This is a genomic window from uncultured Bacteroides sp. (assembly GCF_905207245.1).
Lineage (GTDB): Bacteria > Bacteroidota > Bacteroidia > Bacteroidales > Bacteroidaceae > Bacteroides.
In genome coordinates this window covers 1-57,671 of sequence record NZ_CAJLKP010000025.1, presented here as the reverse complement: position 1 = coordinate 57,671, position 57,671 = coordinate 1, and the positions used below count along the sequence as shown (strand labels likewise).

The following is a 57,671-nucleotide window of genomic DNA, read 5'->3' as shown; positions in this document are numbered from 1 at the left end:
GAAGGAAAAGGCAGAACTGATTCTGAACGGCGGTGAGAAAACCATCGGCACCATCCTTCCGGTAGTGGATGACTTCGAACGCGCCCTGAAAAACATGGAAACTGCCACCGACGTAGCAGCAGTGAGAGAAGGTGTGGAATTGATTTATAATAAGTTCATGGCTGTACTGGCACAAGACGGCGTGAAAGTGATTGAGACGAAAGACAAGCCTCTCGACACGGACTATCACGAAGCTATCGCCGTTGTTCCGGCACCGGATAAAGCCCTGAAAGGCAAAATCCTGGACTGCGTACAGACAGGTTACACGCTAAACGACAAAGTAATCCGCCATGCCAAAGTGGTGGTAGGAGAATAACATAATATATATGGAAAAAAGAGATTACTACGAAGTACTGGAAGTAGAGAAGACAGCATCGGTAGAGGAGATTAAGAAAGCTTACCGGAAGAAAGCCATTCAATATCATCCGGACAAAAACCCGGGTGACAAAGTGGCTGAAGAGAAATTCAAAGAAGCGGCAGAGGCATATGACGTGCTAAGCAATCAGGACAAGCGTGCCCGTTACGACCAGTTCGGCCATGCCGGAATGAGTGGTGCTGCCGGTAACGGAGGCCCTTTCGGTGGTTTCAGCGGTGGTATGTCTATGGATGATATCTTCTCCATGTTCGGAGACATCTTCGGTGGACGCGGCGGTTTCAGCGGCTTCGGAGGAGGCTTTGGAGGTGGAGGTTCACAGCAGCAACGTGCCCGTTTCCGCGGTTCGGATCTGCGTGTAAAAGTGAAACTGAACCTGAAAGAGATTTCCACCGGTGTAGAAAAAAAATTCAAACTGAAGAAATACGTTCCCTGTAACCATTGCCATGGAACCGGCGCCGAAGGTGATAGCGGTTCGGAGACTTGCGCCACCTGTAAAGGTAGCGGTACAGTCATCCGCAATCAACAGACAATTCTTGGCACGATGCAGACACGAGCCACCTGTCCTACTTGCGGCGGTGAAGGTAAAATCATCAAAAACAAGTGTAAGGAGTGTGCCGGAGAGGGTATCGTTTACGGTGAAGAAGTGGTAAGTGTAAATATTCCGAAAGGCGTAATGGAAGGCATGCAGCTTTCTATGGGCGGTAAGGGAAATGCCGGCAAGCACAATGGTGTGCCGGGCGATCTGCTGATTCTCGTAGAAGAAGAACAAGACAAGGAGCTGATTCGCGATGAGAACGACCTGATTTACAACCTGCTTCTCAGTTTCCCGACAGCCGCCTTGGGCGGTGCGGTAGAGATACCGACCATTGACGGAAAGGTGAAAGTGAAGATTGAATCGGGAACACAACCGGGCAAAGTACTCCGCCTGCGCGGAAAAGGTCTGCCGAGTGTGAATGGATATGGTACGGGTGACTTATTGGTAAACGTCAGCGTATACGTGCCTGAAACACTTAATAAAGACGAAAAGAAAGCGCTCGAGGAAATGGAAACGTCAGACAACTTCAAACCGAACACTTCAATTAAAGAGAAGATATTCAAGAAGTTCAAGAGCTTGTTTGATTAAAACAAGGTTTCACCACAGATTACACAGATATGCACAGATTATAAAGTATGTATGTGCCGAAGCACATCTTTTATAATTTGTGCATATCTGTGTAATTTATGGTAAGATACATGAAAATTTGAAATATTAAACAAAAAACGTCAAAACGGACAACAATCATCTATCCACTTAGATAGTTTTACTATCTTTGCCACCCCTCGCTCTATGAGTAGTGCAAGAGGGTTGATGATAATTGATTAAAGCTGATGAAACTTAAAACAATCCTACTTACTACAGTGGCTACAGGCGCTTTCATGTGCGAGCCTGCTGTGTTGCATGCTGTAAATTCTACGCCCGATTCCATGGGCTGGTTCCGCAAGAAGAAGAAAAGCGAACCCAACGACAGCGTTAAATCCAAAAACGAGTACGAAAAACTGACCGGAGACGGTAGCATCCTGCGCCGCGGTATGTTCAACGTGTACCAGAGAAAGAATGATTATTACTTTGAGGTGCCCACGAACCTGCTGGACAGAGATATGCTGGTAGTGAACAAGCTACAACGTGTTCCGTCCGAGCTGAACGAAGCCGGAGTGAACCGTGGCACGAACTACGAGAACCAGATGGTGCGCTTCGAACTGGACAAGGCAACGAACAAATTACTAATCCGCCAGAGCCGCCCTCTCCCCCTCGCTCCTGCCGGGGATGCCATCAGCCAGTCCGTACGTGATAATTACATCTCACCTCTGATAGCCGGTTTCAAAATCGAGGCATTCAATAATGACTCCACCGCCATGGTCATCAAGGTGAACGATATTTACGACGGTACGGAAACAAGCATTAATAACGTATTCACCAACATCAACCTGGGGACTTCTTCTATCAAGAACCTCTCTCGCATCCTCTCGATCAAAGCATTCGAGAACAATGTGGTGGCCACCTCCGAACTGACCACAAAAGTGACCGAAGGAACGACTTCCATTTATGTGACGGTTGAAGTAAGTTCTTCACTGATGTTGCTGCCGGAAACGCCAATGGCAGGCCGGCTCGATAATGCCCGTGTGGGTTACTTCACCAATCCACTGCTGAGTTACAGCGATGGACAGCAACGGGTAAATAAACAGCAATTCATCACCCGTTGGCGTCTGGAACCAAAACCGGAAGACCGCGAACGCTATCTGCGTGGTGAATTGGTGGAACCGGCAAAACCCATCGTGTTCTATATAGAAAATTCCACACCGTATCGCTGGCGCAAGTACATCAAGCAGGGCATCGAAGACTGGCAGGTGGCCTTTGAGCGTGCCGGCTTTAAAAACGCAATCATTGCTAAAGATGTCACCGACAGCGTGGCGATAGACATGGACGACGTAAACTACTCCGTTCTGACTTATGCCGCTTCAACCAAGGCTAACGCCATGGGGCCATCTATTCTTGACCCACGCTCAGGAGAAATCCTGGAAGCGGACATCATGTGGTGGCACAATGTATTGAACATGCTTCAGGAATGGATCACCGTACAAACCGGAACCGTAAGGCCGGAAGCCCGTGGCATCAAGCTGTCCGACGAACTGATGGGCGACGCTATGCGCTTTGTGGCCTGCCACGAGGTGGGACACTCATTAGGTCTGCGCCACAACATGATGGGTTCGTGGGCATTTCCCACCGACTCGCTCCGTTCCAAGTCATTCACCGACCGGATGAACTCTACTTCCTCTTCCATCATGGACTATGCCCGCTTCAACTATGTGGCACAGCCGGGTGATGGTGTCACTGCACTATCTCCACATATCGGCCCCTATGATATTTTTGCCATTGAATACGGTTACCGTTGGTATGGCAAGGAGACTCCGGAAGAAGAGAAAGACTTGCTTTATGACTTCCTGAGCCGCCATACGGACCGTCTTTATAAATATAGCGAAGCACAGGATGTGCGCGATGCCGTAGACCCTCGTGCACAGAACGAAGATTTGGGAGATGATGCCGTACGTTCTTCACAGTATGGTATTGCCAACCTGAAACGCATTGTTCCCGAAATCATCAGATGGACAACAACCGGTGAAAAGGGACAGACCTACGAAGAAGCTTCACGCCTCTATTATGCGGTTATCAACCAGTGGAACAATTATCTGTATCATGTGCTTGCCAATGTAGGCGGTATTTATATAGAAAACACAGTGGTAGGCGACGGACAGAAGACGTACACTTTTGTAGAAAAAGAAAAGCAACAGGCTGCCCTGAAATTCTTGCTGGATGAAGTGCTGACTTACCCGAAATGGTTGTTCGATACCGAAGTTGGCGAATATACGTATCTGCTTCGCAACACTCCGCTGGGTGTGGTAGAGAATGCACCGACTCAGGTGCTGAAAAATGCACAGTCGTATATTCTTTGGGATCTGTTGGGCAACAACCGCCTGGTGCGCATGCTCGAAAACGAAGCGGTGAACGGAAAGAAAGCCTTCACGGCTGTAGAACTGATGGATGGCTTGCATCGCAGCATCTTCGCAACCACTGAGCGTGGAGCGTTGCCCGATGTCATGACGCGTGCCTTACAGAAGAATTTTGTGGACGCCCTGATTACAGCTGCTGCCGAAAGTGAAGGTGTGAAGATCAATAAGAAATTAATGGATAATCATTTCCTGCTGGATAGCCAATTGCCGTTGTGTAGTTGTGACGAGCATGCCCACCGTTCACTGGATGCCGACCGCATGGGTGCCCGCCGCGAATTGAACTTCTACGGCTCACAACTGAACCGTATCTCGGATGCCATTTCTGTGAAACGAGGCGAATTGCTTCGCATCAAAGATTTGCTTCAAAGTCGTCTGAGAACATCGGACGTAGCAACTAAATATCATTATAAGGACATGATTCTCCGTATTAATACGGCATTAGGACTTTAAATTTAGCGCATAGTGCTAAATTTAGTGACGAGCTACAGGCTACAAGTGCCTTTCGGCATGATAGCCGGGCGATGCGTCAAAAATAGAATAATCTTTATTTTGACACACACCCACACAAGTACAGCGCAGCAACTTGTAGCTGCTAACTCGTAGCTTGTAGCTAAAACCTGTTTTCAATATAAGTATTAATTTTATTATTTTAACAGATGAAAAAACGCTTATCTGTCACGTTCCTATTACTGATAGGAACCCTTAGTTACGCCCTTGCCGCAAACCGGCAGATAGAGGGTGTAGTAATTTCTTCCGAAGATAATTTACCTCTCATCGGTGCTTCCGTCTATGTGACGACTGATGATTTGAAGAAAAACGGGAATAACCAGTCAACGATCGGTGTCATTACAGATATTGACGGTAAGTTCTCAATCTCCATCCCGGAAGGTATTACCCGCTTTTATTGTAGCTATGTGGGCTATGATGTAATGGAAGTGAAGCTCATACCAGGCAAAAGTCAATACAACATTACCCTCCAGCCTTCTGCACACATGCTTGATGCTGTAGTTGTGACGGGATACCAAACGGTGGAACGCCGCAAACTGACGGCTGCCGTATCGAAAATTGATATTTCGGACCAGATGGTAGGTGCAACCAAAAGCATAGACCAGGCATTGGCCGGACAGATTGCCGGACTTTCCGTAAGCAACATTTCCGGTACTCCGGGTGCTCCTGCCAAAATCCGTATTCGCGGTACATCCTCCCTGAATGGTACGCAAGACCCTTTGTGGGTGTTGGACGGCATTCCATTGGAAGGGACCAACATTCCCAACATGGAGGTACTGAAAGACATCGACAACATCGGCCAGACTGCCATTGCCGGTCTCAATCCAGCTGACATCGACAACATCACCGTACTGAAAGATGCTGCCGCAACTGCCATTTATGGTGCCCGCGCCGCCAACGGTGTCATTGTGATCACCACCAAAAAAGGTAAAGTAGGAAAACCGGTTATCAATTTTTCTACCAAACTGACCTATTCTCCGAAGTTGAATATAGACCGCTTGAATCTGTTGAACTCGGAAGAAAAAGTAGGTCTGGAACTCGACCTGCTGGCAGCCGGCTATCCTTACCGGGAAACCAAAGGTGAAGTATACCGCATCATCTCCGGCATGAACGAACTGGGCAATTTCAAAGACGGAGGCTGGGACGCTTTGTCGCCAAACGCTCAAAGTGCCATCAACAAACTGAAGGCAACCAATACGGATTGGAGTGATATACTTTTCCGTGACGCATTTACGCAAGAGTATAACCTGTCTCTTTCCGGTGGTAGCGAAAAGGCAACTTACTATACTTCTTTCGGATATATGAAAGAAAATGGTAATGTGCCGAACGTATCTGCCGAACGTCTGAACTTAGTAATGAAGACCAGTTATAAAGTGAACAGTATCCTGAAAGTAGGTGCTTCGATGTTTGCCAACCGCCGTAAGAATTCGAGTTATCTGCCGGATTCAGATGGCTTAACCAATCCGATATTCTACTCGCGTCTGGCTAATCCTTACTTCACGCCTTATGATGCCAATGGTAACTACAACTATGACATCGACGTGGAGAATGATGTAGACATGGACTTTGGCCTCAATCCTTTCGAAGAACAAAGAAATACCACCAATGAAACTACCATTAACGGACTTTCTTCCATCTTCGATGCAGAGTTGCGTTTTGACGACCGGTTCAAGATTACAACCCAACTTGGACTGCAACTCGATAAGAAATCTATCGAAAAGATTGCCGACGAAGAATCTTTTGCCATGCGTAAAGAAAAGAAGAATCACCGCAGCAATGGTGTAACTTATCTGCCGGAAGGAGGATTCCATAAGGCTAACGAAAACTCGTTGTCTCAACTCACCTGGAAAGCGATGGGAGAATATCGCGATACCTACAACGACATCCATGAATTTGAAGTAATGGTGGGAACGGAAATCCGTAAGACATGGGAGGAAAAGCTGTACAGCGCCGGTTATGGATTTGACCGGAAGACGTTGACAACCAAGCCGATTATCTTCCCGGAGGAAAGCAAGGCATTCAAGTTGCATGAGAAGGGTCATGTGGAGAATGCATATGTGTCCGCTTTCTCAACCCTGTCTTATTCTTTACTGAACCGCTATACATTGGGCGGAAGTATCCGTTTCGACGGTTCCGACCTTTTCGGTGTAGACAAGAAGTACCGTTATCTGCCATTATATTCAGTCAGTGGTTTGTGGCGTGTTTCTCAGGAACCTTTTATGGCAGGCACCAAATGGATAGACAACCTGGTGATCCGTGCATCCTACGGTTTGCAGGGAAACATAGATAAAAACACTTCTCCTTTCCTTCTGGGAAATTACAGAGTTGAAAACATTCTGCCGGGAGGTTCAGAAGACATGATTGACGTTTCCGGCGCCCCGAATAAGAAACTGCGCTGGGAGAAAACCCACTCTGTAAATGCCGGATTTGACTTTGCAGTATTGAATCAGGCTATCAACCTGAGCGTAGACTACTATTATCGCAAAGGGGTAGATTTGATTGGTACTCAGATGCTGCCGTTGGAAACCGGTTTTGAAATGTTGACCGTCAACTGGGCCAGTATGCAGAACCAAGGTGTCGAAGTTGCCCTCAGCACACGCAATGTCCACACCAAAAACTTCATGTGGACTACTAATTTCAACTTCGCATACAACAACAATAAAGTACTGAAAGAAGCACTGCGCGAAGATGCCCTGGAACCGGGACGCGAAGGATATCCTGTAGGAGCCTTGTTTGCCCTGAAAACGGCCGGACTGGATGAAGAAGGTTATCCGATGTTTCAGGATAAAGACGGAAAAGCCGTATCGGCTATGGAATTCTTTAAATTGCAGGAATGGGGATTCGGAGCAACCGACCTGACAGCCCGCGAACGTCGCGAACTTTACACGTATGTTGGTACTGCCGACTGCCCTTATACGGGCGGTTTCAACAATACTTTCACCTACAAGGCATTCGAACTGGGCGTCAACTTCAGCTTCGACTTCGGTGGAAAAGTACGCAGCCAGCCCACCTACTCCATCGTTGACTTTGACAAAGGACGCAACACAAACCGTGACATCCTGAACCGTTGGACTCCGGAAAATACGGAAACGATCTTCCCGGTTCTGCTGAGTCAGAACGAACGTCTGGACGAATATATGTGGTATTCAAATCAGAATGAAATATACCGTAACCTGGATATTTGGATCAGAGACCTGAACTATGTGAGACTGCAAAATATTCGGTTGGGCTATACATTGCCCACTAACTTCAGTCGCACGTTGGGAATGACTTCTGCCACGGTTGCCATAGAGGGACGTAACTTATTGGTATTCGGCTCAAGCTATAAGAATTACCTCGATCCGGAAACCATGTCCAATGCTTATGCAACACCGGCTCCGAAGTCCGTTACCTTAAGCCTGAACCTGATTTTTTAATTTTATAGAGAGTAACAACAATGAGAAAGATATATATCATGTTATTGATGAGCAGTGTAGTATTGCTGACTGCCTGCGATATGCTGGATATTCAGCCTACGGGAAAAGTGATACCCCAGACTTTGGCTGAGTACAGGGCACTAATTGCCACATCATACAAGAATGTTCCCGATGCCAGAGGACTGGCTTGTTTCCGCTCAGACGAAATGTATGTAAAAGATGATAGCTGGGAACAGGACCGTTACGGAAAAATAGAATGCTGGGATGACTTCAGCGCTCCGGGGCAGACTACTTCCTTTGAGTGGAAGAACTTCTACAGCATCATGTTCACCGCAAACTATACCATAGAAGAGCGGAATTCAATCAATGAAGGAAGCGAAGAAGATATCAACCAACTGATTGGCGAATGTTATCTGCTCCGTGCCTACATGCATTTCCTGTTGGTAAATCTTTACGGACAGCCTTACACCCGTCCGGGAGCGTTAGAAACAAAAGCTGTGCCGTTGAAACTGAACAGCGATATCAACGAAATTCTGAAGAAGAACACAGTTGCACAGATTTATGAGTCTGTACTCTCAGATATCAATGAAGCTGAAAAGTTGATTAACAAGGATGCTTGGGAACAGAAGTTTTCTTATCGTTTCACCACCTTATCCGTAAAAGCTCTCCGTGCCCGTGTATATTTGTATATGGGACAATGGGACAATGCATATAAGGCTGCTGAATCCGTTCTTGCCGAGAAGAATACACTGGAAGATTTCAACGACGAAGCGTTTATGCTGCCGAACAACTATCAGTCTGTAGAGAATATCACCGCTTTGGAACGCGGCATGTCTTCTAACTACACTCAGGCAGCGGTGCTGTCCGAAGCTTTGGCATCTTCATATGGGAAAGGAGATTTGCGCCTGGATGCTTACTTCAAACCGGCTGACAAGAACGGTTACCGTTTCAGTCAGAAGAGTGGAAAAGATGATTTCCGTTGCTCCTTCCGTGTGGGCGAAATGTATCTGAATTCAGCAGAAGCAGCTGCACAATCGGACAAATTACCCCAGGCACGCACCCGATTGCTGGAGTTAATGCAGAAGCGCTATACGCCGGAAGCTTACACGACCAAAGTTACCGCTGTCGAGGCAATGGCTAAAGAGGCACTGATACAGGAAATTCTGGACGAGCGTAAACGTGAACTCGCTTTTGAAGGACACCGCTGGTTCGACCTGCGCCGTACCACCCGCCCTCGTATTGAAAAAGTGATCAAGGGAGGAACTTATGTATTGGAACAGGATGACCAACGCTATACGATTCAGATTCCGAGAGAGGCGATTGCGGCGAATCCGGAGTTGTCAAACTAATAAACAAATAGAGTTGATTAATAAGAAAACCTCCTTTCTCATCCTGTTATGGTAATAGAGAAAGGAGGTTTTTCTTATGAGTTATCCATTCTTTTAAAGCGTATCTTCAATAGCCTTTTGAATGATTGGTTCCATTATGTCATACCCTTCATTTGTCGGATGTACTCCGTCTTTTGTATATTTAGGATTTAGTGCTCCGTTTTCATCCAACACCATTGCCTGGTAATAATTCACATAAGGAATCTTATTTGCTTTTGCATACGCTTCTATACGGGCATTCAATGATTGGATTTTCTGAGGAGCGTCTTTTATTTCCGGTCTCCATTTAAAAGCTGCCGCCGGTAGTACAGAAGTCAGAATCACCTTTATTTTATTCGCTTTAGCCAATTCTACCATCGAAACAATATTTCCAAATGTGTATTCCTCATTGTATGGACCTACATTCTCGGCAACATCATTAGTTCCGGCATTTATGACTACCAAAACCGGAGAAAGATTAATAACATCCTCACGAAAACGCAACAAGAATTGGTAAGAGGTTTGCCCACTGATACCGCGACCTATATATCCATTTGTTTTAAAGAAGTCAGGATGAGTTCTCACCCACCCTTCCGTAATGGAATTTCCCATGAAGACCACTCTCTTCTCTTTCTTTACGGGCTTTGAAAGTGCAGCATTTTCTTTTGCATAACGAGCTAAATTGGCAAAATCATTTTTCTGAGCATATGCTCCACTTATTGATAACCCTCCCAGGATAGTAATCAATAGCAAACTTTGTTTTAATCTTTTCATTTTCATACTTAGATATTAATTATTAGGATATGCAAAGATAAAAAGATCCCTGCAAAAAGATTGATTCTTTCATCACATTCTAATTAATTTCAAGGACCATTCTACAATTTATCATCTGTATTATTTCCATTTCTTCACAGTCTTCTTATCTATTGCCGTAGCTTCAATCAAACTTAAGCCAAAGCCTCCACTACGCGCCAATTTTATGGACATCTTAGTTTTACCAGTCACAATACCCTTCTTTATCTGGTATGCGGTAGGATTCTTTTCGTAATCAGCATCTTTAGCATCAGCATATAAAGTTGCCACATATTCTTTTCCCGGTTCTAAGAAGTCAAGAGTAAAAGTAGAAACACGCGCATTTTCATCCGTAATACCACCTACAAACCAGTTGCCTGTACCTTTTGCCTTACGAGCTACAGTTATGTAATCTCCCGGTTCAGCTTCAAGATATTTACTGTCGTCCCAATCAACGGCAACATCTTTAATGAATTGGAAAGCATCCAAATGACGCTCGTAACTTTCCGGTAAGTCAGCCGCCATTTGTAACGGACTGTAAAGGGTGACATACAAGGCCAATTGTTTGGCAAGAGTGGTATGAATCTGCCCATGATTTTCACGATTTAGGAATGTCAGGCAAATATCAAAAATACCGGGAGTATAATCCATTGGCCCGCCAATCAGACGGGTAAAAGGCAGTAGTGTAGTATGAAACGGTTTGTTTCCGTCATAAGGCTCAAACTCTGTACCACGGGCTGACTCATTACCCAGCAAATTCGGATAAGTACGGCACAAACCTGTAGGACGGACTGCCTCATGAGCGTTTACACAAATTTTATATTCAGCTGCTTTTTTCACCGCATACAAATAATGATTATTCATCCATTGTCCGTAATGGTGTTCACCACGGGGGATAATATCACCAACATATCCGCTCTTTACAGAGTTATAACCATGATCTACCATAAATTGATAAGCCTTATCCAAATGGCGCTCATAGTTACGAACGGAAGCCGACGTTTCATGGTGCATCATCAATCTGACTCCCTTACTTTGTGCATAGGCATTCAGCATCTTCACATCAAAATCGGGATAAGGCGTAACAAAATCAAAAACAAAATCCCTGGAACTTCCTCCCCAGCTTTCCCAGCCTTCATTCCACCCTTCTACCAATACCTGATCTATACCGTGCTCAGCCGCAAAATCAATATACCTTTTCACATTCTCATTATTGGCTGCGTGACGACCATTCGGTTTAATCTTGGTATAATCGTTTTCACCAAATCTCATGGCAAGCAACTCATCCGTATAGCTCCACGACTTCATACCTGTAATCATCTCCCACCACACACCGATATACTTCACCGGTTTAATCCAAGACACATCATCATAGGCGCAAGGTTCGTTCAGGTTCAAAGTCAGCTTGGATGCCAAAATATCCCGTGCATCATCACTTACAATGATGGTACGCCAAGGAGTCTTGGAAGGAGCTTGCATATATGCCTTGTTGCCCAGAACATCAGGAGTAAGCCAAGACTCAAATATCAGATTTTTATCATCCAAGTTGAGATGCATACAAGAGTAATCTACCAGAGCAGCTTCGTGCAAATTGATATATAATCCTTCAGCCGTTTTCATCTGCAAGGATGTCTGGACTCCTGTAGGAGAAAATACAAATTGAGAAGCATTTACCGTTACAGCACTCTTCATTAAGCCCCGTATTTCAGATAGTTTGGATTGGGTATAATCATACTCCTGCGTATCATAGTCACCCGGTATCCAAAAAGCAATATGATCACCAGTCATGGCAAACTGGGTATGTTCTTCTTTTACAATAAAATAATTTAGATTTCTTTGTAATGGAAACTCATACCGGAACCCCAAACCATCATTGTAGAGCCGGAAACGAATAATCATATTACGATTTTGGGCTTTCTGTTCCAAAGTCACAGTCAGTTCATGGTAGTGATTACGGACTTGTGCAACTTCACCCCAAACCGGTTTCCAGAGTTCATCAAAAGTTGAAGTCTCAGTAGCAGATAGTGTAAAATTATCCATAAGTCCCGGATCATCCTTTAACTCCAAACCCAATTTTGAAGGTTTCACTACAGCCTTACCTTTATAGAAAAGCTGATATACCGGTTCTCCCTGAGCATTTACTGTAAAATCTAAGTAAAGATTTCCGTCCGGTGAAGTAAAACTTTCAGCCATCAGTGCTCCACACACACATACAAACAATAAGAAACTAAAAGATTTTTTTAATACAAAACTCATATTATTCATAGTTTAAAAAAATGATTCACTATTTTGCCATGATGGAAATTTGATCTATTATCTCTCCATTCATACTCTTCACTTCCATATTCAACTTATTTCCTTCTACAACACCTTTAAGGACTGTATTTGAGGAATTATCAATGACCGGGAAGTGAACTTTATCCGTCGGCTTGTTATTAAAATACTGATGTAGATGCCCGCATAACATAACATCTACCTGCGCATCATTCAGAATGGGAACAAACTTTTCCAAAACTTCTCCTTGTCCATGCCATAAGTCCCGGTCAGGCAAGGGAGGCATATGAGCAATAACGACTTTGAATTTCGCATATTGAAATTCAGGAGATTTTACAATTTCAGAAAGCCATTTAGCTTGCTCAGTGCGATAATTATCATAATCCGTGATACCGTGATACTCTATATCAGAATCCGGCTTATCCTCACCTGTATCCAGGAAAATGAAACAAACCGGACCTTGTCGCAACAAGAAATACAAGTGCGGCTCCTTAGGAGAGAAATAGTGCTGGAAAGAAGTTGCAAACAAACCACGCGTCTCATGATTTCCACGAGCATAGTACATGGGCTTATTAGTAGCAAACAGATCTACGGTAATATCCATAAAACCTTTGAACAGCGCCTCTTCATCCATCAGCCAATTCATCATATCACCGTTATAAATAATCATATCCGTCTCTTTGAACCCTGCAATATTCAGTAGTTTTGGAATATAATCTGTATTGCCGTGTATATCATTCAGCATAATAAAAGAAGTTGCCGGTTTATTACGATCATTTGTCGTGAACTTCAATGAACGCTTATCATAGATACTGGGAGCCGCTACATTACCATAAACGATTTCTTCTCCTTTACGTTCCAAGACCTCCTGAGAGTAAATGCGGTAACGATAGCTGGTACCGGGTTTAAGGCCGGTGATACGAACTGCATGTAATAGCGAAACATTTTTCACCCCATTCGTAGCATCAAAAAATTTGGAGCGTTCAAAGCGGTAATAGCTTGTACCATCATCCGGTGCTACTTCCACCCACCCTACAGAAACTTTATTTGACACCCATACAATTGTAGTTTCCGTTTCCTTCAGGTTCTGGAGATACGGGCCATGTTTAATCGAGATTTGTTCCTGCGCAAATCCGGTAAAAGCCATAAGCGTACATATTACGCTGAATAAAAGTCTTTTCATAACAATCAATTATCAATCTCACTTCTTATTTTTAGGAGACAATTTTACCAAGACAACACCATGGGCAGGAACTTGGAAACTCAGGTTATCACTGGAAGTTCCGAGATATTTGTTCTTGTTCCAGATATCATATACATCATATTCCAATTCCCAAAGCCTGATATCTGCAAAATGAAGATGAGATTTGTCTTTTCCAAACTTATACTCAAATGTCCATGGTTGTTCATCACGATTAAAGAAGCATACCGCAGCTTCTCCATCGGACAACTGTTTTACCCATATTTCATGTTGATCTATTTTCATGTAACGGCGTCCCTGTACACCCAGTTCATCTTGGTTTACCGCTATTACATCTTTATTCGTAAGAATAGATAATGTTTCTTTATCCATAGTTCTCAAATCGTTTCCAGCCAGCAACGGAGCAGCCAGCATACACCACATAGTGAAGTGTGAACGATTCTCCTCAGTAGTGAGTACCCCATTACCTACCTGCAACATATCAGGATCATTCCAATGTCCCGGACCGGCATAAGGATATAGATCCGCATTCCTGTCGATGATATCCACTACACTACATCCTCCCCAGTGTACCGTACCTTTAAAAGCATTGATAATATCCCCCGTAGTTCTCCACAAATGTCCTACTCCTTTTGCCCATGTCCACGGTTTGCTACTTCCCCACTCACAAATAGAGAATACAATGGGACGGCCGCTGGCTTTCAAAGCATCACGCATAGTACGATAAGCTCCCTGAGGACTTTGAGCCTCATCAAAACACCAATCATACTTCAAGAAATCCACTCCCCACCCGGCATAAGTACGGGCATCCTGAAACTGATAACCACGACTTCCCGGACGTCCGGCACAAGTCAATGACCCTGCACAAGAATAGATGCCAAACTTCAATCCTTTGGAATGTATATAATCTGCCAATGCCTTTATGCCGGAAGGAAAACGTACTGAATTAACCACAATATTCCCATCTACATCACGATCCACTTGCCAGCAATCATCAACGTTTACATAGGTATAACCGGCATCTTTCATCCCGTTTGCTACAATAAGGTCTGCCATATCCCGTATCTGCCGTTCATTGACATCGCAACTAAAACAGTTCCAGCTATTCCATCCCATAGGAGGAGTCAAAGCCAGTGAATCGGCACCATCGGCACGAACAATAATGCACGTACACACAACTATTACAATACACAAAATTCTTTTCTTCATAATACGATCGGTTTTTATTAAAAAATTATTGTTATATATTTATATTATTCATTATAATATTAGGTCCTATCATCTAATTCAACAATGTACTTTTCCCACATCCTAATGGCTCCATTATAGATACAAACTCGGAATCCTGTATTTCCATGTTTACATTACACAAAGCATGGGTTTCCAAATTTCTGCTTATCAGAAGCTACAACATAAGTTTCAGTACATCTATTATACGTAACCTTTACTATATAATTTTGTTTTGATGGAAACTGTAAACCCCATTCTTTATTTATTATAAGCGCAATACCGTTTGATCAAACACAAGTTAGACATATAACTCCAGCTGTTTCCAAATGCATTTGATACATCTTAACTAAGTACGATTTCAAGAAAGCAGAAAACGGAAAGCGAAAACAATCCCGCTTTCTGCTCTCTTTACAGTCAAGGAGTACTATTTTTTAAATCTTCATACGGGAGTTTAAAAAAGTCCGAACAATAAAAACTGGTTTTAGAGCCTTTCTCTGATTCAATAACTTTGGCTCCTGTCATATCATATTTAATCCCTTTATATCTTTGGGCTATGTCATAAAGTTCCTGATCTGTCAAAAGAGATTTTGTCCCGGGAATAACCCAAAAATAAACATAACTTACAATTCCAGTCTCATCAAAGAAAACGTTTATTATCGTTTTATCCTCTTTCTTTAATTCCAATATTCTTTGTTTAGAAAGCACCCCCTCATCCACTAATTCCTGCAGAGGTTTTACTCTCGAATACTCTCCCCAAGAAGTTTTAGTCTCAGAAGGAAGTTCCAATAAAACTCCACCCTTCTCCAAAATACGATTGATTTCGTTTTTGGGCTTCATTGTCATATAACCATCATTAGGTTTTTCATGCTTTTCATACACAAAATGTTGGGATTCAGTCTGTCCCATTAAAGTGGTTGCACTTAACAGAATAACCACAATCATCAAAATATTCTTTTTCATATTCTTTATTTTTTTATATATTGATACAATACTTTGGGTGGAAAGGACTCTGTATATGTCCCTGAATACTGATACCAATTATTCGCAACCTCTCTATAAAGAGGTAGTTGTTCTTTCGAGAAACCTCCTTTATTCAATATTGAATTCATCAATATTTCCATTGCTCCTTTAAGGGATTCAGTACCACCATATCCTATTGTATTAGGCGGATAAGGATTATTGGGATCCACTTTACCATCACCCACAAATTCACATTCCCGATAACACCTTTTATATGGAACAAGATCACAGTATGTAACTATATCATAAATAAGACCGGTTTCCATATCACCTCCAACCAATACATATTCATCATGACAATTATAGCTATATTCTGTGGTACAAATATCGTGACACACCGGTTGCATACCACACGTAGAAACGAAAGATTCTGCCTGCGTATCACAGGAAGGTGAAAGATAGCCTACTATTTTACCATCAGAATATCTCCAGCCATTGATAAAGGAACCGTTAATAGCATAGAATAAAACCAAGCCATCATAATCAGGTTCGCGATATAAATAGCTATTCTTTGCCATATTCCCGGTATTTTTCAGATAATTATAGGAGCCTACGAATATCATCACGTCCGCAAATCATTCCCAGCCAGCAGTGGAGCCGCCAACAGACACCACATGGTGAAATATGAACGATTCTCTTCGGGAGTGAGTACTCCATTACCTACCTGCAGCATATCAGGATCATTCCAATGTCCCAGACCGGCATAAGGATATAAATCTGCACAAGAATAAATACCAAACTTCAATCCTTTGGAATGTATATAATCTGCCAATGCCTTTATGCCGGAAGGAAAACGTACTGAATTAACCACAATATTCCCATCTACATCACGATCCACTTGCCAGCAATCATCAACGTTTACATAGGTATAACCGGCATCTTTCATCCCGTTTGCTACAATAAGGTCTGCCATATCCCGTATCTGCCGTTCATTGACATCGCAACTAAAACAGTTCCAGCTATTCCATCCCATAGGAGGAGTCAAAGCCAGTGGATCGGCACCATCAGCACGAACAATAATGAACATACACACAACTATTACAAAACACAAAAATCTTTTCTTCATACTACAATTAGTTTTTTAGGAAAAAATGATCATTATCTCTCTCCTTTTTTCATCAAGATTCTGTCCATGAAACATATCCAGAAGACTGAAAGAGCTATTCTTGTTTTATTATAACAACCTCCTCAGGAACAGAAAAGCTGATAGTCTTACTGAGCTTTCAAGTGTTTCATCACCTTCCGTCTCCCACCAAATACCTAACTTTTCATTTAATTTCCAAAGCAATTTCTAGGCGGCAATAATTGTATCCCCCCAATTCCCTTGTCTTTAAAATATTTTACGTTTATCATTAAACCCAACATTCAAAGAAGAAGGAGTCGGTGCGTCAATAGATCCATCAATATTCCATGTCCCAATATTCTTCTACTATCTCACATTATTATGAGATAGCAACTATACGCCAATTTTTCTATTATCATAAACGTATGTAATAAATATTATTCAACTTTAAATTGAAGAATACTGTTATTATTTAAGCTCTTCAATATTAAATTATGATTAGACAACTCCAATATTTCATAAACTAAAACTCTTTTCTTTTCATTTTTAGGAGTTATAAGGGTAACAATATATTTACCACAATCACATTTACCAACTTTTGTGGAATCAAAGTTACTAACAACTTTATCTGACAAATAATAAGGCACCTTATCTACATATCCACCATCACTATAAATAAAAGTATAAGCTTGTATATGTGTATCATATGTTAATTTGTAAGAGAAATTTTGTTTTTCAGGGAACTGCATAATCCATTCTTTATTTGTCAAAAGACTGAGAGTAGTTGGTTCTTGTCCAAAAGCCTTTCCAGTATATACTAATAGGTATATACTAATAAATGAAATAATCATTTTTAATTTAAATTCATTCATAACTATAGTTTTAAATAATTATTTTATTCCAGTAATAACAATATTATAATTTTTAATCAAAGATGATTCAGATACAACACTCCATTCACCTTTTTCTGGATCCATATAAATTAAATTCTCACCAGACCGATACCCTACAATAAGAATATTATGCGTAGAATTTGATATTGAGCTATATATATCAGTCATCACTACATGACCAGCATCTATAGCAGACCTATAAGTAGAAAAATCTGTAGTTCTAAAAAAACAGTCAACGAGCCCATCTATTTTATCTAAATCAACTCCAACATTATAAATATTTAATTTATGTTGTGTATAATAATATTGCAACAAATCGCCTTGATTTAATTTTCCATTAAAAACTTTATTGTCAACATATTCCATTATAGCAATTACACAACCATTGGGCAGTTGAGTAGTCATTGTTGTTGGCAACTTTTTCTTTGCCAGATGGTCGCTACTACTCGGCGTATATTTAATAGGAGTTACATAAGTAGGTTCAACCACTGGTTTATCAGGATTTTCCGGTTCCGGATTTCCTGCTCCACCCGGCGGATAAGGATTATTGGGATCCACTTTACCATCATCCACAAATTCACATTCACGATAACACCTTTCATATGGAACAAGATCACAATATGTAACTGTATCATAAATAAGCCCAGTTTCCATATCACCTCCAACCAATACATATTCATCATGGCAATTATAGCTATATTCTGTGGTACAAATATCGTGGCACACCTGTTGCATACCACGCGTAGAAACGAAAGATTCTGCCTGCGTATCACAGGAAGGTGAAAGATAGCCTACTATTTTACCATCAGAATATCTCCAGCCATTGATAAAGGAACCGTTAATAGCATAGAATAAAACCAAGCCATCATAATCAGGTTCGCGATATAAATAGCTATTCTTTGCCATATTCCCGGTATTTTTCAGATAATTATAGGAGCCTACGAATATCATCACAAAACTACGCATTTTACCGGTTATTTTATCTTTCAACACCACCATTCTTGTCGTATTACAGATATAATCAACTTTTGTACAAGGGTCCCAATGTAAAGCAGTTTCCGAATCGATAATCAAGTGCACTCCATTCGTCAGAATAGGAGTTTCCACGGTTTCAAATCGCCCCCAAGAACTCGTTTTAGCTCCTTCCCAATCAGGCTTTACAGGCAATTCTTTCCCATCCTCCTCACAGGTACGTGTCATCACTATTGGAGCATACTGATTATCATACCATTGTCGGGCTACTGATACGGTTAGTTCGTCCGTAGGCGAATCATCGTCGTGCAGCATTTGTTCTGTACAGGCTAACAACGTACCCAACACACCTATGTGTATCAGAATACGCCACTTTTTCCATTTTTCAATGTGTTTCATGCGTTTTTCATTTTTTAATTAAACATTATCTTAACTCATCTTCGAAGATTTTATTTAAATCACGATGCAAATAGAAAGTAGTAAAATCGTATACCTTAACTTTCTCGGTCAGTAGTTCGTGAGCTATTGCCACAGCCTCCTCCTTCTTACCTATTTCATTATACAGAAAAGCTAGTTTTGCACGAGGGGTTTGTAATGCAGGCACCATATAAGCAGCCAATATATATGTCTCTTCAGCTTCTTTCCATTTTTCTTGTTCTTTCAAATAATCTCCTTTCATCAATAATAATCCGGGAGAAGGAAAACGTTGTTCTAAGAGGTGCTGTACATAAAGATATTCACTCTCCTGATGACCTTTTCTCAGCACTTGACAGTAGAAATAAGCAAACCCAATATCATCTATCATTTCTTTTTTAAACCTTATATAAACATCTGGCTGAGCTGCAATTTCACAGGAAGAATGAAACTGCAATATAGTGTATAATCTATGATAAGCTTTCCACTTCATCAAAAGCCGTTCACCTAAAAATGGAGCTGCACAACACAGACCTATTACCATAATTTTCTGGAACAAACGATTCATAGACAAGCTGCGTTCATTTTCTGTTTTTTTATTCAAATAGCAGGCCATTGCTATAACCAAGAGCGTAAGCACAGGAAACACTTGATCCGGATAGGCAAACATGCCCCACGACACAATTCCCACTATAACTGATTTAGTTATGATAGATACAGCATCCCTCTTTGAGGGAGGCAGAAACGCCCAAATGACAAATGTTAGATAAACAAAAAATCCCATCAATCCATGTTCTACTGTCACACGCAACAGCTCATTAAAAGCCAAATGAGTACTTCCCGCTAGTTTTTTTTCTGAAAGAGAAGTGGATGATTTCATATAATCAGCTTGATAATACAGATAATTTGCCGCAAACCCTCCCTTACCAAACCCTAAAACAGGTCTATCCTGTATCATTTTCCCACTAATTTTCCATACCAACAAACGTCCGTCAGCCGATTGTGGTTTTAATGTATATAGTATTCCGATAAATATCGGAAGCAGAATCATAGTTCCAAGAATATAAAACAACCGTACATTCTTCTGTTTGATAAATACAAATTTTATGTATAAGCAATAAAGTACAGAAGCCAACAAAGACACATAAGCCGCTCTAGCATAAGTCAATATCAAAAGAGGTACGGAAAAAGCCACGATCAACACCATACCGACAAGCAACATGCGACGTTTCTTCAAGTAATCATAGAATATTATAAAGCCATTTAATGCCACCCCTAATAACAGACTAAGTATTATAGCCAGAACTGCCGGATTATGAAATGGACCTGTCATAGAAAAATGGATACTGTAGGAAGGTATATATTCAAAGATTTGCAGATACCCCCAACCGGTAAACCATATTAATGCAACAAGAGTACATTTAAATATAGTAATATAAGATATGTACCTCAAGAAACGAATAGCCACAAACAAAGTTAGCAAACACAAGGCACCGATGTTCCATAAAGCATCCATATGATGAAAATCAAGCATGTAAAACAGCAAAAAGCACCAACAAAATATATCAATCTTATGGATCCTGAACTTCCTTTTATAAGTTAAAGAAAGTAGCAAGCCTACTATGAGAGATATTGCTGATACACTAAAAACAGCAGACATTCTCGTAAAGCCAAATATATCAGAAGGGAAACCGGACACTGATAGTATAACGATTACCCCCACCAATATTGAAACTGAAATATCTATTTTATTTTTCACCTTATACATTACCTTACCACCATTTATGATTGCCGTCTTCTTGGGTAAAAATGCGAGTTTCTTTACCCTTAGTTTTATTTTTCAATAGTAATAACGCATTTCCAGGAACCTGGTTATACTTCATTATATAAGAACTGTCTCCATACTTTTCTCCTAAAGAAACCCAACCTCCATCGAAATAAAACAATTCATATAATTCTCCTTTATTGATACCGTTATCATCATTATATGGCGCATACACTATACGTCCCACTTTTTCCTTTCTCTTAAACTGTAAACCGACCCATCCATCAGACGAAACCGGTGCATCAAAGTATGTCAGCATATCATGGTCAAAGACCATGTATTTATCACGCCCATTATTATACCAACTCCCTTCCGTACCAATAATTTCACCTTCTATCAGTTCATCCTGTTCATTGTACACTTCCAACTCTGCAAGATAAACATTTGAGTTTGGGGCCGATACATATCTCAATGCTGTTGCCTCTACAGGTTTATCCAACATGATTGATGTCGGAGCTAATGTCGCCGGAAAATCAATAATAGTATAAATATCTGTAAAGTTATTCGCATCCTCTGCTGTTGTTATCTGAAACTTTCCTCCAATAGTTCTGTTCTTCGCCAACTCATAAACATTTTCTTTATCAGGATATTTCCTTTTCAAGCAAACAGAGGTTAATTTACTCCTATCGGGATTCAACCACTTAATTAGCCCATTTTCTTCCACAATGAATGGATTTGAGGCAGGATATACTTCCCCTTGATGAAAGTAAGTTGCTAGATAAACATTTCCTTTCGAGACCTTTTTAAATGTCACTATTTGATTTTTTATTTTTCCCCAAGCTACGGGAACCCAATTCTGGTTATCAAATACTGATAAGTATACATACTCTTTAGCAGAAGGAGGAAATATAGATAATTTTATCTTAACATCTACTGGTTCAAAATACAAATCCGACACGTCCTTTAAGTGACTATCTTTAAATAAGGCAGGAATTTCTTCCTGTGGATTAAGGATTGCCAGAGATTCACTTTGTTCACTATACATTCTTCTGTAAACTTTTGCCAAACCATCTCGCTGTTGCAGACTAGAAATATGTTGGCCAAAAGGAACTTTATCGTAATATAAGAATGGAATCTGATAGTCCGGCCCCACTAATACACACCAACTATGCCCCAAACTCCTTTTAGCCCATTGAGGAGTAAAGTCAATAGCTATCGGGATACCAATACCTCTTAAAGAATAAGTAGTTAATGCCTGCAACTCCTTACAATCACCAAGACCAATTCTTGTATAAAGCAAGGACGATGGAGGAAGGTCCGGAATGATAGTCGTATAAAAGAAATCCTTTCTTGCAAAGTTCCGGAGCAAATAATTACATATACTAGAGTCACACATATTTTTTTGTGTAAACATCTCAAGACATACCTTCATACTATCTCTGTATGTTTCCATCCAATCCTCTACTCTTTCTGTCCCAATCCTATATGGCAACACATATTCACAAAAATCCGCAAAATCTAATTCTTTGCACCAAGGATACGTTAATGCCTCAAAACACAAATCAATATGATGTATCAATTGGGCAGCTGTAATATGTTCCAAATCAGCCCTCATCAACGCTTTTCCTTTTAAGATTTTCCTATTCAGTACCCAGCTTACACTATCAATATCCGACATAAGATTATTTACCACATAGCCTTCCACCTGACATAAAGAATCTATAATATGAAAATATCTGTCACCATAAACATAATCCCTATAATAGTATCCTTTCATATTTTCAATCAGAAAAAGTGCGGCTTTATATTTAAGAACATCCCCTGGTTGTTCAGAATAATGATCCAATACTTTCTCTAATTCGGCTCTATTATCTTTAGACAAAGCCAATGCTTGTTCCAACTTATAATTTTTCGAACAAGAATTACAAATTGACAAAACAACAATAAGTAATAAAACATTTCTCATACACTAAAGAATACAGATGTGAAAAACTACTTATACAAACGATCCCTCCTTCACGAGCAATTATCGCAAAGTTGCTATATCAATCACCAACTGGCTGTTATCCGTAATATAAGTGTTGGTGAACTTCACCTTATCATTTAAGCGAACCTTCAGTTCAACTGTAGCATTTCCCAAAATAGTGCCAGCCTTATTATCCAGTAAGATTTCAAAGTTCAGTGTCGATTTATTCACTACTTTAACTAATGCCTGATTACCATTCACTTCCTTCACCTCATATGCCAGGCAAGCCTTTACCAAAGCAGTCAGATTCTTTTCGGCCCCAATCAGAATATCCCCGAATTTCACAACAGAACGTCCGGCAAATAATGCTTCTTTCACCCCTTCGTGCGAACGTTCCCGGGCAAAGATTATAGTCATCGGACCATACTGTTTGTCAGTTCGATATGTCTGCTTATATACACCGTGGATATCTGTATTACCCATATACGTCAGGTTATACTCCTTACAATAGTTGAATGCTTTCGGATAATACTCAAAGCCATTCACCAACTCCACACCATGTATCTTCTTTTGTTTAATCAAATCCTTATGGACTTTATAAATAGTACTCGTGTCATTCGGCCATCCGGGATGATTCCACATGATGAAAGCACCTTGCTCCAAAGCATTATCGATTGCTACCAACGGGTCTTCTACATCCAAAGCATTTGCATCCTTCAAAAAAAGAGCATTGATATGTCCCAATGGCTTGGAACGGGTTATTTCAGCACCCGGTATCACGACCAGATTAGAACTCCCCTCTACTGTCTTCGCTCGTCTATAAGACTCATTATGGTCAGCCGTAATGAATTTGTTCGGACGATATTCAATGTGATCCGTTATAGCAATCACATCCAATCCACGGATAGCACCCTCCCATACCCGGTTTTCCGGTTTCACATCTCCATCAGAAAAAATGGTATGAGTATGAAAATCACACTTCAAAGTTTTATAACCGTCCACATCAGGGATATAGACATATTCTCCCGAATAAGGCTGTTGTGCCTCCGGAACCTTCACTACATCCAGTCCCTGCAATTGTGCAGCAACCTGGAAAGTAAAAGTCGATAAAAAAGCTAAGGATAGATATAATTTTTTCATTCTTTTATTATTTTGCAGATTTTTACTTCACCGGAGTGAACTTCACGAAAGTAACTCCATGATAAGGTACTTTTGTCTGAAAGCTACCATTTACTTCTCCCAAATCTTTCTGTCTCCACAAATCGCGAACCATTGCTTTACCATCAATACCGAGCTGTTTCAAATCAAAATTGAAGTCATACTCACGCATTTGCATAGCCTCAGCATCATCTTGATCCCAAAGGATAAAGTAAGGGTCTACATGGAAGAGACCTACTGCATAGGAACCATCATGCAACTTCTTAGACCAGATTTGTCCATTCTCTACTATCCTCTTCTTTGCAGGAGCTACCATCGGGTCCTGGCTAACAGAGATTACTTCATTATTCGTCAGAAGATTCAGTGTGAAGTCATCCATGTTCGCCATGTCGCAACCTATCAAGAGAGGAGAAGAAAGAAGACACCACAAAGAGATATGAGAATATTGTTCGTCCGCCGTCAGATAAGAATCGTGCACTTTACTTCCCCAGCCTTGACCGAGTTTTCCTACCACCAGCATGTCAGGGTCGTTGTTTCTCCCCGGAGCAGTGGTCTCAGCACAGACATCTTGGAAAGTACCGATAGCAGTCACTACATTCCACTCATCTGTAATATCACGGGTGGTACGCCATTGGTTACCGCCTGCCTCAGGAGCCCAGTTCCATACATTGGGTGCTCCATAGCCTACACAATAAACGATGTCGCGTTTTACTTTATCCAATGCTTTTCGCATCACGATATACGGTTCCTGAATTGTTTTCTCTTCTGAATTTTTCTCTATCTCCAGATAACCGCAATAGTCATATTTCAAGTAGTCAACACCCCAGCGTTCCCATGTTTTGGCATCAATTTCTTCGTGCAGATAGCTGCCTATATGACCACCACAAGTGGTAGCACCCGGAGAAGAATAAATACCAAACTTCAGACCCAAGCCATGAATATAATCTGTCAGTGCTTTGAAATCAGGAAACTTGTCATTGGAAAGAATTTCACCTTGTTTAGTGCGTTCCGCAGCTTCCCATCCATCATCAATATTCACGTATTCCCAACCGTAAGAGTGCAGTTTTTCATTCATCATACGGGCAGCATCACGTACTTTTTCATCGTTTACAGAAAGTCCCCAGCAATTCCAGCTATTCCAGCCCATTGAAGGAGTTAAGGCAATCTCATCACCGATTTTGATTGTCACTTCTTTCACCGCTGTACCTTTATCATTGGTAGCCTTCAACTGTACCTTGTATTCACCTTTCGTTGTAGCTTTACCTGTGATATGTCCATTAGCCGGATTCAATTTCACGCCTTCGGGAAGTCCCGTAGCTTTAAACGTCATCGGACGGTTACCAGTAGCCATTATCGACCACAAGAATGGATTTCCCGGACGTGCACCAAAGACTAACGGGTTATTAATGACCGGTGTCTCAGGAGCCGGCGGTGTCAGGATATACTTTTCCTTGGCAACCGGTTTAGCCCATGCGGGAATCGTTTTTACATCTCCACGGGTAGTGATCTTCACGTTCAACCAGTCTGCATGGTCGTACATGATACCATCTCCACACTCTTCTACCAATAGCAAAACTTTGTCAATTCCTTTCAGGTTCACATTGAATTCCTTTACAGGATCCCCTTTCTTCATGACACCACTCTTCCAGAGTTCTTTCCTGTCACCGAGGATTTTGAATTGAAGGTTACCGGCAAACAGATTCTTGTCGTCAGCACCAGCCAAACCGGATATTGATACTGCTTTGCCACCCAGTTCGTAGAGTAAACGACTGATGGAGTGGGCACCCAGCCCACGTTCATAAACCACTCCATTCACCGTAAGCGGTGTATGCACTACAGAACGGTTAATTTCTACCATTCCCCAATCCTGAACATAACAAGAGTCTTGTCCGAATTCGTCTAACCAGACTTCTTTAGTAGGTCCGTTGTCACAAGACTGTAAACTCCAAGCCCCCATCAACATCACGGCTAAGACTGCCGCGCACTTTTTCATCTTCATATTCTTCTTAATTCTAATAAATTCCATTTCAAAACAGGGTTCATCCGACAAATACATAGTTTATCTATAGCTCTATTTATCAGCACATTGCATTTACCAACATTTTCATATCGATGTAAAAGCATTTACCACCGTATGTAACGACCTTTACGCCTTATTGTAACGCTCTTTACCTCGGTATGTAACGACCTTTACCTCGGCATGTAAATGCAGTTACCGTGTAGGGTAAACAGAGTATCAAAACCGCCAAAATCGGATGAACCTCATATTACTTTCACTTCTGGATATACTATACTCCTGAAGAGATTATAGCATTCAGTCGGTTTCAATCACCTTTTTTATAGATACGAATATTATCGAAAGCAAAATTGCGGGCAATATTCGGATCTATTTCAAGACGCATATCGAAACTGGTATAAGATCCCGGATAATTATCCGGATAATCAGTGGACTGGATCACAGTAAACGGTAATGTAATAGTTTCCCAACGATTAAAATTCTGAATATTAAAATCCGTTGCCACCCAGTCGCAGGTTGGAGCCGCCCAATACAGATAATTACAGAACTTAATCTTATCCTGTATAAACTGATTAGCCGTACGGAACTCACATTTCACTACATAGTTTTTGCTGCTTTCAAGACCCAGCATATCGGCAGTATAAGCAATGCCACCTCTCTCTGCAATATACCACCAACCGGAATATTCAGATTTGTCATCAATACGCAAGAAGTTACCACTCAAACGTTGAGGGTCTTTCTCATCAGTAACCACATTGGCCATACTGGTGGGTAGAAATTCATCAAAGTCCATTATTATAAATTCACGGTCGTAGTAACGTCCCGGACATGTAGCTTCCACATCCCATTTTGTACCTTTCACCTTTACCTTGATGTTTTTATCAACAGTTTCCGGCACTTGAGCAGTCAGGTAGTTATTACCGCTGCTGATTACCTTCGAAATTTTACCATTAAAATCGACCACCGCATTAAGAGAATCTATCTCATAGAGTTCAAAGAAATCGCCATAAATCATAATGGTATCACCCGGACTGGTATATTCATTGAACATACGATCCAGACGAAGCTGAGGAGCATTAGCCTTAAATGGTATTTCTTGGCACCCTGTAGAATTATAGATATAAATCTTATTGGTCTCTTCTTTAGGTAATTTCACTGGAATTTTCAGGAATAAGATTTCACTTTCCGTGTATACTTCCAACATATCCAATGCTACGTCATTAATCAAAACCGAATCAATATTGCGTACATCAAGTCCAGTGCCATGTATTGCAATAAAATCGCCCATAGCTGCCTCCGTAATCGGAGTATTCATATCATCAAGGGTGGTCACATTGGTAAGCTGTATAGGCATTGGATTATAATCATCATCTGAACAAGCCGTAAATGACAAGCCCAATAACAGCGCTCCACCCAAACATAGATTTCTGAAGTTCATTATATTTTTCATTGCGTTATCTATTAGTTATTAATAAATAAAATTACCACCCCGGATTATTCCTGTCGATATAAGGATTTGTATTGACAACATCGGGCGGGAACGGTAATAACAAATGCTTCTCTTCGCGACGTTTTACAATCTCATTTTCATCCACAGTGCCGATGGCATTCATTACTTGCAGATAGATACCCCAACGAAGCAAATCATAGCGGCGGATACCTTCGGCTGCAAATTCTTTGGCACGTTCTTCAAGAACAAATGAACGGAACGATTCTTTTGTAAACGGATTCTTCTCATGACGTTTGCTTACCAATGTACTGTTATTACGCTTGTTCAGCATTTCCATTTTGGCAAAAGCATCCGTCGTAGGACCATTCAACTCATTTTCGGCTTCACAATAAACGAGAACAAGATCGGCATAACGCAAATACGGCCAATTCCAGTCTGTACGGTTACCATTATTATCAGCAGTTACAGCTGTGAATTTTTCAAGCTTGGCACCATACTCATGAGCACCGTTACGCACAACATCGGTAGTTTCGTAGTTATATGGGCAACCTTCGTATGGAGGTAAGCCTTGACGTACTTTTACACTATCGCGTTCGGGGTAGAAATACCACTCCATTTTTTCATAAGTCTTATTCCAGTTATACGGAACACGGTGTTTTACCCCCCAAGTAATGCGCTCATCATCCCAGTCGTCGAATGTCTGCAACCAATGGTCCCTTTGAACATAGTAACCGGAACTCCATTCGCCATTATATGCGGGATCTGGCCATCCGTAATAATCCTTACTAACATAGTTATAATAATCATCACCCTGGCCGACCATTGTCTGTAAGCTGAAAAGGAATTCAGGTCCATTCTTGTAAGCAGGACTCCATAATTCTTTCTGGCTCGCCGCCAATGAAACTTCACCACTGTTGATTACCTCTCCGGCTTTTTCTTTTGCCAGACGATAATATTCCTGAGAATCAAACTCTTCATATCCGGCTACTACATTCTTGCTGTGGGTAATAGCTACAGGCATCAAACGGGAGATTGTTCCATCGGGATTTGTTTTACTACCCGGTCCTCCCTTTACTGTAACCTGCCCACTCTTCATGGAAGCTGAACCAATAGTAGCATACACCTTAGCCAACAAAGCCTTGGCAGTGGCACGGCATACGTGACCTTTCTTAAATGCCTCATCGGTGCGCGGAAGCAGTAATGCTTCGGCCTCTTTCAGTGTTTCAATAATATGCTCATACACATCTTTTACAGAGGACCGCGGCAATTCGGTAGAATTACCTTCTGCAATGGAATATGTATACAAAGGTATAGGGCCAAAAAACTGAACCAACTGGAACTGGGACCAAGCCTTCAGAAAACGAAGCTCACCCAGTGCATTATTCTTTTCTTTTTCAGTCACACCTGTTATCTTCTGTACTAAATAATAGTGATAATTGGCTCTGTGGATCGTGGTACAATAATATTGATAGAAGTTCTTTGTCGAATTTTTATCATAAAAGTTACCGGCACCCTCATCACCAAAAGCCCAACTCGGCCCTGTCTGATAGTCACAATCAAAATTTACAACATTATGATAATTACCCCATGTGAAAGGCCAATGTAAAGTATGATAAGCACCTGCTACCAATTGGTCATACGAACCTTCGGCAGCAACATCTTCACCTGCAACAAAGGTAAATGTTTCCTCTTCCAAGTCACATGAAGTGGTCAGAAACAAACCTGCAGCGCATAAGCTTAATATTTTCAACAGTTTCATATTACTTACTTTTTTAAAATGCTAATTGAATACCTAAGTTAAATGTACGGGCACTCGGATATGATGACATATCCACACCTCTACGAGTCGGGTCACTACCGAACGCATTTACATCCGGATCATACCATTCATAACCGGAAATAGTAAACAGATTGGTTATACTCGCTACAATGTTAATAGACTCTACAAACTTCACCGGACGAGTCCAGTTATAGCTTAAGCTAATATTCTTGCAACGCAGATAAGAACCATCTACGATATAGCGGTCGGAAGCCTTCATGGCACGTGTAAAGGTACCATCGGCACGTGGCCACTTGGCTGCAGCTCTATTCTCCGGTGTCCAGCGATTATTAAATACGAAATAAGGCATATTACCCGAACCTACCGCCACGTCAAACTGCTTCAGATTCACATTCAGAATATCATTTCCTTGCGTACCTTGCAGGAAAAAACTAAATGTCCATTTCTTCCAGTTCAGTGTACTGGTAATACCATACTGATAATCGGGATTCGTATCGCCAATAATTGTTTTGTCGCGGTCATCAATCACCGGATCGTCATCCAGATTCTTATATTTCACCTGGCCAACCATAGATTTCACTTTAGAAGGAGTTGCATCCCTATAATATGGATCGGCACGTACTTCAGCCTCATTATCATAGAATCCATCTTCTACATATCCGTATAAAGTACCAATAGGATGACCATTTCTTCTCAGGAACATACTTTCAATACCCCAAGCTACATCAGAGAACTGGTCAGCATTCAAACCACCAATTTTATTGCGGTTGAAAGATATATTGGCATCTAATGTCCACATCCAGTCGCGGGTTTTCACCGGAATGACATGTGCTGTAATTTCAAGACCTTTATTAGTTACATCACCATAATTACAAGCTATTTGATTGAAACCGGAACTCATATCAATATAGCGATATTGCAATAAGTCCGTTGTTTTCTTGTAATACAAGTCAACAACCAGATTGACACGATTATTGAAGAAAGCTGCGTCCAAACCAAGGTTAAATTGATTCGTTGTCTCCCACTTCAGATTAGCGGCAGCAGGTCCTCCCCAACGGTCTTCACCGGCACCCGGATTCATCGTTCCGTCGAACGGATAATTTTGGGCTTCGAAGCGAGAACGCGTTGCATAGGCACTAATACCCTGGTTACCGGTCTGACCGGCACTGAAACGCAACTTCAGGTTATCAAAGAAATTAAGACTCTTAATAAATGCCTCATCAGACATACGCCATGCAATAGCACCGGAATAGAAATTAGACCAACGATTCAGAGGATTGAAACGACTGGAACCATCACGGCGGAATGATGCTGTAAACAAATAGCGATCTAACAGATTATAATTGGCACGAGCCAGGTAAGACATCAACTGTGAACGCCATCTGCCGCTTCCTATTTCTTTTTCACCTACTGCAGCGTTCATATCATTATCTTCTGTAATATCATTCGGGAAATTCTTGGCAAGCATATATTTGCTTCTTCCCATAGACTTTTCATAAGTCATACCGGCAACAACATTGAAAGCATGCACACCAAACTTCTTTTCAAAAGTAAGTAAAGACTCTAAAGTAAAACCTTCGTATGCATTATCATCTTTTCTTCCATAACCATTGGTTGGATTTTGTCCCGAACCAGTGTAGCGATTGTAATATTGGCTACGTTCGTTATAGGTATAACCATAACCGATGTTCTGACGGAACTTCAGCCAATCCACAAATGTTATTTCACCAAAACCAGAGGCATAGATACCATACGTATCAAGTACGTTCTTTTCCGTGTGAGCACTCAGATATGGGTTGGCCAGACCAGAAGCAAAATCTTCTGAGAATTTAGAGTCTGCATCCGGGTCAAACACCGGACGAGTCGGATTAAATGCGATTGCCGACTCAATCACACCATAGTTTTCCGTATTAGTACGGGCCAGGCGATTCTCCGATTTTGTGAAAGTCAGATTACTGCCGATTTCAACATAATCATTAATCTTACGGTTGTTATTAGCACGGACGTTATAGCGTTTATAGTAAGAGTTCACAATAACACCTTGCTGATCGAGATAACCACCAGAATACATATAAGACCCTTTTTGGTCACCACCGGAAACATTCAAACTATATTCCTGACTAAATGCATCACGGAAAATTTCTTTTTGCCAATTAGTACCATAAAACATATTTCCATCTTGACGCAAATCAAAACCATTACGGAAATCATCAGGACTAGGCATATACGTTCTCTCAAGAATGATCTCTTCACCGGTTACAGGATCAGTGCCCTTTTTAATTGACCAATGACCGGGTATAGGATAAGGAAGATTTTCGTCGGAAACATAATTCTTGCCATCATACATATAACCGAAAATAGTACATTCATTCTTGAATTGTGCATAATCGCCCGCACTTAGAACATCAATCAGTTTCACAGGTTTGGACATGCTGAAATTAGCACTGAACTGAACTCTTGCCTTCCCCTGAGCACCACTCTTAGTTGTGATAATAACCACACCATTAGCAGCACGCGAACCATAGATAGCTGTGGCAGAAGCATCCTTCAATACCTGAATAGATTCTATATCCTGCGGGCTAATCAAGCTCAAAGGGTTATTATTGGATTTCGTTCCGAAGTCAGTAGAGGGAGCCTCACCTGACGTAAAGGGAACACCGTCCAAAATATACAACGGTTCCGTATTGGTAGTAAATGAGTTGGCACCACGTATCTGAATAGTTACACCTGCACCGGGAGCACCATCAGCCTGCGATACTTGTACACCAGCCATTTTACCTTGTAAACCCTGATTAATACTCGTCGGATTTGTTTTCAGCAAATCGTCACTTTTCAAAGAAGAGATAGAACCCGTAAGGTCCTTTTTAGGTACACTACCGTAACCGATAACCACCGTTTCTTCCAACATATGGCTATCTTCCTGCAATATTACATTAACGGTAGTTTTGCCTTTCACATTCACTTCCTGGGTTCTATACCCCACGAAAGAAAAAACCAAAGTAGCTGTCTTGGAGGCATTGACAGAGTAACGACCGTTCACATCCGTAATAGCTCCTGTATTCGCATTCTTCACGCGAACTGTAACACCAATTACAGGCTCACCGGATTCATCAGTCACAATACCCGTAATTTTAGACGTTTGAAGGATTTCTGTAGTTTCAGCCTTCAAAACACTCGGAACTATCATCAGTGCCATCAGAAGCACTCCAATAATCCCATTCATCGATTTGTGCAATCTTTTCATAGACTCATTTTTGGATTAATTAAATAAAGATGTTTTTCAATGTATTGATATTTATGACACATCATTTCAGATAAAAGATGGTTCATAGTATGCCAACTCAATATTAATTCACTATTTTATCACAGGATTAATGAATAATTCATCCATATATACCTTCTGCTCTGCATCAAAAGCAACCTTTAGGTATCGTGTTTCTTCATTCAGCTTATCAAGCAGTATCCCGTCAATCCAAGCATCATGCTTATTATTAGGGAAATAAGGTGCATCTTTAATGGAAGCCAAACTATATGCTTTTCCATCTTCCGAAGTATATACATAGACCTTCAGCGGAGGATTAATCCCCTCCGGATTATAATTCAATGTACGCACCATGATACTCTTAACAGGAGCTTTCTTCTGTAAGTCCACCACTATTTCGTGGTGCCCCTGCTCAAACTTTACCCATCGATTGTCTTCACTGCTTTCTTCGGCTACCTTACCATCCAGCAGGGCCCTCATACCAGCCTCACTTACCATTTCGGGAGTAGCCGTATTCGCCAGTCTATCAAGCAAAGTAGCTTCAAACATTTTCCAATAGATATCACCGTTTTTCCATGCCATGTATTTATTGCATACATCATTGGACCACATTGGTTGTCCTAATTGATAAGGAGATTCCGGATCTTCAATGATACCGCCAAACATGAATGAAATGATACGGTCTACTCCTGCCGCTGACGCAGCTACCTGTTGGGATAGCAGGCGGGAATAGGCTGCCGGAATTAAAGCCGACTGGCGGTCGTTTGTACCTTCTTCCCATGTGAATGTTTCGCAATTAGCCCACATTTCAATGTTCAGACGATTGTGGATATCCCGCATTCTTTGCCAGTTCTTCTTCAAACGGGGAAGGGTGAATTTATCGCGTACACAACCTACTTCATCCTGATAAGCTATAATATCGACTTTCAGTTTTGCCATTTGCTTCTCATAATCCGGATTATCAAACTCCGACAAACCGATACCATAAGGAGAAATGAGAGTTTTCTTACCGGGAGTCAGAGCTCTGGCTTTCTCTGTCAATGTATTGACCGATTGTACGGCATGCTCAGCAAAAATAGGGCAAAGGCAATCTTCGACCGGTAAATACCAACCATAGAAAGCTTTGTGATCTTTGTAAAGAGAAGTCAACTCTTCCATAATCTGAAGCTGGCGTTCCCTGATTACCGGGTCGAGCAAATTGTCATCCTGGTCTTTCGCCCAACCGGTACTCATGAATACTTTCATCTTATGTTTAGCCGCCTCGTCAAGGATGGCATCCACCGGGCTCTTCATACTCTTATCGTATAACCAGGGCATCATTTTAGAAGGATAATAAGCTTTACCCTCATTAGCCACTTCCATGAAAACCAGGTATTCAATACCCATAGCCGATAATTCACGCACCTTAGCTTTCCACAGCTTCGGATCTGTATTATCAAAGTTCTGAGGATTCGTATATTTATTGCGCACATCCTTATAGGCCAGATTTATCCATGTACCGGTAATAGGCTTCACCCCCGTTGCCGATTTATGGTTTTTCTCTATTTCCTGCTTACCGGAAGTGTCATTACCGGTGCATGCAGTTATTGTCGGCAATGAAATCGACATTGCCAGCAAACTCAATAATATCACTCGAAAGTTTTGTTTCATTGTATATATGTATTTATTGATTAAAGTTTTGTTTATCCGAATAAATCACTGCTTCACCCAAATAGACTTGTGCATCTTTGCGAGGATTCAGCCACTTTAAGCTCACTCTATGGGTAGTATTCTGCAACTGATATCTGTGGAAAAGATCTACTCTCCTGTCGTCAATAGAAGATGCTTTTGCAACCGGCAGTTTAGCCGTTTCAATCAGATTACCGTCAATGTGCATTTCAACCTGTGCCACATAGTCTTCATCCGCACATTTCACATATCCTTTCAATACGAAACCTATGCCGTCAAACACCCATTCCGTCCTATCCTGCAAAACCGTGTTGACCGCCATCTTCTCTATGGGATAATGCCCCTCGAATGCTTTTTCATATTTCACGGCAACGGGCTTTTGGGTCTTAATAGTTACCTGGTTTTCTTCCACCTTACCTCCCTCTTTTTCTATCACTTGCAGGGCATGCTTCAAGCCCAGTTCCGACAACTTATTCAAAGACACATCCGTATATGCAAAAGGTATATCCTCTATTTCATAAAGACTTGCTTTCCAGTTTTCCGGAATATTGGCATAGCCAATCATCGTACCTAAAACACCTGCGGCAGTAGCTGCATTGCAATCGGAATCCTGTCCGCAACGGGCGGCTATATCAATCGTAGTAAAGAAGTCTTTCTGACCATACAACAATCCCATTATCACATAAGCACTGTTTATTTTCGCATCAATATCGAACGGTGCGAACACACCATCCGGACATCCCACTTCCGATGTCCATTTCTTCTGACATTCAAACCAGGTCTGTTTCCAGTCGTCCGGATATTGCCTGTGCCAATCTATCACATCTTTCATGCAGCGATAGAAATCGCTCTGCGTGGGAATAGTCTTCAACGCCTCCGAGACCACCACTTCCACATCATCGGAAACAAAAGCCATTGAGTACAGAGCACCGACATATACACCACCATACCAACCATCACCATAAGTGAAGATGTGTCCTACCCTATCGGATATTTCAGAAGCCGTATTAGGCATACCCGGAGTCATCAGACCTGCAAAATCCGCTTCAATCTGATAATCAATGTCGTCAGCATGAGGATTATTCAGCCAATGACCGGACATAGGTGGCATGATGCCTTGCTTTATATTGTATTTAGCAACTTGATTGGCATGCCACAATGGAAATCCTACATTGGCAAAACTTATTGCAAATGAATCGGCCGGAGCTTCCAGACCTAAGCGTTCAAAGACATTGACGAAAATGATATCTACATACAAGTCATCATACAAACCGGGAAAAGTATCAAAATAAAATTTCACCCGGTCTTCAGACCATTTTATGGGAGTATAATCTTGAATCATTGTACCGTTGTGCAAGAACTCTACAGGTCCGCCATAGGTGCAGCCAATAGTCTTTGCTGCCCAGCCGCCTTTTATTTTGTCAGCCAGCACTTCTTTCGTCATCGTTACCTCAGACGGAATTACTGTTTGAGACGGTGCGGAACCGCATCCTGCACACAGCACAATGACTACAAAAATATAAACGATAAAAGTTATATTCTTCATGTGTATTTTTTAGTTAACAACAAGATGTCTTTTTATGATTTCCGCATTCTTCCCCGGAATGATGCCGCATTGCTGTGTATAGAGTGTAACCCTCTACTTGGAGAATGTAACGTTGAGGTTTATGGTATCCAAACCTCAACGTTTGCATCCGGCACCACCTTTAGGAAATAATGCATATATTCACTTTTTATTTACTGCTTTTTGTTTGGCCGACTCTTCATCCAGCACATTATAAGCAGATACCTCATATACATTATCTTCATTGCCTTCTTTGTCCGTGAAAGAAGTTGGAAAATCATTTCCATATACCTGAAGTTTCTTTATTAATGTACCATTACTGTAAACATTGAAACCGGCTACATGCTCCAGACTACCAGGAATCCATCTGATTTCCACACCCTTAGAAGCCTTTAGTATTAGGACATTTTTCACATCCTGAGGAACACCCACTTCAGGAAGTTTCCCTTCTTTGCAATATTGCAGATAGGCTTGATGATATTCGTTGCTCACCACAAACGGACTGTTGTAATGGCTATAAGCAAAGCAAATGAGGTTGCTTACATATCCATTCACAATATCCAGTTGTTTCTTTACACGCGTCAGCGGAGCACTAACCCAAAACTGCTGGTCGAACGTCTCTACATTTCCCCAGAACTTCAAGCCCGGTTTGGTATTGACTGCCTGTTTCAACTTAGAGAACCAATCCGGCAGATTATCCAGATTCAGACCACCGGCACCAACGCAATCCTGCGGAGCAAAAATATCACCGAATCTGAAATGGGTCTGTGCAAACACATTCTCCCACATCTTTCCATACTCTTCCGCATTTCCTCCCACTTTATGATTCATGAAGGGGGAAAGCATGAGTGGCATATCCGGAGTTATTTCAGACAGATGATCCAGATTCGTATTCAAAGCCTTTGCCAGAATAGCTTGACGCTCGGCTGTCATGCAGTTCAGATTGTCCACTTCCCAAACCCAATACCAGCCATACATTGCATCCGGATATTTTTCCTTATACAAAGCAACCACTTCATCCGCTACCTTATTGCCGATTTCCATTTCACCTACCAGCCAATCAGCATCGTAATCCACTTTCCACCATCTGTCGTTGAAGTTCAGCCCGATAAAAACTTTAATTCCATTTTTCTGCGCACTACGCAGACATTTCTCCAACGTTTTGTTCTGTTGCTTCTTCTTCGTCAATGACGACGGATAGTTAGTAGTAGTCTTTTCTTTTTCATTGGTCAGAAGTGCGGGAGCATAGATTAAATACTTCATACCGGCTTCCTTAAACATCTCCATCTCTTGGTCCCAACGTGCATCTTCCCAGTTTGCTACTAAAAACTCTTGTATAAAAGAGCCACTGAAACGGGGAATACCGGTACCCTGATTTTTCTGTTCGAACGTATAGTGAAAGTAAGTCCCTTTCAGGTCTATGATATATGAATCAAAGCTGGCCTCATCTTCATGCAGGTTGATAATACGGGCACCCCGGCTCAGAACCTCGTTATAGGCAGAGGGATATCCCGTCTTACGTCCGTAGGCCAAAGCGATATTACCGTTCCAGTCGACCATATAATCATTATTATGGTCATGCCCCACAAATACTCCTATCACGTCTTTCTTCTCGATAAAGGAGGAAAGCAATCCCGAATTGATGTTGGAAGCACACACTCCCTCTTGCTTTTCACCGAATTCACGACATACCCACCTTGCCGTTTCATGTTCGGGTAGAGGAATATGGAAGAATGCCAGTGACGGCAGAATACGTCTGTTGCGTGCTGTAAACTGCTCGCTTGTCTTGCGATACCAGTCAATCTGGTCGTGTTTAATCCAGTCGTAATATCCGAAAGAGCGATCCTTGGTAAGGTTATGGGAATCCATCAGATACAAGACCCACTTCTCTGATTTTCCGTCAGATGAAAGAACCGGAAGTGCACAGTTGCCGGAGCCTGAGAGTTTCTCTGCATCATACGTCAGGTTATAGGGCACTGTACGCAAGTATTCAAGTATTTGCGCATTGCTCATATCCGTCTCTTCATCATGGTTTCCGAAGGTTACAGCAAATGGCATTTTTTCTTCCGCAAACAGGCCGGCTAACCTTTTCCAGCCGCGAAGGGCATTCCAGGAAACTACTACATCCCCTGTCAAAACCACAAGGTCAGGACGTTCCGTACGGATAATCTCACGCATCAGATTATAAGTACTGTCATTCTTCAGTCTATAAGAATCACTTTCTACCCAGTGCAGGTCTGTGAACTGCACAATCTTGAACTTTCCGTCGTGGAACTTCAAACCGGAAGTCTGAGCCAAACAGGAAAAGCACAACAGGCAACTAAATATAATTAATAAACACTTTTTCATTTCTTTCTATCTGTTCTAAATGGGGCTAAAGGCAACCCGTTAATATCAAATAAATCAGGAACCGCATCATTTGTAAAGCAATAGCGCACAGCAACCGGAAGTTTTACTTTTGAAGAGGACACACTGATCTCACCATTCTTCAACAACTTGGCATCTGCCGGATGTACTTCCCCCTCCTGATCCACTATCTCAAAGTTCTGAATGTTTTTATTCTTACACGTTAATTTACCAAGGGCAGTAGTAGTAACAATCATTTTACGTCCTTCCGTACGGACAGACTTTAACATCGGGGAATAAGGTTGTATTTCCTCCTTGTGGTATGTCTTTCTCAGTGCCATATTGGCCAAACGAACGCCCACCTGCTTTTTCAGGCTTGGATGAATATCAGCTATATCATTCACCAAATCACTGACTACCACCATTCCGGTGTTATGCAACGTTGCAGCAACGTCTGCCTGCTGCTCACGCAGGTAAGCTGCATTTCTGCCGGCATATCCGTTCCACGGTGCAATCTGCACAAAATAGAAAGGTAAAAAACGATGGAACTCGTTTCTCCAACCTCTTATCATGCCGTCAAACAGAGGGCCATAATCAGCAGCCCGCTCATTATTAGCTTCTCCCTGATACCAGATAACTCCTGCAATAGTGTAGTTCTTGATAGGGTGAATCATCGCATTGTAAATGGAAGAATTAGCCGTAGGAGACCAACCGGCCACTTGCTGCTTCTGTGACAACACAAACAATTCTTTTTCGTGCTTGAAAGTAAATTCATCAATCCAGGGTTCCACGGCTGTTCCCCCCCAACAAGAGCCAATCAGTCCTATAGGCACGCCTAATGCCTCGTTCAAATGCTGTCCGAAAAAGAAAGCCACAGCACTGAAGTCTTTATATGTTTCCGGAGAGCAGATTTCCCATTTTCCCTGGATGCGTTCTACCGGATATCTGGAAGTTGCTTTAGATATTTTGAAAAAACGAACTTGCTTATTCTCCAAAGCTTTCGTTATATCACCGGCATCCCGGACCGGATAACTCATTATGTATTCCATATTAGACTGGCCGGAACACAACCATGTTTCTCCCATCAAAATGTCATTAACTTCCCTTTCCAATCTGTTTTCCCAGCCATAAAAGCGAATACTGTGAGGACCTGCTGATTCGGGCGTACGAATATAAGCTTCCCAAGCGCAATGCATATCCGATTTTGCATGAATCGTATCCGTAGGAGCCCAACTGCATACAATCTTCAGGTCCCATACACTCGGACACCATCCCCAAAGTTTCACTTCGGAATTCCGCTGCATCACCGCGTGGTCGCTGATGATGGAAGGAAGAGCAAATTCCGGATTCTGTGCTGAAATATGGGTAAATGCCAGTATTAAGGTTATGATAGTAAATAGTCGTTTCATAGTATTCATTATTTAAAATTCTGCTTTCTATACCAATTCATATACTGATTATACAACCTGACTGATTCATCACGCAGCCCAGCGTGAGCCAATGAACCGGGTTTGTTCATAATACCAAGATATTGGTATACCAAAATCTTATCTACAAATGGGGATATAGCCTCCATCTGGTGGATAATCCTTTTATCAAAGTCAGCCGAAATTAAACTGCCATGAGTGGTTTGCTCAAAGTAAAAAAGTTCCATGTCCGCCCATATTCTTGACCGGCCGACTTTTTGATGCGCTTTGGATAGATTTTCAAAAGCACGGGCTGATTGTTCGAATGTAGTCACCCCCACTCCTACTCCGTCCTGATAAGCCACAATCTCCACATTAAGCTGCTCCAATTGCCTGATAAATGTATCATCACATTTTTCAGCCTTAATATTATAAGGTGCAATGATATTGACACAATTGGCATTCAATGATTTGGCTATCTGCGCACACTCATTTACATACGGAATGACATATTCACCGAAATAGGGGTCCAACCATGATTCATTAGGAAAATACCAGCCATAAAAACTCTTATGATGCCCGTATCTCGCATAAATTTCTTCCATAGATTTTGCCCTCTTCTTTCCTAATTCTTTATCGGTCATCATCTTCACAGCATCCAGGTCCAATGCCCAGTAGTCATTGCTGACAAAGAACTTAACTCCAAACTCATCAGCTGCCGAAAGAACAGTCTCGATGGGGTCTTCACATCCCATCTTGAACTTAGGAGCCAAATCCGTATCATAAAATGCGAAACCATGGGAAGCCACATTCATCATGACTAAATATTCCATACCCGTTTCACGGATTTCACGGATTTTCTCCCGCCACTGGGCTGCCGTAAAATTTCTTAAATCCTTATCCCAATACACACCTTCCTTTCCTCCCGGATGCTGGAACTCAAACCAAGAACCGGATATCGGCTTAATGTGTGGATTTTGGGCGGCTTCCTGCAAAATCTTCGCTTGCGAAATTCCCGGTATTATCATACCGGCAGCTCCCAAACCTAAAGTCGTTAGAAAATTGCGTCGATTCATAGTATTAAATATTTTATTCTGATTTTATAATCTCTTCCAGAACTGTCCAACATTGATAAAGTCCTCTGGGCACATGGAAACAGCCTTTCCATTTTCCACCTTTCAACGGTAGCAGAACCTCACCTCTCCTGCTCAGATAGCCAAACCATTCAGGATATTCTGAGTCCTTAAAATGGTTCCATGTATAGTCATGGACCTTTTCGAACCATTCCAAACACTTCTTATCACCCGTAAGCTGATATCCTTTCAATAGGGAGATGAGTGCTTCAACGTGTACCCACCAAAGTTTTTGATCCCATTCCAATTGCTGGGGAGGATACCCTTTGTAGTCCATGAAATAATAAATACCTCCGTATTCTTTATCCCAACCATACTCGAGCATGGTTAAAGTTACATTTTTAGCTTTTTCTATCAGTTCGGGACGATTCAGGCGTTTTCCCAAATCCATAATAAACCACATTGCTTCAATATCATGTCCCGGAGTAACCTGCCTGCCTTCGAAAGAATCGGAAAGTTTACCATCGCTCTGTACATTCTCGACAATAATACCTCCCAGTTCCGGACGGTAAAATACTTCCATCACCTCGCGGATACATACTTCCATCGTTTTTTCCAGATAATCCTTATCGAGCAAATGTTCAATTTCCAGAGCTAGGTTGCACAGAATCATGGGTAGAGCAAAATTCTTCAAATCACGCGTACCAGAATGAAGTTTATTCCACTTTCCTTTCGGATTGTCTACTTTAGACAGAATGATTTCGAACGTCTTTTTGGCAATATCCGCATACTCCTGATTTCCTGAAGCAAGGCTGAGTTGCCCAAAAGCCATGGTTGCAAAAGTATAGGAGAAAATATTATAAGGCTCGACCAAGGGGCGTCCCGTACGGTCAAGAGAGAAATACCAATTGTAATTTCCATCATGACCATACTTTTTCAGGAACTCCCCGCCTTGAATGGCACAATCCAACCATTCTTGGCATTTCTCTACTTTATTGTAGAGCATTGAAAACAACCATACCTCACGGCCTTGCAGCCAAATAAACTTATCTGTATCGAAAACATTGCCTTGACGGTCCAGACAGGTGAAATATCCACCGAACTCGTGATCCTGAGAATGTTCTAGCCAGAAAGGAAGAACGTTGTCCATCAGTTCGTCCTTATAAAGAGCAGCTAATTTTTTAAAATCCATAATTCTCTATTTTATATATTGTATATTAAGGTCGTTTTTTCATTTGGTACTGGTCCAATAACGTTCAATTTCCTCCAATGATTTTCCAGTTGTTTCGGGAACAAGTTTCCAAACAATAAGTATATAAGGAACACACATAACAGCAAACAGAAAGAATGTTCCAGCGGGGGTAAGATTCTGGAGCATCCAGGGGGTTAGCTGACCGATAAGATACGTTCCAATCCATAAAGAAAATCCGGCAATGGACATGGCCAATCCACGAACTTTAGTAGGATACATTTCAGAAAGAAGTACAAACACCACTGCACAGATAGAAATAGCACAGCAGAATACATAAGACAAAAAGAATATGAGCAGAAATATATTTGAAATGCCTAAAGACTCTCCAAACAGGAAATAGATGCCAATAAGCAACAAAGTAACAATCATACCGGAAACTCCATAATAAACCAGTTTCTTACGTCCGACTTTATCAATAATAATAAGTGCTAGCACCGTAGTCAGAGTATTGACTAACCCTACCAAAACCTGATAGTAAAGGGAATCTCCGCCTGATAAGCCTGCCTTTTCAAAAATGGACGGACCATAATAAAGAACAGCATTTACTCCCATAAACTGACCCAATATTGCAATACACACACCTATAATGACAGCTTTCAAAATTCCGGGTTGTAATAAGAGAGACCATTCGGACTTCGATTCAAAAGACAATACGGACTTCGTTTCATTCACTTGGAACATTGCTTCTTTAGCAGAAACATAAATTTTCTTTAGAATATTCGTAGCCTTTACATCTTGTCCTTTCAATATCAGCCAACGAGGACTTTCCGGTATAAAGAAAATTATAACAAAGAATAATAAAGCCGGAAGAGTTTCCATTCCCAACATACCTCTCCACACTTCGGTAACAAAAATCAAATCGAACCAACCGATTCCCGGATTAGGATAACTTTCTGCATAAGCAAGCAACTGATAGTTTACCAAATAAGCACCCAGAAAACCAACCGTTACAGCTAACTGATATAAAGAAACCAAACGTCCCCTATATTGAGCAACAGAAACTTCTGATATATATAGCGGGGAAATTATAGAAACGACACCAATACCTATACCACCAATTATGCGAAAAATAACCAACTGATTAAAATCGGCACATAAAGCACATCCGATAGCTGATGTAGAAAATAGGATTGCTGAAATAATCATAGTGAGTTTCCGGCCAAACTTATCGCTTAAAACTCCGGCAAAAAGCACGCCTGTAATTGAACCAATCAATGCACATCCCACATACCATCCTTGCTGCAAGGTATCAAGTTTAAACAGTTCCGTCACTTGAGCAATAGTTCCTGAAATAACAGCAGTATCATACCCAAATAGAAAACCACCTAAGGCAGCAACCACTGACAGGAAAACAAGATAACCTATATTAATTTTAGATTTCATAAATATATTATTTTATATTTTGCTTATACACATTTCCAAAGCGGTCCGTCACAACAATTTCAATGGCTGCATTTCTGTTTTGCGGAGTCACTTTAAACAGATGCTCTGTTTTTATTGGCATAATCCAGTCATACACTACCCGCTCTTTATCCGAGCAAATGATTTTAGCTTCCGGATCATATCCTTCAAAACGCTGCATTTCGCCCATACGTTTGCCATTTTCATACCACTCCACTTTCCACTGCTCATCCCAGTTCCAGACATTGGCAATTATATCTTGCGGATTATCTTCAGATGAACCAACCGGATAGCCTCTGAACTGGTAATTAGCCGGATAACCTACACTCTTATATTTCCAAGTCACCTTATTATCATTTATTTCATAAACTCCATAACCACTTGGAGTACCATCAGTACAAATATCAGCCTTCCAGAAAGTACCGCAAACAGCAGCCGTATTATGTTCCATGAGCTTATCATTGAACACAACATTCCAATTATAATGGGTGTGTCCGGTAAATATATGTGCCTCATATCCAGCCAAGAGGTCATATAAGCTGGAGGCATTGCTTGTTTCATCTGGAAGTAAAGCATTGAATTGCAACTCTTTGGTAGAACTGGTCGGAATATGCATGGCAACAAAAACCAGATAATCTTTCGGCACAAAAGATAAATCTTTCTCAATCCACTGTAGAGTACGTTCGTCAATATAACCGATATAACGATAATGGCGATTGATATAGAAACAGTTATTCAATACAATATAATGAGCTTTACCACGGTTGAACGAGTAATAAACAGGACCGAAATATTCCTCAAAGGTTTTATAGGAATGTTCATAAGAACGTACCCCATATTCCATATCATGATTACCTACAGCACGATAAAAAGGAAGATCCAAAACATCGGAAGATTGAATATAAGAAGGAAATATATCCGGAGCATTACCTACAATATCTCCACAATCTAACACAAAAATATCACTATTTCCTTGCTTATCAACGAACTGGCGGACATCTTTCAGGTATTTCACATATCCTTCAATATCACTTGCACTTGCTGCTTGTACATCAGACTGCACCAAGCAAATGTGTTTATTGTCATTCTTCGGATTCTTCGTCAAAGTAAAATCATATTTTTCTACCGAACTCCCTATTCTTTTATAATAATAAGGAAGGCTCTTTTCTCTTTGAGGAAGATAACCTGCTGGAGTCGTTACATATACAAAACGTGCATCCCGGTGATATGGCAATATATATCTGCCTTCCGAATCTGTCAATACACAATCAAAACCGTTTGTCACTACAACATCAGGCAACCCTTTACCTTGGCATTTTACCTGTCCCTCAACATCTGTAACCGATTGAGCCATCACACTCATGCCAAGAGTACAGAGGTAACAAACAAATAAATATCTCAATAAATGTTTCATATTATTTGATATTAAAGTATTCTTTATATCTATCATAGAGATGCCCTGCCTGCAGATAAGCTGATTGCGGACTCATAAAGTGAGAAAATTCAAAAGTTATGGCTTTATCATACCCGGCTCTTTTAGCTGCTTCTAACTTCATTCGGAGTTTATCAAACTTTATCGGCAGAAAGTTAATTGGCATATCACGATCAAATGTTTCTGCATTTGTCCAACACTTCATTCCATATTTATCTGCCAGTTTCTTGTTAACAGCGAAAAAAGCGTCTAACTCATCATAATCAATGTGTCCATCCTGAAAAGCGCAAGCATCTACCACATCATGAATTCCATCAAATATTTCATTCCACTCTCTTTCATGCTCCTGAACAGAAACAGCATCTTCCTTAGTTAATTTATCTGTTCCCATTACAGCTTTCTTTCCGTCAATCCAAGGAGAAATAAAAGTTGGTAAACCAGCAGAGACATCTTTACATTGCTTGCCCATTGTACGAAAAGCATCAATAGCCCCTTTGGTCTTACGGCTGATTTCACCACTGATATACCACCCTCCAAAACTCTTGTACTTTTCGCCATACAATTTCCAAACCTCATCAATCACATATTTATTATCCTCTATTTCCCAAGATAAGTCACCTGTATCCCAATATTTACCAGAATCATATAAGCCAAAGTAAAATTTCATCTGATACTTCTCTGCTAAGCGAAGATACATATCAACCAAATCAACAGACGGCATATAGCATCCTTTACCTAGCAAATACTTAGAAGGATAGGTTATGAACTTACGGTAACCGGAACGAATCATGATAACAGTATCAATTCCAATATTTTTCATATTACGGAAGTCTTGCTCCCACTCCTTTTCGCCCCAATTCTGATGAGGAATATCATGAGAGATTTCATCTAAGAAAGTTCCCGTAATCTTTAATCCATTATCCTTAGGAATAATAAATCCATTAGAATCTGCTTTATTCTTGATTACTGAAAAGGAAGATGTGCTTTCTCTCCCCTCAGTTGCCAACAGTCCGGGAGCTACCAAAGCGGAAGCTCCTGTCAATACGGCTCTTTTAATAAAACTTCTGCGACTATTTGTTTCCATAGCTCTTTCTCTTGTATTATATACAAAGGTTAACTTACTAGTCCTCAAGTTTAACCTTTATTACAAATAAGGTTATTATATCTATAACACGATGCAAATATATAGATATTTATTAAATAAACAATAGATAATTAATTATTTTATTATTAAAATCTATCATTACCTATATTTTAATTATATAACACCATATAATTAAATTAATAATGGGGATAGAATAGAGAAGAAGCATGAACTAAATATAAAAAAGAGAAAAGAATGATATAATGATTTTCAACTAAAACAAAAGAGGAAATAAGATTCTTTTCATCCACAAAGATTGAACTTAATAAATATTTTAATTATATTTGTGAGCAATAATGAAATTATCAAAGAAATATGTACCAGCAATTCCTAAAAGAAATAGAAATGGGGTCTAAAAATGCCCTCATAAAAAAAAGGATTATTACCTATTATATATATAATGGTAGTTCTACAATCCCTGATCTATCAAAAGAGCTAGATTTGAGCATTCCCACAGTTACAAAACTAATTGGCGAAATGTTTGAAGAAGGTTATATCAATGACTATGGGAAGTTAGAAACAAGTGGGGGACGCCATCCACATTTATATGGTTTAAACCCTCAATCAGGATACTTCATTGGAGTAGATATAAAGAAGTTTTCTATTAACATCGGATTAATCAACTTCAAAGGAGACATGGTAGAGCTTAAGATGGATATTCCATATATCTTTGAAAATTCTTTGGAGGGAATGAATGAACTCTGTAACCTTATTCTCAACTTTATCAAGAAACTTACCATTGATACCGAAAAGATATTGAACATCAATGTAAATGTATCAGGCCGGGTAAATCCTGAATCCGGATATAGCTTCAGCCAATTCAACTTTGAGGAACGCCCGCTTGCAGATGTATTAAGTGAAAGATTGAACTATACCGTAACCATCGATAATGATACCCGTGCTATGACTTATGGAGAATATATGCAAGGGTGTGTAAAAGGAGAGAAAGACATCATCTTTGTAAATATCAGTTGGGGATTAGGAATAGGTATCATTATCGATGGAAAAATCTATAAAGGAAAATCCGGATTTTCAGGAGAGTTTGGGCATGTCAATGCATTCGATAATGAAATCATTTGCCATTGTGGCAAAAAAGGTTGTTTGGAAACAGAAGCTTCCGGATCAGCATTACATCGCACTTTATCAGAACGTATACTTAAAGGAGAGAATTCCATTTTATCCAACCGAATAAATATGGAAAATCCATTAACACTGGATGAGATTATTGGTGCAGTAAACAAGGAAGATCTCCTATGTATTGAAATTGTAGAAGAAATCGGGCAGAAACTAGGCAAACAAATAGCAGGACTTATAAATATCTTTAATCCCGAATTAGTCATTATAGGAGGAACATTGTCTTTGACCGGAGACTACATCACTCAACCCATAAAAACGGCAGTGCGAAAGTATTCTCTAAACCTCGTAAATAAAGACTCAGCTATTACAACCTCTAAATTAAAAGATAAAGCCGGCATTGTGGGTGCTTGCATGCTAGCACGAAGCCGGATGTTTGAAGGTGTTAATTAGCAGAATTAGACCTCCAACATCCGTTTCATATATATAGCCGCACCTTCCAAGTCGGAGGGTGCGGGTGCCCACGATGCAATATCCTCAAGAGGAAGTGGTTGATAAGGCCCACTTTTTATTTCAAAAATTACAGTACCTGATTCCAAAGCGATGATACTGTGCCATGTACCGGAAGGAATTTCTAGCCCATAAACTCCGGCTGACGGATTCAAATTAACTTTTTCAGTCACATTACCCAAGTCGTCATAAAAGAATGCCAAGAGACTTCCTCGCAACACGAGATAAGTTTCCTCCTTATCCGCATGGCGATGAGGTGGAAGATAAGTTCCCGGCTCCAATGCATTAAGCAAGCGATGGATGGGGGCATCCAATGACGTATGAAAATTATAATTCATGCGCAGACGAGGATTCTCTTGCGCCTCACGAGTAACACTATCCAAGAGTTCGTCTGAAATCAGCTTCATCACACTATTTAAATAATTGGGCAAACTTCCCAGGAAGATTTGCCTTATCCGACACAATAGAAAGCTCTTTACCGTCAGCATTCACTAAGAAAGCCGCTTTTTGAGAGACCACGACAGAAGCCATAGCTTTCAAATCTCCTTCTACAAAAACACAACCGGAGAAAAAAGGAACAATAATTTCCTTTGTTTTTCCATTCCAATTCACATAAATTGTTTGCATAGGACAATAAGTCTTATATCCGGCAACATTCAAATGCCGCATCAATTTACGTTCCGATCTTGGTGCTGTATACAAAATATACCAGCAACGCGCATTTTCATCCATCATCATATTGTTGTTTGCTTTTTCCATCCTTTCAATAAGTCCTTAACAAATAAAATCCAACCTACACTACCTACCCCAGCTAAGAAAATAAAACCAATCAAAATCATAAATTTATTGGGTTTTGCAGCACGCAAGGGTACCGATGCTGGTTGCACAACTGTATATACCGGAGTAATTTCTTGTACCTTAGCTTTAGCCATCTGTAACTGTTGAGCAACTTGAGTATATACATTATATGCCAAATTCATTTCATTTTGCAAGCGCTCCTGCTCCGCACGATAGCTTAACAAAATTATATTTTGGTTGGCATCTACAAAAGATGCATATTTAGCTTGTGCAGTAGTATAATTATCTTTAGCTTCTTTATAGAGTTTCTCTGTAAAAGCTAAATCATGGCGTGCTTTATTTGTTCTATAATCGGTAATATAGTTCTGCAAACAACGCATCACTGTATCCGTCAATGAAGCAGAAATCAAAGGATCCTGCATAGTAACCGACAAAGTCGTAACACCCGTTTTCTTATCAACAGAAACAGAAATACGCTTACTCAATGCATCTGCAATTGCAGCTTCATCTTTAGTTAGCCTGAATGGATCTGCTTTAGCAGTTCCACCTTCTTCTTCCTTATCTTTAAACAAAGACATCACCCACCCCAGTGCTTTAAAAGGGGCCGAAGTAATGGCACCCCACCAAGGCCCACGTTGATACTCATCCAAATATGTATAAAGAGTAGTGTCAATCTTATCCTTCTGGTCTTTCACTTTTACATCGAAGAGCTCAATCAAAAAAGGAGTTGAACTTACAATATCAGGATAAAGTTCCGGTGAAAGTGCATCTTCCCCGCTGGAACTTCCTAAATTGATACCTGCCATAGCTGCCAATGCCCCCATACTGCCACCACCAGATTTACCTCCTGTTTCTGGTGCCAGCGTTACACTCGTAGAGTATTCTTTCGGGATACTGAATGCTACAACCAGCCCTACCAACACAGCATATCCACATGCCTTGAAGACCAGTTTCCTGCTTGCCCATACCTTTTGAGCAAGTTCAATCAAATCTATTTCCTGCTCTTCAGGCTGTTGAAGAGTTGTATTCGGTTTGTTTTCTTCACTCATAACTTCTATTTACTTAAAGAGGTTAACCATGGTTGCAATCATAGCAGCAATGGAAGCAGTTGTACTACCCATACCCAATATTTCAGCTGTACTCATCCGTTTCTTTTCTTCTTTACTCGGAACTATTATTTCACATCCCGGTTCTATAGCCGCACTATCTCGGGCTTTCAGACGGGATACCGTACCATTCATATATACAACATAAGCTTTCTTCTTCTTAGCCAAATTTCCATAACCACCAGCCTGATTGATATAGAAACGTAAGCTTTCGCCCTTCTTATATAATACAGTATTAGGATACATAACCGCTCCACTAATTTTCACTGTATTTATATACTCAGGAATAAACAGAATATCTCCTTCACGCAACACCAAATCAAAATCACTTCCCGGATTAGCTATAGCTTTTCCCAGATTAATACCCACAGTATAAGTATCCGATATATTCAATTTTTCGACAGAAATAGAGTCTTTACCTTCTCCCATCTGCGCCATCCGGACAGCATCAGCTTGGCGGCGTTGTTCTTCTTCTGTCATTTTACGAATCAAACGAGCTCCTTTTACATAAGCATCCGGAGTTACTCCACCAGCTTTTGAAACCAAGTCGGATAAACGTTCATTCTTTTTCATCAAAGCATAATTACCACCAAAAAGAACTTCACCTGCAATAACTACATTCTGCTGTTTACGATACGCAGGGCTTTTACGAACATATATTTCATCAAATGGTTCCAAATAAAAATTTTCTTCTCCACCAACGACCAAACCATCCTTAATATCAAAGGTAAAGGTCTTTCCCAAAACACTGCTAAAAGAAGTACTCTTAGGGTCTTTAATACGGCGGGTCACATCCACCTTAGTCGTTGCTGCTGTTTCCAATAATCCACCAGCCTGAATAAGCATATCTTCTATGGTCATCTTATTTGAGAAAAGGAATGTACCCGGATTTGCCACTTCACCATGGATAGAAATAGTCTCTTCTTCTTTTAGATCATTGATACTTGGTATATACAGAATATCGTTTTTCTGTAGAGGAATATCAGCAACAGTTCCTTTTAGCACACCAGCCAAATCAATCGCAATAATCTCATGAGATAAATCCTCATGTTCACGATCCAAGAGTACACGATTCAGGAAAGCATCCCCTCTCACACCTTCAGCTTTCTTTATCAATTGTTTTACTGTATTCACCGTACCACTCAATTCATATAATCCGGCACGATAAACAGCACCACGAATTTCCACACGATTTTCAAAACGCTTCAAAACGCCATCCACAGAGATTGAATCTCCATCATCCAAACGGAAAATAGAATAATCCATCTCATCAACATTATACACCTGATGTTCACGTCCACTCTTGCGTATGATGCGGACTGCTTTCTTATAAGCATCTCCGGTAAAACCACCTGAGTAATCCAAGATAGTAGCAACTGTCTCAGTTGGTTTCATTTCATAAAACATAGGACGTTTTACTTTACCGGTAATTCTCACTAAAGATTCATAAGGATTAACAATAATCACATCCCCTTCCTGAAGACGTATATCATCCTTCATTTTACCTTTCATTAAGTAGTCATATACATCAAGGTCAGCAACCGTTTTACCATCGCGAATTACCTTAATACTACGCAAGCTACCTATCTCATTAACGCCACCGGCACGATACAAAGCATGAAATACAGAAGAAAATGAGGATAATGTATAGGTTCCGGGAACAGCAACCTCACCCATTATATTAATCTGTATAGTTCGGATGTCCCCTAAAGTTAACTTTATTTGGGAATTAGGTTCATTACCGGATATTCCGGAATATATCTTTGAGAATTCACGTTGCAGATATGCATTAGCATCTTTAACTGTCATTCCGCTCAACTGAACAGGTCCCAAACCACTGACAAGGATAGTACCTTCAGGCGAAATGCTCTGACGAATTGTATTCTCTGAAGCCCCCCAAATATCAATAATAACTTCATCACCTGGTCCTAAACGATAATTTACCGGAGTAGCCAAGTTAATACTAGGTTCGAATGTCAAGTTTCTGTTAGTAAATAAATCATGACCAAATATCTGGGAAGTAGTTCTTCTTGCAATAGCACTACTATCTGGTTTCAAATCAAAAGAATTATCAGACAATTCCGATTCGGATAAATCACCAACTGAGGTTCCTCTCCGGGAAACATTTCCATCAACAAGAGTACGTTGGCGTAGTTGTGTAGATACATCAGTATTTTTTTCGGTAGCTTGATTTCCCGAATATTTCTGCTGTATTCTGGTAACCTGTTCCTTGGTTACTCCCCTACGCAACAGCTCTGTGGATATTTGTTTCTGGGATTTTCCACTTTTATTTGCTTCCTTTACATATTGAATAACTTGTTCATCCGACATCTGTTGGGCCATAGCCACCCCAGATAGGATGAAAATTAAGAAAAAGAATGTTATTAATCTGCGCATAAGTATTGGACTAATATTTAGAATTCTAATAATTAATTTAAATCGGGCACAAAGGTAGCATATTATTTCATAACGCCCATTTATTTTACATCTAAATTTTGGAAAAAGAATTTAAAACAGTCTCTATCAACACCTCAGACCTCTATTTAATATCCCTCACTGCTTGAAATTATTTTTTTCATTTCGTTAATTATTGTCAGAGCTTCACACGATTCACAATTTTCAACCAAAGAAGTAACCTGCTTACATACAGTGTCAGTCCCAGCAATAGTCTCCTTACTTCTTTTCACTTTCGCACAGCATGTAGACTCAACATCCGACACCGCTTCATCTTCAAACACATATACATCACCATTTTCCCCAAGACTCCCCACTTCCAATATCAACTGACAAGCTTCCGACAATGTCATCAGGCTACGGGGAGCATCCGGATACACATCGGCAAAACGAATTATAAATAATTTAGTAGCAAGCCCTTCCTTCGCTATCTTTTGAGAAAGAGCTTGAATATAAATCTCCGCCACACGTTTACTATATCCCATTACATGAACCGGAGAAAATGCATGATCGGTAGAAATCATCACAAATTTACAGACTCTATACTTCATCGCCAGTTCTACAACATTCTTAGTTCCTGCCACATTAACCTGAACAGCTTCAGTAACATAATCATTCAGCATAGAAATATTCTTATAAGATGCAGCATGAAACACCAACTGTGGCATATACTGTTTAAAGATAGCTTCTATGCGACTATAATTCGCAACATCAGCCACTAGCACCCGCACCTCAAGATTTTTCCAGTTATCCGACAACTCTAATTGAATATCATATAAAGGAGATTCTGCCTGATCAACCAATATCAATTGATACGGATTAAGCGCAGCCAACTGACGTACAATTTCCTGCCCCACCGCGCCGGCAGCACCCGTTATCATAACCCGATGTCCTTCAACATATGCCGCTATTTTACGAATATCAACCTGAATCGCCTCACGACGAAGCCAATCTTCTATATGTATATCTTTTATTATTCCATCATTCAGACAATCACTCAAGGGGGGAACAGTCATCACATTAATATCTTCTGCTAACATCCGTCTCGTCGTACCAGATGATTCCAAATCCGCCAGTTTGTCCGGTGCTACAACAATCGTTTGCACATTCTTCTTTTTCAGATGTCCGAATAATGTATCATCGTTAGCATACACCCTACATCCCATCGTGTGTTTACCTATCATCCACGGCTCATCAGAAATAAAACCGCATACACGATAATGATTATTCCGGTTCACACGCATAGATTTAGCTATATTTACCCCAGTCCCACGAAACCCATAAATAAACACATTCACGCAATGTCTGTTATCAAAAGATAAAGCTTCATGCAGCATCTTCACCAGAATGCGCAAACACACCATAAATGTAAAATTAAGAATATATGCAATGAAGATAATCCCATTAGGCAATGTTTCTCCCAATCCAAAAACCGACCAACAAAAATTCCCAATACCTAGTATTCCATAGCTTATCGTAAGAGAAATAAACACCCTGTAAATATCCACAAATGAAGAAAAGCGAATAACTCCGACATATGTGCAAAAGACAGAAAAGAAACACAGATTACAAATCAAAGAGAAAAAAATCATCCACACATACAATGACATCTTGTATACTATAGACGATATCCCTAATTGAAGAATACATGCTAAAAGCATAGAAATCATCACTAAACAGACATCAATAGCCAAAATAGTCCATCTTGAAGCGATACGGGATGAGAAATTTTTATAATAAATTCTTAGATTCATATTTATTGTCAGATTTTAGATTGACAAAAGTATCTGCAAAGATGTATTATTTATATCGATAAAACAATTATTTCAAAAGAAAAAATGACAGAATAAATATATAGAATGGCAGTAAGAAAGATTTTCTCAAAAAATTCTTCTTTTCTTTTCGTAGTTTCGAAGAAAGCTGTAAATTTGCACCCCGTAAACGAAAAGTTACTGCCGCTATAGCTCAGTTGGTAGAGCAACGCATTCGTAACGCGTAGGTCGCCAGTTCAAGTCTGGCTAGCGGCTCTTTGAAACAGACGGTGTATTTATCTTAGAAACAGATACTTACACCGTTTTCTTTTTAGCTTTAGGCTATAAAAAAAATCGTTCGTTTCCTGCCCACAGGTCAAACAGTGTGGAAAAAGTGTGGAAAATTGGCGATTTAAAATTTATAGCATTATGGCAGCATTATCACTAACAATTTTCACATCAAAACCCACGAAAGCGGGGAAGTTCCCAATTTTCATTTGTATCTACTCCAAAAATAGTAGAGAATACATCAAAACAGAGTATCAGCTTGACGATGCTTGTCAATGGTACAACGGTAAAGTTGTCGCCCGTAATGATGCGGCGATGGTAAATAAGCGCCTACTTTTTGAACTCAAAAAGTATAAAGAACGATTACAGTATATCGATAATATCGATTACTATTCAGCCAAGCAAATCAAAGCTATACTCATCAAACAAGATACGGCCGTACCTGATGTACGCACCTTCAATGAATTCATGCGCCAACGAATAAAAGAAATCCGGGAAGAGGGTCGGGAAAGCTACGCCAAAATGATGGAAGATACCATGAAGGTGTTTGATGCGGCAGAAGGTGATGTGCCTATGGTCATCATGAATCACATCACCGTTGAACACTTTGACCGATGGATGAAACTGCACGGGCATACTGATGGCGGCCGACAGATCAGATTATGCCACATCAAAGCCCGGGTAAATGAAGCTATAAAACTCGGTTTACTCCGATGCGATAAACATCCATTTGCTTACACCACTATTCCAAGCCCAGAACATCGGGAATTAGACATTCCCGTCGAGGCAGTCAGGAAGATTATCAATGCAGACGTATTGCACAGCCGGCAACTGACATTGGCCAAAGATATGTTTCTGGTTTCATTTTACCTCGGCGGAATGAACTTCGCTGACCTTATACAAATAGACTTCTCAGAGGAAGAAATCAGCTATATACGTCAAAAGAGTAGCGAACACAAGAAGAAGAACCGGAAAATCAAAATTAGCATTTGCCCGGAAGCTGCCTATATATTAAATAGGTATATAGGGCAAAATGGACTACTGGAGTTTAACTACAAATATACTTCCAAGAACTTGCAATGCTACATCAACAAGTGCCTCAAGCTTTTGGCCAAAGAGCTTAATATTAAAGGTAGTCTGACCTATTACTCTGCTCGCAAAACATTCGCCCAATTTGCGGCTGAAATAGGTATCCCCTATCCTATCATAGAGTACTGCCTCGGGCATTCCATCAAAACAGGAATCACCATCAATTCTTATGTCCGGGTAAAACAGTACCAGGCTGATGCGGCAATACGCCGGGTAATAGACTACGTAAACGACCCAGAAGTATTCAAGCCATATATTGAGATGAGAAATCAGATGCAAATGATGGCGATGATGTAGTATATAATAAGGTATAAAAGAAAAATAATCACTTAAAAGCTTGCGCAATAACCAAATGATTATTATCTTTGCGATGTCAAATAACAAAAGTAACAATATGAGTAATGAACAAATTAAAAAGGATTTGCTAATACAGAGGGCATTCCTTAAAAAAGAGCTAGACCAGCTAAGGTTTATTTCAGAAGTGACCGGGACGAACCAAGAAAAGGAGATAGATAAAAGATTAGACCGGATACTTACAATAGACAAAATCTTAGCAGAGTTAGAAAAAAAGAAGTAAAAACAAGCCATCCCTACGGGGATGGCATAAAACTATAAACTTATGACACTAAAAGAAGAATTACTAACTCTAAAGCCATTATTAGGCACAGATTCACCGGAGTTCTACGATAAAGTGAGAGATATAGCATCACGGTACAACTCAGAAGAAGACAAAAAAGTTATTGCTGACTTTGTGTCTGAACGTCTACAGAACATTGATAAGGAGTTGAATGTTATTGAAGAAAATGCAATAAAACTGCAATTGCAAGAAGTTGCGGAGATCGTTTCCCTTAGCTATTTGGCAAAGAAATACTTTAATAAGAGCCGGGCATGGCTTTATCAAAGATTAAATGGGAATATAGTAAACGGGAGACCTGCCCGTTTTACAAACGAAGAATTGCAAACATTCAATAATGCTTTGCAAGACATTTCTAAAAAAATAGGCTCACTTAATATCTCGTATTGATATTTTGTTATTTGACACTATCCCCGTAGTTGAGCCGCTACGGGGATTTTCATTTAAAGAAAAAGCCGAGGCAGATATTCACCACATGAACAAGTTATAACTAACACCTACGCCGCCATACAACCCTCCCGGATAACCATATCCTGCCTGCAAACCCAATCCCCATCTTTTCTTCTTCGGTACAATAGTATGGTAGATGTCATTCGTAACCGTTCGATACACCGTCTTCGGAAATACCATCAAACTATCCAATCTCGGCCGATATCCGCTCACCCATGCCCGGTAAAGACTATCCTCATAATAAGCCTGTTCACGATAAACTACCGTATCACCAATACGAATAGTGTCTGTTAGCTGGAAAACTAACAGAGGAGCCATAGGCGGCGAGATAAGTAACGTATCAACCTTTACAATAGTCTTTACCTTCGTTTCGGTATGTATTTCTGCCGGGAGAGGCTCATGCGGACGGAACCTGGTCGCCACACAAGCTATCACCAGCAACATGACTAATATCCAAGGTAGCTTTTTCATAAGCCCAGATATTTAACGATACCATCAATATGAATCTGCGCAACTGTCTGTTTACCTTCTGTGGATAAAAGGTATTCTACATCCTCCTTGTTATCCTGAAAGAAATTCTCAGTGAGCACGGCCGGACAATTCGTGTCCCGGCAAATAGCAAGGTTCTGCTGCCAATACGATTGGTCGGGTATTGGCTTACGAACCGGTATCGGAATACATTCTGCTACTTCAGCCAAACATTCAGCCAACTTCTTGCTATTACCTGATGCATTATTAGAAACGAAAACGCTCCATCCTCTTGCATTCATCCAGTTAGCACCGGAACCGGCCGCATTGCAATGGATAGAAACAAGTATAGCTTTCTTTCCTGTCTCTTTATAGATATCATTCGCCCGCCTGCATCGCTCAGACAAAGGAACGTCTGTATCTTCTTTCACGATCCGTTCAGCATCAACACCTTTTTTACGTAAGCCGAAAATAACCATATCGGCAATCTCTCTTGTATAGGACCACTCTCTTAACCTTCCGTCCGGTGAGCACTTGCCCGGAGTATTCTCACCGTGGCCATTGTCAACCAATACTCTCATTTCTTTTCCTCCTTACTTTTATTCATATATTCCACTACCGCCTGTGCTATCTCTGTCGGATCAGCCTTGTGCTTCGCTATCTCGGTAGCCAATGCAGCTACTTGTTTCATCTCCTTGCGTTCCTTCTCGTCTGCTTTCTCGTAAATGGATTTAACCTCTATGGCTGCCACGCCGAAAGCTCCCAAGAGGGTGATAAATGGGAAAATGGGTATATGATAGTCATAGTAATTATCCAGATACCAGACACCGGCCATCTGCATACAATCAACAACGACCAACGCAAGCAAGGCATTATAATATCTCGCTACTTTATTAACCGTACGTTTCCAGCCGTCACTTGAAATTTTCTCACAACGTTGTTTTGCTTTTCTAATGCCAGCCCACAAGTCGAAAGCTATAAAAAAAAGCGGAGTTAATAGGATGCCGAACAGCATCCAGGCCACAATAAATAATTCATCTAATCCTTTCATTTCCATACTTTATTTAATTATTAATACTACCAACCTTTTTTTTGTCGGACACTTGAAATGCGTTAAGCTGTGTAGCACTCATTTTCTATCGCTATGGCGCATTCCTTTATTATATGCACTTATATATATTTGTGGGTGGCACATATACGGTTCTATCAGGACTCCGTGGATGAGCTGAGGAATATATTCAACAGGCTGGCATTA

41 protein-coding genes, 1 tRNA gene and 2 pseudogenes (1 of these 44 running past the window's edge) are annotated in these 57,671 nt (G+C 40.7%); 10 read left to right on the top strand and 34 right to left on the bottom strand.

Annotation, left to right across the window (positions count from 1 at the left end):
* The 5 genes from QZ135_RS09970 to QZ135_RS09950 form a co-directional block, all read left to right on the top strand.
* Window positions 1-355, top strand: the 3' portion of a protein-coding gene (locus QZ135_RS09970) for a nucleotide exchange factor GrpE (protein WP_294608534.1). It extends 278 nt beyond the left edge of the window; only the last 355 of its 633 coding nucleotides appear in the window; its start codon lies off the left edge, out of view; the stop codon is at window positions 353-355.
* A 10-nt stretch (window positions 356-365) separates the two neighbouring features.
* The gene (dnaJ, locus tag QZ135_RS09965) at window positions 366-1,538 is read left to right on the top strand and encodes a molecular chaperone DnaJ (RefSeq protein ID WP_294608532.1); all 1,173 of its coding nucleotides are present in this window, start codon (window positions 366-368) and stop codon (window positions 1,536-1,538) included.
* Window positions 1,539-1,783: 245 nt separating this feature from the next.
* Window positions 1,784-4,411 (top strand): zinc-dependent metalloprotease, encoded by a 2,628-nt coding sequence (locus tag QZ135_RS09960; protein WP_294608530.1) that lies wholly within the window; start codon window positions 1,784-1,786, stop codon window positions 4,409-4,411.
* A gap of 206 nt (window positions 4,412-4,617) precedes the next feature.
* Entirely contained in the window at window positions 4,618-7,884 is a 3,267-nt protein-coding gene (locus QZ135_RS09955; protein WP_294608528.1) for a SusC/RagA family TonB-linked outer membrane protein, read from the top strand.
* Window positions 7,885-7,904: 20 nt separating this feature from the next.
* Window positions 7,905-9,233: a RagB/SusD family nutrient uptake outer membrane protein gene (locus QZ135_RS09950; RefSeq protein ID WP_294608526.1), complete on the top strand. Its 1,329-nt coding sequence runs from the start codon at window positions 7,905-7,907 to the stop codon at window positions 9,231-9,233.
* A gap of 93 nt (window positions 9,234-9,326) precedes the next feature.
* Here QZ135_RS09950 and QZ135_RS09945 read toward each other — a convergent pair whose 3' ends face one another.
* The 26 genes and pseudogenes from QZ135_RS09945 to QZ135_RS09820 form a co-directional block, all read right to left on the bottom strand.
* A complete protein-coding gene (locus QZ135_RS09945; RefSeq protein ID WP_294608523.1) occupies window positions 9,327-10,031 on the bottom strand; it encodes an SGNH/GDSL hydrolase family protein in 705 nt (234 codons plus the stop codon).
* A gap of 114 nt (window positions 10,032-10,145) precedes the next feature.
* Window positions 10,146-12,308, bottom strand: a complete 2,163-nt coding sequence (locus QZ135_RS09940; protein WP_294608521.1) for a glycoside hydrolase family 97 protein — start codon at window positions 12,306-12,308, stop codon at window positions 10,146-10,148.
* Between the two features lie 19 nt (window positions 12,309-12,327).
* A complete protein-coding gene (locus QZ135_RS09935) occupies window positions 12,328-13,500 on the bottom strand; it encodes an FN3 domain-containing metallophosphoesterase family protein (RefSeq protein WP_294608519.1) in 1,173 nt (390 codons plus the stop codon).
* 18 nt (window positions 13,501-13,518) lie between these two features.
* Complete coding sequence (locus QZ135_RS09930) at window positions 13,519-14,727, bottom strand: glycoside hydrolase family 27 protein (RefSeq protein ID WP_294608517.1); 1,209 nt, start codon at window positions 14,725-14,727, stop codon at window positions 13,519-13,521.
* Window positions 14,728-14,803: 76 nt separating this feature from the next.
* Window positions 14,804-14,920 (bottom strand): annotated as a pseudogene (locus QZ135_RS09925) (ABC transporter ATP-binding protein); the annotation flags it as partial.
* 242 nt (window positions 14,921-15,162) lie between these two features.
* Complete coding sequence (locus QZ135_RS09920) at window positions 15,163-15,708, bottom strand: hypothetical protein (RefSeq protein ID WP_294608515.1); 546 nt, start codon at window positions 15,706-15,708, stop codon at window positions 15,163-15,165.
* A gap of 5 nt (window positions 15,709-15,713) precedes the next feature.
* A complete protein-coding gene (locus tag QZ135_RS09915; protein WP_294608513.1) occupies window positions 15,714-16,286 on the bottom strand; it encodes a hypothetical protein in 573 nt (190 codons plus the stop codon).
* A 50-nt stretch (window positions 16,287-16,336) separates the two neighbouring features.
* Window positions 16,337-16,834 (bottom strand): annotated as a pseudogene (locus QZ135_RS09910) (glycoside hydrolase family 27 protein); the annotation flags it as partial.
* A gap of 434 nt (window positions 16,835-17,268) precedes the next feature.
* A complete protein-coding gene (locus QZ135_RS09905) occupies window positions 17,269-17,703 on the bottom strand; it encodes a hypothetical protein (protein WP_294608511.1) in 435 nt (144 codons plus the stop codon).
* 18 nt (window positions 17,704-17,721) lie between these two features.
* Complete coding sequence (locus QZ135_RS09900) at window positions 17,722-19,095, bottom strand: C39 family peptidase (protein ID WP_294608509.1); 1,374 nt, start codon at window positions 19,093-19,095, stop codon at window positions 17,722-17,724.
* Window positions 19,096-19,120: 25 nt separating this feature from the next.
* Window positions 19,121-20,869 carry an O-antigen ligase family protein gene (locus QZ135_RS09895; RefSeq protein WP_294608507.1) on the bottom strand — a complete coding sequence of 583 codons (1,749 nt, stop codon included), beginning with the start codon at window positions 20,867-20,869 and terminating at the stop codon, window positions 19,121-19,123.
* Between the two features lie 13 nt (window positions 20,870-20,882).
* Window positions 20,883-22,775, bottom strand: coding sequence for a hypothetical protein (locus QZ135_RS09890; protein WP_294608505.1), 1,893 nt, complete (start codon window positions 22,773-22,775; stop codon window positions 20,883-20,885).
* Between the two features lie 126 nt (window positions 22,776-22,901).
* The gene (locus QZ135_RS09885) at window positions 22,902-23,981 is read right to left on the bottom strand and encodes a PHP domain-containing protein (protein ID WP_294608503.1); all 1,080 of its coding nucleotides are present in this window, start codon (window positions 23,979-23,981) and stop codon (window positions 22,902-22,904) included.
* Window positions 23,982-24,003: 22 nt separating this feature from the next.
* Window positions 24,004-25,992 carry an NPCBM/NEW2 domain-containing protein gene (locus tag QZ135_RS09880; protein WP_294608546.1) on the bottom strand — a complete coding sequence of 663 codons (1,989 nt, stop codon included), beginning with the start codon at window positions 25,990-25,992 and terminating at the stop codon, window positions 24,004-24,006.
* 331 nt (window positions 25,993-26,323) lie between these two features.
* Window positions 26,324-27,466, bottom strand: coding sequence for a glycan-binding surface protein (locus tag QZ135_RS09875; protein WP_294608501.1), 1,143 nt, complete (start codon window positions 27,464-27,466; stop codon window positions 26,324-26,326).
* Between the two features lie 31 nt (window positions 27,467-27,497).
* Window positions 27,498-29,225 (bottom strand): RagB/SusD family nutrient uptake outer membrane protein, encoded by a 1,728-nt coding sequence (locus QZ135_RS09870; protein ID WP_294608499.1) that lies wholly within the window; start codon window positions 29,223-29,225, stop codon window positions 27,498-27,500.
* Window positions 29,226-29,238: 13 nt separating this feature from the next.
* Window positions 29,239-32,490 carry a TonB-dependent receptor gene (locus tag QZ135_RS09865; protein WP_294608497.1) on the bottom strand — a complete coding sequence of 1,084 codons (3,252 nt, stop codon included), beginning with the start codon at window positions 32,488-32,490 and terminating at the stop codon, window positions 29,239-29,241.
* Between the two features lie 111 nt (window positions 32,491-32,601).
* On the bottom strand, window positions 32,602-34,158 hold the full coding sequence (locus QZ135_RS09860; RefSeq protein ID WP_294608495.1) for a DUF4434 domain-containing protein: 1,557 nt from the start codon (window positions 34,156-34,158) through the stop codon (window positions 32,602-32,604).
* A gap of 13 nt (window positions 34,159-34,171) precedes the next feature.
* A complete protein-coding gene (locus tag QZ135_RS09855; RefSeq protein ID WP_294608494.1) occupies window positions 34,172-35,722 on the bottom strand; it encodes an ADP-ribosylglycohydrolase family protein in 1,551 nt (516 codons plus the stop codon).
* A 180-nt stretch (window positions 35,723-35,902) separates the two neighbouring features.
* Window positions 35,903-38,089, bottom strand: a complete 2,187-nt coding sequence (locus tag QZ135_RS09850; protein ID WP_294608492.1) for a DUF4434 domain-containing protein — start codon at window positions 38,087-38,089, stop codon at window positions 35,903-35,905.
* Entirely contained in the window at window positions 38,086-39,495 is a 1,410-nt protein-coding gene (locus QZ135_RS09845; RefSeq protein WP_294608490.1) for a sialate O-acetylesterase, read from the bottom strand. Before QZ135_RS09845 ends, QZ135_RS09850 begins: the two co-directional genes overlap by 4 nt.
* Window positions 39,496-39,503: 8 nt before the next feature.
* Complete coding sequence (locus QZ135_RS09840; protein ID WP_294608488.1) at window positions 39,504-40,568, bottom strand: DUF4434 domain-containing protein; 1,065 nt, start codon at window positions 40,566-40,568, stop codon at window positions 39,504-39,506.
* 13 nt (window positions 40,569-40,581) lie between these two features.
* Window positions 40,582-41,757 carry an AGE family epimerase/isomerase gene (locus QZ135_RS09835; RefSeq protein WP_294608486.1) on the bottom strand — a complete coding sequence of 392 codons (1,176 nt, stop codon included), beginning with the start codon at window positions 41,755-41,757 and terminating at the stop codon, window positions 40,582-40,584.
* A 39-nt stretch (window positions 41,758-41,796) separates the two neighbouring features.
* The gene (locus QZ135_RS09830) at window positions 41,797-43,200 is read right to left on the bottom strand and encodes a sugar porter family MFS transporter (protein WP_294608484.1); all 1,404 of its coding nucleotides are present in this window, start codon (window positions 43,198-43,200) and stop codon (window positions 41,797-41,799) included.
* Window positions 43,201-43,207: 7 nt separating this feature from the next.
* A complete protein-coding gene (locus tag QZ135_RS09825) occupies window positions 43,208-44,632 on the bottom strand; it encodes a calcineurin-like phosphoesterase family protein (RefSeq protein WP_294608482.1) in 1,425 nt (474 codons plus the stop codon).
* 1 nt (window position 44,633) lies between these two features.
* Entirely contained in the window at window positions 44,634-45,734 is a 1,101-nt protein-coding gene (locus tag QZ135_RS09820) for a DUF4434 domain-containing protein (RefSeq protein WP_294608480.1), read from the bottom strand.
* A gap of 375 nt (window positions 45,735-46,109) precedes the next feature.
* Here QZ135_RS09820 and QZ135_RS09815 point away from each other — a divergent pair, with 375 nt between their 5' ends.
* Window positions 46,110-47,321, top strand: a complete 1,212-nt coding sequence (locus QZ135_RS09815) for an ROK family transcriptional regulator (protein WP_294608478.1) — start codon at window positions 46,110-46,112, stop codon at window positions 47,319-47,321.
* A 5-nt stretch (window positions 47,322-47,326) separates the two neighbouring features.
* On the opposite strand, the gene QZ135_RS09810 is transcribed toward QZ135_RS09815, so the two are convergent.
* From QZ135_RS09810 to QZ135_RS09790, 5 genes are all read right to left on the bottom strand, one after another.
* Window positions 47,327-47,785 (bottom strand): WbuC family cupin fold metalloprotein, encoded by a 459-nt coding sequence (locus tag QZ135_RS09810; RefSeq protein WP_294608544.1) that lies wholly within the window; start codon window positions 47,783-47,785, stop codon window positions 47,327-47,329.
* 4 nt (window positions 47,786-47,789) lie between these two features.
* Window positions 47,790-48,137: a UpxY family transcription antiterminator gene (locus QZ135_RS09805; RefSeq protein ID WP_294608476.1), complete on the bottom strand. Its 348-nt coding sequence runs from the start codon at window positions 48,135-48,137 to the stop codon at window positions 47,790-47,792.
* On the bottom strand, window positions 48,113-49,225 hold the full coding sequence (locus tag QZ135_RS09800; RefSeq protein WP_294608473.1) for a Wzz/FepE/Etk N-terminal domain-containing protein: 1,113 nt from the start codon (window positions 49,223-49,225) through the stop codon (window positions 48,113-48,115). Before QZ135_RS09800 ends, QZ135_RS09805 begins: the two co-directional genes overlap by 25 nt.
* Before the next feature lie 9 nt (window positions 49,226-49,234).
* On the bottom strand, window positions 49,235-51,679 hold the full coding sequence (locus QZ135_RS09795) for an SLBB domain-containing protein (protein ID WP_294608470.1): 2,445 nt from the start codon (window positions 51,677-51,679) through the stop codon (window positions 49,235-49,237).
* A gap of 146 nt (window positions 51,680-51,825) precedes the next feature.
* A complete protein-coding gene (locus QZ135_RS09790; RefSeq protein ID WP_294608468.1) occupies window positions 51,826-53,490 on the bottom strand; it encodes an SDR family NAD(P)-dependent oxidoreductase in 1,665 nt (554 codons plus the stop codon).
* 200 nt (window positions 53,491-53,690) lie between these two features.
* Between QZ135_RS09790 and QZ135_RS09785 the strand changes: the two genes are divergently transcribed.
* From QZ135_RS09785 to QZ135_RS09770, 4 genes are all read left to right on the top strand, one after another.
* Window positions 53,691-53,763: transfer RNA gene (locus QZ135_RS09785), tRNA-Thr, on the top strand.
* A gap of 153 nt (window positions 53,764-53,916) precedes the next feature.
* A complete protein-coding gene (locus tag QZ135_RS09780; protein ID WP_294608466.1) occupies window positions 53,917-55,161 on the top strand; it encodes a phage integrase SAM-like domain-containing protein in 1,245 nt (414 codons plus the stop codon).
* A gap of 97 nt (window positions 55,162-55,258) precedes the next feature.
* Window positions 55,259-55,441, top strand: a complete 183-nt coding sequence (locus tag QZ135_RS09775; protein WP_025832662.1) for a hypothetical protein — start codon at window positions 55,259-55,261, stop codon at window positions 55,439-55,441.
* 42 nt (window positions 55,442-55,483) lie between these two features.
* Window positions 55,484-55,888: a DUF5053 domain-containing protein gene (locus tag QZ135_RS09770; RefSeq protein WP_044267967.1), complete on the top strand. Its 405-nt coding sequence runs from the start codon at window positions 55,484-55,486 to the stop codon at window positions 55,886-55,888.
* Window positions 55,889-55,966: 78 nt separating this feature from the next.
* On the opposite strand, the gene QZ135_RS09765 is transcribed toward QZ135_RS09770, so the two are convergent.
* The 3 genes from QZ135_RS09765 to QZ135_RS09755 are packed head-to-tail and all read right to left on the bottom strand — an operon-like array spanning window position 55,967 to window position 57,467.
* Entirely contained in the window at window positions 55,967-56,419 is a 453-nt protein-coding gene (locus QZ135_RS09765) for a DUF6808 domain-containing protein (protein ID WP_294608464.1), read from the bottom strand.
* Window positions 56,416-56,997: an N-acetylmuramoyl-L-alanine amidase gene (locus tag QZ135_RS09760; RefSeq protein ID WP_294608462.1), complete on the bottom strand. Its 582-nt coding sequence runs from the start codon at window positions 56,995-56,997 to the stop codon at window positions 56,416-56,418. Before QZ135_RS09760 ends, QZ135_RS09765 begins: the two co-directional genes overlap by 4 nt.
* A complete protein-coding gene (locus tag QZ135_RS09755) occupies window positions 56,994-57,467 on the bottom strand; it encodes a hypothetical protein (protein ID WP_294608460.1) in 474 nt (157 codons plus the stop codon). The genes QZ135_RS09760 and QZ135_RS09755 overlap by 4 nt, the downstream gene beginning before the upstream one ends.
* Window positions 57,468-57,671: the final 204 nt, after the last annotated feature.

What these genes read in the sequence shown, in the direction of transcription:
- QZ135_RS09885 (WP_294608503.1), bottom strand. Translation starts at nt 23,981, where the DNA reads ATGAAAAAATTATATCTATCCTTAGCTTTTTTATCGACTTTTACTTTC.
- QZ135_RS09795 (WP_294608470.1), bottom strand. Translation starts at nt 51,679, where the DNA reads ATGCGCAGATTAATAACATTCTTTTTCTTAATTTTCATCCTATCTGGG.
- QZ135_RS09930 (WP_294608517.1), bottom strand. Translation starts at nt 14,727, where the DNA reads ATGAAGAAAAGAATTTTGTGTATTGTAATAGTTGTGTGTACGTGCATT.
- QZ135_RS09760 (WP_294608462.1), bottom strand. Translation starts at nt 56,997, where the DNA reads ATGAGAGTATTGGTTGACAATGGCCACGGTGAGAATACTCCGGGCAAG.
- QZ135_RS09790 (WP_294608468.1), bottom strand. Translation starts at nt 53,490, where the DNA reads ATGAATCTAAGAATTTATTATAAAAATTTCTCATCCCGTATCGCTTCA.
- QZ135_RS09940 (WP_294608521.1), bottom strand. Translation starts at nt 12,308, where the DNA reads ATGAATAATATGAGTTTTGTATTAAAAAAATCTTTTAGTTTCTTATTG.
- QZ135_RS09825 (WP_294608482.1), bottom strand. Translation starts at nt 44,632, where the DNA reads ATGAAACATTTATTGAGATATTTATTTGTTTGTTACCTCTGTACTCTT.
- QZ135_RS09855 (WP_294608494.1), bottom strand. Translation starts at nt 35,722, where the DNA reads ATGAAGAATATAACTTTTATCGTTTATATTTTTGTAGTCATTGTGCTG.
- QZ135_RS09815 (WP_294608478.1), top strand. Translation starts at nt 46,110, where the DNA reads ATGTACCAGCAATTCCTAAAAGAAATAGAAATGGGGTCTAAAAATGCC.
- dnaJ (WP_294608532.1), top strand. Translation starts at nt 366, where the DNA reads ATGGAAAAAAGAGATTACTACGAAGTACTGGAAGTAGAGAAGACAGCA.
- QZ135_RS09875 (WP_294608501.1), bottom strand. Translation starts at nt 27,466, where the DNA reads ATGAAAAATATAATGAACTTCAGAAATCTATGTTTGGGTGGAGCGCTG.
- QZ135_RS09820 (WP_294608480.1), bottom strand. Translation starts at nt 45,734, where the DNA reads ATGGAAACAAATAGTCGCAGAAGTTTTATTAAAAGAGCCGTATTGACA.
- QZ135_RS09835 (WP_294608486.1), bottom strand. Translation starts at nt 41,757, where the DNA reads ATGGATTTTAAAAAATTAGCTGCTCTTTATAAGGACGAACTGATGGAC.
- QZ135_RS09945 (WP_294608523.1), bottom strand. Translation starts at nt 10,031, where the DNA reads ATGAAAATGAAAAGATTAAAACAAAGTTTGCTATTGATTACTATCCTG.
- QZ135_RS09920 (WP_294608515.1), bottom strand. Translation starts at nt 15,708, where the DNA reads ATGAAAAAGAATATTTTGATGATTGTGGTTATTCTGTTAAGTGCAACC.
- QZ135_RS09775 (WP_025832662.1), top strand. Translation starts at nt 55,259, where the DNA reads ATGAGTAATGAACAAATTAAAAAGGATTTGCTAATACAGAGGGCATTC.
- QZ135_RS09805 (WP_294608476.1), bottom strand. Translation starts at nt 48,137, where the DNA reads ATGGAAAAAGCAAACAACAATATGATGATGGATGAAAATGCGCGTTGC.
- QZ135_RS09960 (WP_294608530.1), top strand. Translation starts at nt 1,784, where the DNA reads ATGAAACTTAAAACAATCCTACTTACTACAGTGGCTACAGGCGCTTTC.
- QZ135_RS09905 (WP_294608511.1), bottom strand. Translation starts at nt 17,703, where the DNA reads ATGAATGAATTTAAATTAAAAATGATTATTTCATTTATTAGTATATAC.
- QZ135_RS09860 (WP_294608495.1), bottom strand. Translation starts at nt 34,158, where the DNA reads ATGAAACAAAACTTTCGAGTGATATTATTGAGTTTGCTGGCAATGTCG.
- QZ135_RS09755 (WP_294608460.1), bottom strand. Translation starts at nt 57,467, where the DNA reads ATGAAAGGATTAGATGAATTATTTATTGTGGCCTGGATGCTGTTCGGC.
- QZ135_RS09900 (WP_294608509.1), bottom strand. Translation starts at nt 19,095, where the DNA reads ATGAAACACATTGAAAAATGGAAAAAGTGGCGTATTCTGATACACATA.
- QZ135_RS09810 (WP_294608544.1), bottom strand. Translation starts at nt 47,785, where the DNA reads ATGAAGCTGATTTCAGACGAACTCTTGGATAGTGTTACTCGTGAGGCG.
- QZ135_RS09935 (WP_294608519.1), bottom strand. Translation starts at nt 13,500, where the DNA reads ATGAAAAGACTTTTATTCAGCGTAATATGTACGCTTATGGCTTTTACC.
- QZ135_RS09830 (WP_294608484.1), bottom strand. Translation starts at nt 43,200, where the DNA reads ATGAAATCTAAAATTAATATAGGTTATCTTGTTTTCCTGTCAGTGGTT.
- QZ135_RS09950 (WP_294608526.1), top strand. Translation starts at nt 7,905, where the DNA reads ATGAGAAAGATATATATCATGTTATTGATGAGCAGTGTAGTATTGCTG.
- QZ135_RS09770 (WP_044267967.1), top strand. Translation starts at nt 55,484, where the DNA reads ATGACACTAAAAGAAGAATTACTAACTCTAAAGCCATTATTAGGCACA.
- QZ135_RS09850 (WP_294608492.1), bottom strand. Translation starts at nt 38,089, where the DNA reads ATGAAAAAGTGTTTATTAATTATATTTAGTTGCCTGTTGTGCTTTTCC.
- QZ135_RS09915 (WP_294608513.1), bottom strand. Translation starts at nt 16,286, where the DNA reads ATGGCAAAGAATAGCTATTTATATCGCGAACCTGATTATGATGGCTTG.
- QZ135_RS09880 (WP_294608546.1), bottom strand. Translation starts at nt 25,992, where the DNA reads ATGAAAAAGTGCGCGGCAGTCTTAGCCGTGATGTTGATGGGGGCTTGG.
- QZ135_RS09840 (WP_294608488.1), bottom strand. Translation starts at nt 40,568, where the DNA reads ATGAATCGACGCAATTTTCTAACGACTTTAGGTTTGGGAGCTGCCGGT.
- QZ135_RS09845 (WP_294608490.1), bottom strand. Translation starts at nt 39,495, where the DNA reads ATGAAACGACTATTTACTATCATAACCTTAATACTGGCATTTACCCAT.
- QZ135_RS09765 (WP_294608464.1), bottom strand. Translation starts at nt 56,419, where the DNA reads ATGAAAAAGCTACCTTGGATATTAGTCATGTTGCTGGTGATAGCTTGT.
- QZ135_RS09870 (WP_294608499.1), bottom strand. Translation starts at nt 29,225, where the DNA reads ATGAAACTGTTGAAAATATTAAGCTTATGCGCTGCAGGTTTGTTTCTG.
- QZ135_RS09780 (WP_294608466.1), top strand. Translation starts at nt 53,917, where the DNA reads ATGGCAGCATTATCACTAACAATTTTCACATCAAAACCCACGAAAGCG.
- QZ135_RS09800 (WP_294608473.1), bottom strand. Translation starts at nt 49,225, where the DNA reads ATGAGTGAAGAAAACAAACCGAATACAACTCTTCAACAGCCTGAAGAG.
- QZ135_RS09865 (WP_294608497.1), bottom strand. Translation starts at nt 32,490, where the DNA reads ATGAAAAGATTGCACAAATCGATGAATGGGATTATTGGAGTGCTTCTG.
- QZ135_RS09955 (WP_294608528.1), top strand. Translation starts at nt 4,618, where the DNA reads ATGAAAAAACGCTTATCTGTCACGTTCCTATTACTGATAGGAACCCTT.